Source organism: Microbacterium sp. Soil_C_42, from assembly GCF_057656735.1.
This window is the reverse complement of the sequence record NZ_JBDGJU010000023.1, coordinates 1-57671: the sequence shown is the minus strand read 5'-3', so window position 1 is coordinate 57671 and position 57671 is coordinate 1. Positions and strand designations below refer to the sequence as shown.

At 70.9% G+C, this 57671-nt stretch carries 38 protein-coding genes (1 of these 38 running past the window's edge); 13 read left to right on the top strand and 25 right to left on the bottom strand.

Features of this window, described 5'->3' with window-relative positions; genetic code table 11:
- The 8 genes from AC3A46_RS13585 to AC3A46_RS13550 form a co-directional block, all read right to left on the bottom strand.
- On the bottom strand, nucleotides 1-21454 hold the 5' portion of the coding sequence (locus tag AC3A46_RS13585) for a hypothetical protein (protein WP_487665661.1). The gene continues 7436 nt to the left of window position 1, outside the view; 21454 of the gene's 28890 nt are visible here — the first part of the coding sequence; the start codon lies at nucleotides 21452-21454; its stop codon lies beyond the left edge, outside the window.
- Between the two features lie 295 nt (nucleotides 21455-21749).
- Nucleotides 21750-22826 carry a c-type cytochrome biogenesis protein CcsB gene (gene ccsB / locus AC3A46_RS13580; protein WP_487665660.1) on the bottom strand — a complete coding sequence of 359 codons (1077 nt, stop codon included), beginning with the start codon at nucleotides 22824-22826 and terminating at the stop codon, nucleotides 21750-21752.
- A 5-nt stretch (nucleotides 22827-22831) separates the two neighbouring features.
- Entirely contained in the window at nucleotides 22832-24544 is a 1713-nt protein-coding gene (gene resB / locus AC3A46_RS13575; RefSeq protein WP_487665659.1) for a cytochrome c biogenesis protein ResB, read from the bottom strand.
- A 16-nt stretch (nucleotides 24545-24560) separates the two neighbouring features.
- Entirely contained in the window at nucleotides 24561-25403 is an 843-nt protein-coding gene (locus tag AC3A46_RS13570) for a cytochrome c biogenesis CcdA family protein (RefSeq protein WP_487665658.1), read from the bottom strand.
- Entirely contained in the window at nucleotides 25400-26011 is a 612-nt protein-coding gene (locus AC3A46_RS13565) for a TlpA family protein disulfide reductase (RefSeq protein WP_487665657.1), read from the bottom strand. The genes AC3A46_RS13570 and AC3A46_RS13565 overlap by 4 nt, the downstream gene beginning before the upstream one ends.
- Nucleotides 26008-26637, bottom strand: a complete 630-nt coding sequence (locus tag AC3A46_RS13560) for a histidine phosphatase family protein (protein WP_487665656.1) — start codon at nucleotides 26635-26637, stop codon at nucleotides 26008-26010. The genes AC3A46_RS13565 and AC3A46_RS13560 overlap by 4 nt, the downstream gene beginning before the upstream one ends.
- Nucleotides 26638-26702: 65 nt before the next feature.
- Nucleotides 26703-27380, bottom strand: coding sequence for a DedA family protein (locus tag AC3A46_RS13555; RefSeq protein WP_487665655.1), 678 nt, complete (start codon nucleotides 27378-27380; stop codon nucleotides 26703-26705).
- A 145-nt stretch (nucleotides 27381-27525) separates the two neighbouring features.
- Nucleotides 27526-27978 (bottom strand): DUF6264 family protein, encoded by a 453-nt coding sequence (locus tag AC3A46_RS13550; protein WP_487665654.1) that lies wholly within the window; start codon nucleotides 27976-27978, stop codon nucleotides 27526-27528.
- Nucleotides 27979-28050: 72 nt separating this feature from the next.
- Between AC3A46_RS13550 and aspS the strand changes: the two genes are divergently transcribed.
- Complete coding sequence (gene aspS / locus AC3A46_RS13545; protein WP_487665653.1) at nucleotides 28051-29391, top strand: aspartate--tRNA(Asn) ligase; 1341 nt, start codon at nucleotides 28051-28053, stop codon at nucleotides 29389-29391.
- A gap of 154 nt (nucleotides 29392-29545) precedes the next feature.
- Here aspS and AC3A46_RS13540 read toward each other — a convergent pair whose 3' ends face one another.
- The 5 genes from AC3A46_RS13540 to AC3A46_RS13520 form a co-directional block, all read right to left on the bottom strand.
- Nucleotides 29546-29791 carry a glutaredoxin family protein gene (locus AC3A46_RS13540; RefSeq protein WP_487665652.1) on the bottom strand — a complete coding sequence of 82 codons (246 nt, stop codon included), beginning with the start codon at nucleotides 29789-29791 and terminating at the stop codon, nucleotides 29546-29548.
- A gap of 8 nt (nucleotides 29792-29799) precedes the next feature.
- Nucleotides 29800-30093: a rhodanese-like domain-containing protein gene (locus tag AC3A46_RS13535; protein ID WP_487665651.1), complete on the bottom strand. Its 294-nt coding sequence runs from the start codon at nucleotides 30091-30093 to the stop codon at nucleotides 29800-29802.
- A gap of 83 nt (nucleotides 30094-30176) precedes the next feature.
- A complete protein-coding gene (locus tag AC3A46_RS13530; protein WP_003792170.1) occupies nucleotides 30177-30275 on the bottom strand; it encodes a 30S ribosomal protein bS22 in 99 nt (32 codons plus the stop codon).
- Between the two features lie 81 nt (nucleotides 30276-30356).
- Nucleotides 30357-30548: a helix-turn-helix domain-containing protein gene (locus tag AC3A46_RS13525; RefSeq protein WP_019182077.1), complete on the bottom strand. Its 192-nt coding sequence runs from the start codon at nucleotides 30546-30548 to the stop codon at nucleotides 30357-30359.
- Nucleotides 30549-30815: 267 nt separating this feature from the next.
- Entirely contained in the window at nucleotides 30816-31223 is a 408-nt protein-coding gene (locus AC3A46_RS13520) for an ArsR/SmtB family transcription factor (protein WP_487665650.1), read from the bottom strand.
- Nucleotides 31224-31384: 161 nt separating this feature from the next.
- Between AC3A46_RS13520 and AC3A46_RS13515 the strand changes: the two genes are divergently transcribed.
- Both AC3A46_RS13515 and AC3A46_RS13510 read left to right on the top strand, forming a co-directional pair.
- Nucleotides 31385-32764, top strand: a complete 1380-nt coding sequence (locus AC3A46_RS13515; protein WP_487665665.1) for a TrkH family potassium uptake protein — start codon at nucleotides 31385-31387, stop codon at nucleotides 32762-32764.
- Nucleotides 32765-32768: 4 nt separating this feature from the next.
- Nucleotides 32769-33428 carry a potassium channel family protein gene (locus AC3A46_RS13510; protein WP_374226639.1) on the top strand — a complete coding sequence of 220 codons (660 nt, stop codon included), beginning with the start codon at nucleotides 32769-32771 and terminating at the stop codon, nucleotides 33426-33428.
- 22 nt (nucleotides 33429-33450) lie between these two features.
- On the opposite strand, the gene proC is transcribed toward AC3A46_RS13510, so the two are convergent.
- On the bottom strand, nucleotides 33451-34296 hold the full coding sequence (gene proC, locus AC3A46_RS13505) for a pyrroline-5-carboxylate reductase (protein WP_487665649.1): 846 nt from the start codon (nucleotides 34294-34296) through the stop codon (nucleotides 33451-33453).
- Between the two features lie 178 nt (nucleotides 34297-34474).
- Here proC and AC3A46_RS13500 point away from each other — a divergent pair, with 178 nt between their 5' ends.
- From AC3A46_RS13500 to AC3A46_RS13480, 5 genes are all read left to right on the top strand, one after another.
- Nucleotides 34475-34879 (top strand): ArsR/SmtB family transcription factor, encoded by a 405-nt coding sequence (locus tag AC3A46_RS13500; RefSeq protein WP_487665648.1) that lies wholly within the window; start codon nucleotides 34475-34477, stop codon nucleotides 34877-34879.
- Nucleotide 34880: 1 nt separating this feature from the next.
- The gene (locus AC3A46_RS13495; RefSeq protein WP_487665647.1) at nucleotides 34881-35552 is read left to right on the top strand and encodes an SRPBCC domain-containing protein; all 672 of its coding nucleotides are present in this window, start codon (nucleotides 34881-34883) and stop codon (nucleotides 35550-35552) included.
- 122 nt (nucleotides 35553-35674) lie between these two features.
- Entirely contained in the window at nucleotides 35675-36787 is a 1113-nt protein-coding gene (locus tag AC3A46_RS13490; protein ID WP_487665646.1) for an alpha/beta hydrolase, read from the top strand.
- A gap of 66 nt (nucleotides 36788-36853) precedes the next feature.
- A complete protein-coding gene (locus AC3A46_RS13485) occupies nucleotides 36854-37819 on the top strand; it encodes a cation diffusion facilitator family transporter (RefSeq protein WP_487665645.1) in 966 nt (321 codons plus the stop codon).
- 25 nt (nucleotides 37820-37844) lie between these two features.
- Nucleotides 37845-38771, top strand: a complete 927-nt coding sequence (locus AC3A46_RS13480) for an LLM class F420-dependent oxidoreductase (RefSeq protein ID WP_487665644.1) — start codon at nucleotides 37845-37847, stop codon at nucleotides 38769-38771.
- Between the two features lie 3 nt (nucleotides 38772-38774).
- On the opposite strand, the gene AC3A46_RS13475 is transcribed toward AC3A46_RS13480, so the two are convergent.
- The 3 genes from AC3A46_RS13475 to AC3A46_RS13465 form a co-directional block, all read right to left on the bottom strand.
- Nucleotides 38775-39089: an EthD family reductase gene (locus AC3A46_RS13475; protein WP_487665643.1), complete on the bottom strand. Its 315-nt coding sequence runs from the start codon at nucleotides 39087-39089 to the stop codon at nucleotides 38775-38777.
- A 167-nt stretch (nucleotides 39090-39256) separates the two neighbouring features.
- Nucleotides 39257-39982 (bottom strand): DUF2306 domain-containing protein, encoded by a 726-nt coding sequence (locus AC3A46_RS13470; RefSeq protein ID WP_487665642.1) that lies wholly within the window; start codon nucleotides 39980-39982, stop codon nucleotides 39257-39259.
- A gap of 76 nt (nucleotides 39983-40058) precedes the next feature.
- On the bottom strand, nucleotides 40059-40490 hold the full coding sequence (locus AC3A46_RS13465; protein ID WP_487665664.1) for a nucleoside deaminase: 432 nt from the start codon (nucleotides 40488-40490) through the stop codon (nucleotides 40059-40061).
- A 99-nt stretch (nucleotides 40491-40589) separates the two neighbouring features.
- Between AC3A46_RS13465 and upp the strand changes: the two genes are divergently transcribed.
- Entirely contained in the window at nucleotides 40590-41222 is a 633-nt protein-coding gene (gene upp / locus AC3A46_RS13460; RefSeq protein ID WP_487665641.1) for a uracil phosphoribosyltransferase, read from the top strand.
- An 18-nt stretch (nucleotides 41223-41240) separates the two neighbouring features.
- Here upp and AC3A46_RS13455 read toward each other — a convergent pair whose 3' ends face one another.
- From AC3A46_RS13455 to AC3A46_RS13440, 4 genes are all read right to left on the bottom strand, one after another.
- Entirely contained in the window at nucleotides 41241-42506 is a 1266-nt protein-coding gene (locus tag AC3A46_RS13455) for a type III PLP-dependent enzyme (protein WP_487665640.1), read from the bottom strand.
- The gene (locus tag AC3A46_RS13450; RefSeq protein ID WP_487665639.1) at nucleotides 42503-43063 is read right to left on the bottom strand and encodes a hypothetical protein; all 561 of its coding nucleotides are present in this window, start codon (nucleotides 43061-43063) and stop codon (nucleotides 42503-42505) included. The genes AC3A46_RS13455 and AC3A46_RS13450 overlap by 4 nt, the downstream gene beginning before the upstream one ends.
- 218 nt (nucleotides 43064-43281) lie before the next feature.
- Nucleotides 43282-43602, bottom strand: a complete 321-nt coding sequence (locus AC3A46_RS13445; protein ID WP_045296530.1) for a DUF3467 domain-containing protein — start codon at nucleotides 43600-43602, stop codon at nucleotides 43282-43284.
- Between the two features lie 101 nt (nucleotides 43603-43703).
- Nucleotides 43704-47333, bottom strand: coding sequence for a TM0106 family RecB-like putative nuclease (locus tag AC3A46_RS13440; RefSeq protein ID WP_487665638.1), 3630 nt, complete (start codon nucleotides 47331-47333; stop codon nucleotides 43704-43706).
- A gap of 96 nt (nucleotides 47334-47429) precedes the next feature.
- Here AC3A46_RS13440 and AC3A46_RS13435 point away from each other — a divergent pair, with 96 nt between their 5' ends.
- The gene (locus AC3A46_RS13435) at nucleotides 47430-49490 is read left to right on the top strand and encodes an NAD(+) synthase (RefSeq protein WP_487665637.1); all 2061 of its coding nucleotides are present in this window, start codon (nucleotides 47430-47432) and stop codon (nucleotides 49488-49490) included.
- 49 nt (nucleotides 49491-49539) lie between these two features.
- Here the strand turns inward: AC3A46_RS13435 and AC3A46_RS13430 are convergent, their stop codons facing one another.
- A complete protein-coding gene (locus AC3A46_RS13430) occupies nucleotides 49540-50118 on the bottom strand; it encodes a hypothetical protein (RefSeq protein WP_487665636.1) in 579 nt (192 codons plus the stop codon).
- Nucleotides 50119-50381: 263 nt separating this feature from the next.
- Here AC3A46_RS13430 and AC3A46_RS13425 point away from each other — a divergent pair, with 263 nt between their 5' ends.
- Nucleotides 50382-51842 carry a phytoene desaturase family protein gene (locus AC3A46_RS13425; protein WP_487665635.1) on the top strand — a complete coding sequence of 487 codons (1461 nt, stop codon included), beginning with the start codon at nucleotides 50382-50384 and terminating at the stop codon, nucleotides 51840-51842.
- A 4-nt stretch (nucleotides 51843-51846) separates the two neighbouring features.
- Nucleotides 51847-53331, top strand: coding sequence for a lipase maturation factor family protein (locus AC3A46_RS13420; RefSeq protein WP_487665634.1), 1485 nt, complete (start codon nucleotides 51847-51849; stop codon nucleotides 53329-53331).
- Here AC3A46_RS13420 and AC3A46_RS13415 read toward each other — a convergent pair.
- Nucleotides 53303-54850 (bottom strand): MFS transporter, encoded by a 1548-nt coding sequence (locus AC3A46_RS13415; protein ID WP_487665633.1) that lies wholly within the window; start codon nucleotides 54848-54850, stop codon nucleotides 53303-53305. The genes AC3A46_RS13420 and AC3A46_RS13415 overlap by 29 nt on opposite strands.
- A gap of 68 nt (nucleotides 54851-54918) precedes the next feature.
- Between AC3A46_RS13415 and AC3A46_RS13410 the strand changes: the two genes are divergently transcribed.
- Nucleotides 54919-55476: a phosphorylase family protein gene (locus AC3A46_RS13410; RefSeq protein WP_487665632.1), complete on the top strand. Its 558-nt coding sequence runs from the start codon at nucleotides 54919-54921 to the stop codon at nucleotides 55474-55476.
- Nucleotides 55477-55629: 153 nt separating this feature from the next.
- On the opposite strand, the gene AC3A46_RS13405 is transcribed toward AC3A46_RS13410, so the two are convergent.
- Both AC3A46_RS13405 and AC3A46_RS13400 read right to left on the bottom strand, forming a co-directional pair.
- Nucleotides 55630-56475 carry an SGNH/GDSL hydrolase family protein gene (locus tag AC3A46_RS13405; protein ID WP_487665631.1) on the bottom strand — a complete coding sequence of 282 codons (846 nt, stop codon included), beginning with the start codon at nucleotides 56473-56475 and terminating at the stop codon, nucleotides 55630-55632.
- Between the two features lie 192 nt (nucleotides 56476-56667).
- Nucleotides 56668-57671 (bottom strand): SbcC/MukB-like Walker B domain-containing protein (locus AC3A46_RS13400; RefSeq protein ID WP_487665630.1); only part of this gene is annotated, 1004 nt, incomplete at its 5' end.

Here is a 57671-nt window from a genome sequence, read left to right as displayed (position 1 = left end):
CGAGCGCCGCCGAGCCGTCCCAGATCCCTCGCCGGGTCAGGACGTTGATCGACGTGCCGGTCGCCGCGCCGCTGCAGCCGACGAGCGGCGTCGACACCGTGAAGGACTTGCCGTCGACCGAGATCGACTGCACGGTGTAGATGCCCGTGCACGCCGCGAACCGCAGACGCTGGCCGACGGCGAGGCCGTCGTCCCAGAAGCTGCCGGTGTCGCTGCCGTTCGCCCGCGTGATCGCCGATCCGGCGAACGAGAGGTTGCCCAGGAACACCCGCGACGGGATGTCGCCGCCGATCTCCACATAGTCGTCCGGCGTGACCGCGACCCCGTTGATCGAGACCACGTCAACGAGACCGTCGGGCGTGATGACGACGTGCACGTCGCCGGTCGGGGTCGTCGTCAGGCGGATGTAGTAGCCGTCGCGGAGGCCCGGCACCGAGCACGCCGCGTCGCCGCACTTGACGACGACGGTGTCGGTGCCGGTCGGGATCGTGACGACCTGCGCCGTCTCGTCGTCGTAGACGAGCACGTCGGTGCGCTGCTGACCCGACCGCAGGTTCGGGAAGGTGTATGCCGGGGTCGCGAACTCCTGACCCCAGAAGATGATGGCCGTGGTGGGATCGCCGGGCTCGGGGTTGCTGCGTGCCTGCAGCGTGAGCCGCACCGGGGTGTTCCAGTTCGTGCTGTCGAAGGTCAGCAGGTAGTACGTGCCGAACGCCTCGCCGGTGACCTTGGTCCAGCGCGAGCCGAGTGCGGGGTCGAGGATCTGCAGGATGCGCTGGGAGTCGGCATCCATCGTGATCTTGACGGTGATGGTGAGCGCGCCCGGGTCCTTCGCGAGCTGGACCAGGATCTCGTCGGTGCGCTGCGTGGTGCCGCTGCCCTCGATCACGACGCCCCGGTCGTCGAGGACGCAGTTCTGCGCGTTCGCGGCGCAGGCGATCTCCCCCGGCGTGTTCGGCGCGGTGGTGGGGTTCTCGGTCGACGGCTCGACGTGCGTGACGTAGACACCCGGGGTGTCGTTGTCGTACACGCGGACGTTCACCTGACGCACCGCCGCACCGTGGAACTCGGCATCCGCGACCTTGTCGGCGGCGATGACCGAGTGCTGCACCACCACGGTGCGGTCGCCCTCCGAGCGGAGGTCGTCGTAGGCGCGGATGTAGAGGCGCTGCGGAGTGTTCCAGTTCCCGGGCGTGAACGTCAGCACCACGGCGCGTCCGGCCTCGTCGACGACGACGCCGTTCCGTACGTAGTGGCGCTGGAAGTCGCCGATGCCGTTGCACTGGTCGCCGTACGGGAAGGTGTCGACGCAGAGCCAGATCGTGTCGGCGACGCCATCGGTGAGCCCGAAGCCCGTCGGGTTGTCGAAGGTGTCGCGCGCCTCTTCATCGGGCGAGAGCGCGGCCGAGACCGTCACGAAGATGTTCGCGGTGGGGGCATGGCTGAGCTCGACGGTGTAGTGGTTGATCTCCCTGATGGGCCCGGTCGTCGTGCCCTCGCGCACACTCGTCGACGTGCCCTGCTCCTTGATCACGACGACGCCGGTCTCGGGGGTCGCGAGGTTGTAGGGCACACCGTCGACCACGATGCCGTCGTAGCGGGGGTCGTCCGAGAGGACGATGTGGTCGACCGCCCCCGAGATGCCCTCGAGCTCGCGGGTCACGATGTCGGCCGTGACGTCGCCCGCGACCGAGATCTGGTCGGAGCCCAGGCCGCCGATGACGCGGTAGGCGACGCCGTACGCGGTGGACAGGACGAAGAACTGGTCGTCGCCCTCGAGCCCGTCGACCTCGAGGATCTCGATCGTCGTGTACTTGACGTTGAGCCCGGCGCCGTAGATCGCCTTGTCGGTGATGACGAAGTCGTCGGCGAACTCGGTGCCGAGGACGACGAGCTTGTCGAAGCCGGTGCCGCCGTCGACGTTGACCGGCGCGTTGACGTCGTACTGGACCTCGTCCTCGCCGCCGCCGGCGCGGATGTCGAGCGGACGGTTCGTCGAGAAGCCGAGCCCGATCACCGGCACGGCGACGCCGTTGGCGTCCAGCGGGATCACGTCGTCCTGCCACATCGTGTGGTCGAGATCGACGTTGCTGCCCGGCGCGTGGTGGTACGTGATGTGCGCGTCGGCGTTGTTGCAGACGTCGTCGCCGTTGTTGTCGTAGCGGATGTAGCCGCCCGCGAGCACGCACTGCCCGTCGTCGGCGCCGTCCGCCGCATCCAGCGGGAAGACGCCGCCCGCCGGCCGGTAGTCCACGTCGCTGAGGCCGCAGCCGGCGATGTTGTCGGCGTCGGTGTCGCACACCGCGGCAATCGCGAAGGCCCGGACGATGAACAGGTCGTTGTCGTCGTCGCCGTTGAGCTGGATCTCGGCCTGGTTCGAGTAGACGATGAAGCGGTCGTTGCCGGTGCCTCCGGTGGCCAGCAGCGGGGCGTGCGCACCGGGGCTCAGCCAGCCGCGGGTCGTGGGGACGAGCGCCGGGAACGTGTCGGCGGGGAGCAGGGCGCCGCCCTCGGGCGCGGCCTCGCCGTCGCGCTGCGTGCCGAAGATCTGGCCGATCTGGAACGCGTCGTTGCCGGCGCCGCCGTCGAGCGTCATCGTGGCCTGCGTGTCGTCGACGTAGAACGCGTCGTTGCCGCCCAGGCCGAAGACCGTGATGCGGCCGTTGAGCGCACGGTCGTAGTTGATGCGCTGCACGAGCGCGCTGGGCTCGTTGCCCTGCGTGCGGTCGCGGTAGAGGCCGATGCCGCCGTCGGCGTTGCCGTTGCCGGCGAGCAGGGCGATGAACGCGGGGTGATCGGCGGTCTCGGTCGGCGTCGCGCACGTCGCCGGGACGCCCGCGTTGAGGGCGAACGGCGACTCGTTGTCGATGCAGGTCAGTGCCCGCAGCAGCCAGATGTCGTCGGCAGCGCCGCTTGCCCCGTTGTACGCCACGGCCGCGTTGTCGTAGCCGTAGATGCCGAGCTCGTCGACGCCCTGGTTCGCAAGACCCGTGTCGAGGACGTTGATGACGTAGTTGCGGATGTTGCCGTGGCTGCCGTTGGTGTAGATCGAGTAGTGGTCGGTCTCGCCCTGGCCGTCGAGGGTGAGCGTGTGCCCTGCGCCCGTGCCGGACTGCAGGCCCGTCGGGCTCGTCACGACGTCCATCGACTGCAGGTACCAGACCGTGAACTCGTCCTCGCCGTCGGCGGTGGTCGACGTGAGGGTGGCGTTGCCGTGCACGATGGTCTTCGCGCCGAAGAAGATGTAGCCGGCGTCGCCCCACTGCTCTTTGTTCAGCGCCGCATCGGTGGTCTGCGCGAGGTCGAGACCCGACCGGTCGCCGAGCTGGAAGACATCGACGTCGCTGCCGCCCCACACGTTCGTCAGGCGGTCGCCGACGGGGTTGGCGGTGGACGGCGAGCAGGTTCCGACGGGATAGCCGTAGGTGCCGCCCGCCCCGACGAAGCAGTCGGCGATGATCCGACCGCGCAGGATCATCGTGGTGCCGTGCTCGGGGTCGGGAACCGCCAGCGTGCCGCCGGTGTCGGCGTTGCCGACGTCCCCGCGGATGTCGATGGCCCGGTCGGCGAGGATCTGCGTGAACGGGTGGAGGGTCACGTCGTCGCCGACCCGCAGCTCGACGCCGCCCGCCTCGGCGAAGACCGTGCCGTTGGGGATCACGCGCGGGTGGTCGGGGTTGTTGCCCGGAACCGTGCTGTCGTCCTCGGCGAAGTTCGCGGTGCCGTTGCGGATGAGGAACAGGTCCTCGTCGAGCTGCGCGCTCTCCCGGACGGTGATGCGGATGTCGCCGCCGGTCGCGTGGGCGAAGAGGAGGCGGAGGTAGGCATCGGTCTCGGTGAGCCAGATTCCGGCGGATGCCTCGAGCGCGACGTCGTCGGCGACCGCGACGAGTCCGGCATCCGAGGTGCCGTTCGCGTTGTCGGCGCAGTTCTCGTTGTCGCACGCGAACGGCGAGCCGACGAGCGAGTCGATCTCGAGGTCGTTCGCGGCGACGCCGATCGAGCCACCGTGCGCGTCGATGTCGATCGTCTGGCCGATCACGTCGGCAGCGGCGTCGTCGAGGGTGTCGAGGATGCTGCCGCTGCGCGTCCGCAGCGACACGTTGCCGGTGGCGAGCGAGTCGTCACCCGCGGTGTGCACGATGCCGATCTGCAGGTGGCCGGCGACCTGGTCGATGTAGATGCCCTGCGTCTTGTCGTCGTCGGCCGCCGTGTCGAAGGCGTCGAGGTGCCCGGTGGGTCCGCCGACCGCGTCGACCTGGATCTCGAGGAAGTTGCCGGCCAGACCGATGCCGCCCGAGCCCGACACGCTCCCCGGCTGGCCGAGGCCGTTGTCGCCGGCGACGAGGGTGATGTTGCGACCGGTGACGTCGACGCCGGTCGGCGTGCCCGCCGCGCAGTCGAGGTCGTAGGCGTCGACGCAGGTGCGGTCGTCGTCGGTGTCGATGATGCCGGCGTCGAGCTCCGCATCCAGGATCCGCGCCGGCGAGCGGAGCGTGACATCGGCGGCGATCGTGGCCGTGGTGCACGCCTTCGGCGTCGCGCCCGTGCACAGGCCGGTGGCGTGGATGTGGCCGACGCGCAGGTCGCCCTTCGCGCTCTGCTCGACCACGGTGATGTTCCCGTTGGTCAGCACGTCGATCTTGCCTGAGCCGTCGGTGACGCCGTGCACCGCGCCGGTCTCGTCGTCGGTCCACGTCGCGTCCCCGTCGGTGTAGGCGAGGATGGTGACCTCGGTCGCCGGCGACGGGTGGAAGATCGCGATGCTGTGGCCCGCGCGGATGTCGCTGAAGGTGACGTTCGTGCGGATCGGGTCGAGGTCGGTGCCGAGACCGACGAGCACGACGGTGCCGCCCACGACAACAGGTGCATCCACGCCGCCCGCGCACGACGGGCCGTCGGGCCGGAAGAAGCACGTTGTCTGCACGCTCTCGATCGGGCTGCCGGAGCCGTATGGGGCGGGCTTGTCGTTCGGGTCGTAGATGTCGACGCGGATGTCGGCGACATCGAGCGGGTCGATGCCCTCGGCCGCGTCTCGGAGGATGACGACGGCGTCGTAGCCGGCCTTGATCGGGCCGAGGACGGGGGCGATCGGGCTGGTGCTCGCGGTGAGTGACGAGCGGCGGAGTGTCGTGACGTCGAGGTAGAGGCTCTGCCCGGCCTCGGCGTCGAGGAAGACGGGCTTGAGGACGGCCGGGACGCCGATCTCTCCGGTGTGGAAGATCTGGACCAGGACCAGGGCGATCGGGTTCGGGATCGTGCCGATCGAGCCCTGCTCGGCGTCGAGGGTGACGCGGTTGCTCGTGATGACTTCGTCGCCGGCGTCGATGCCGCGAAGGATGGAGCCCCGGTGGTTCGTGATCCGGGTCGAGCCGAGGTTGTTGCGGATGTCTCCGTCGTAGGTGACGTCGAAGCCGGTCGTCTTCGTGGCGCGCAGGCTCTCGATGACGATATCGGTCGCGGGGAAAATGTGCTGGAGGTGCCAGAACCACTGCGTCGCCGGGGGCGCGTGCGGACCGTTGTCGACCGACACGCTGATGATGGCGGACGGCACGACGTCGAGGTCGGCGTTGAGCACGTCGATCGAGACGCTGTCGGGGTCGGCCGTGCCCTTGATGAAGATGGCCTTGTCGGAGCTGTTGCGGATGAGCACCGAGTTCCAGGTCTGCTGCATGTAGAACATGCCGGCCGTGCCGTGGATGAGTCCGCTGCAGTCGCCGTCGCAGCTGCCGCCGGCGTCGTTGGCCTCGAAGAGCGCAGCCGGCTTCTCGTCGTACAGGATCGGGTCGATCCAGATCGTGTCGCCGGAGATCGTGTCGCCGATGCCGAGGGGCGCTCCGAACTGCGTCGAGCGCACGACGACGTTGCCCGACTTGGCGATGATCTTGCCGGACGAGTCGACGATGAGCACGGGGTTCGGCTCCCCGAGCAGGAAGACGGTCGACTCCCACAGGATGTCGCGGCGGGGCTGGTAGTTCACGTCCGCGTCCGAGCCGCCCACGTCGAACAGGCCGCCGGAGCGGTGCGCGTAGGCGTACAGCCGGTCGAAGCTCGTCAGCGACGAGACGACGAGCTCGCTCGTGCGCACGATCGACTCGTCCACGCCGCGGATGAGCGAGTCGCCGAGGAAGGTCACGTGCGCCCGGGCATCCGTGTCGCCGCCGCCGCAGCCGCAGTTGGAGTTGGCGATCGCCTGCAGGTCGAGGTTCTTGTGCACGGCGCGCAGCCGGACCTCCTCGCCCTCCGACACCGACCCGTTCGCGATGGTCGTGGTGACGCTGTCGTTGACGTGGACATAGGCGCCGGCATCCGAATCCGCGCCCAGCGCATACGCGTCGGAGTCGGACCGCGCGAACCCGCGCGCGAGCTCGTCGTGCTCGACACGGGCGCCCGTGTCGCCGGCGAAGTCGACGCTCCAGCGCACGCCGCTGCCCGCCGAGTACTGCACCAGCGCACCCCGCACGCTCGCGGTGCCGGTGAGGGTGGTGGCGACGGATGCCGCGTGCTCGCGGCCGATGCCGACGCCCTGCTGGTCGTCGTCATTGGCGTCGGAGTTCGTTCCGAGACCGCCCGACCCGGAGGAGGCCCGGGCGTTGCCGAGGAAGGCCGCCGCCGCGTCGAGGAGGATCGTGCGGTTCGCGAAGAGGTCGCCGGCGACCTCGACATCGATGTCGTAGCCGATCTCGAGGTCGACGTCGGTGTCTGCGCCGGCGATGAGGCCGCCGGTGCGGTTGACGGCCTCGCCGTTCGCGCGGCTCTCGCCGAAGGCCGTGATCTGGATGTCGCCGCTCGCGAAGATCGAGGCGCCGTCGGCGACCTTCGTCTGCACGGTGTTGACGAGATCGGCGATGGCGTTCGATGCGCCGAATCCGAGGAAGCCGCCGCCCTTGCCCACCGAGCTCACGGCGACCTGCGCGTACGAGCGACCGTCGACGAGGACGCCCTTGCCGCGGAGCGTGCCGCCCTGCACCACGACCGACACGGTGGGCTTGACCGTCGCCTCCGAGTACACGTCGCTGAAGCGGAACAGGCCGCCGCCGACGCCGGTCGACGTGGCGCTCACGATGCCGTTCTCCGACGGGCCGACCTGGCTGCCCGGGCCGCCGACGCCGATCAGCACGTGCGGTGTGGCGGGGGGCAGTCCGCCGGCATCGAGGTCGATGTAGAGCCGCTGCGTGCCCGCCGCGCCGCTGGTCACCGCGATGCCCTGGTCGATCAGGTAGTGGGTGCCGAGCTTGTCGATGAGACCGCCGACGACGTTGCCCGCGGCATCCAGCAGCCGAATGTGCGTGCCGTCGACGACGTCGATGAAGTACATGTTGCCTTCGACGAGGCCGATCGGCTCGTACCCGACGCGACGCAGCGAGTGGTTGGCGAGGATCGAGGGGAAGTAGTTCGGGTCGCTGATGTTCAGCACCGTCGACAGCGAGATGACCTGGATGACGCCGGCGCACGAGTTGCCCACGCCGCCGTCGCCGGGAGTCGTGTTGTACGTGCCGATGCCGGCGCGGCACGGGTTCAGCGCGAGGCGCAGCATATGAGGCCCGGCCGCCGAGACGCCGAACAGGCCGTCCGGGTCGCCGAGGTAGACGTAGTACGTCTGGCCGTGGTTCAGGCCCGTGATTGCGGGACCGTTCGTGACCGAGTACTTCACCGCGTCGCCGGTCGACCAGCCGTGGCTCGGCGCGTAGATGGTGTTCCACGAGCCGTCGCGCACGATCTGGCCGTCCCCGTTCGTGACCAGCTGTCCCGAGCTGTTCGTGTCGATGTCGATGAGCGTGTTCTTGAAGTCGACTGTCGCCGGTGCCGCGTAGACGACCGCGCGCCCGTCGAGTCCCCCCGAGTTCGCCACCGCGATCTCGGTGGGGCTGGTCACGGTCGTGAAGCTCACGACGACGTTGCCGTCGTCGTCGAGCTGGCTCGTGGACAGGCGGATACGGTTGTCGTCGATCGCGAAGATCCAGTACGACAGGCCGCAGACGAGACCCGCAGCGGGCAGCGTGCCCATGGCGCCCGAGCCGTTGCAGTCGTAGACCACCTTGTCGCCGGTGCGGAAGTTGTGGCCCTGCGGGAAGAAGATGCTGCCCGTCGCCACCTCGACGCTCACGTCCGCGCCGGTGTCGGGGTCGTTGAAGTCGAGCGCTTCGCCGAGGCGGATGGTCGTGTCGTTGACCTTGATCACGCCGTACGTGCGACCGTCGCCGAGTCCGCCGATCGCATTCGGGTTCGGAAGCGTCCCGTTGTCGATCTGCGGGATGCCGGTGGCCGGGGCGGAGTAGCTGACGTTGGCGCCCGTCTGCACCCCGTGCGGGAGCGCGAAGCAGATGGTGTCGGCGCCGTTGCAGTTGATCGCGAGGATCGTGCCGTCGGAGACGGTGCCGGGTGCGACGCCGTGCAGGCCCGTCAGCGACAGGAGTCCCCCGGCCTGCACGAACCCGCCCGTGACGAGGGCGTAGACCTTCGGTTCGGACGTGGACTCGGCCGTGAACCCGGCCTGGATGTCGATGAGGCCGCCGGAGGTCGCGTCGGCGTAGGAGTCGGCGTCGGCCAGCGACTGTGCGAGCACCGTCACGTCGCCGGAGGCCGTGACCTCGCCGCCGCCGATCGTGGCGCGCACCTCGGACTTCGTGGTCGCATCGGCGGAGGAGGCCGAGACCGCGAGAAGCCCGATGCTGAGGCTGTCGACGCTGGCCGTGGTCGAGTCCTGCCCGATGGCCCTGACCTCCATCGAACCCGCTCCGGCGATACCCACGGTGCCGACGGCCGGATCGACTGTCGTCGTGCCGACATCACCGATCAGCTGCGCCTTCGTGACGGCGAAGCTGGAGGCGTTCGGGAACATCACCCCGATGCTCACGGCACCGATGCCCTTGCCGCCGGCGATCGCGGTGGCGTCGTTGTCGGCGTGGGCGTCGAGGAGCAGCTTGCCGGTGAGACCCGAGATCTCGGCAGCGTCCCCGACGACGGCCGACGTCACCGTCGATGCCGTGATCGTCGCCTTGCCCTCGGCACCCGAGACCCCGATGATGCCCGTCGACAGCACCTTGGCCGTCGCGGTGGCCTCGTTGTCGGCGTCCGCCTCGACGGTGAGGTCGTGACCCGAGGTGACGGTGCCGCTCCAGTCCGCCCCGGTCTGCGCACCGATCTCGGCGACGGGCGCCGACACGGCGACACCACCGAGGAAGCCGCCCGTGATGACGTTCGAGAACGCCGTGGCGCGGTTCGTGGACGTCGCGGTGAAGTCGTAGTCCGCGCCGCTCGCACCGAGCGAGCCCGCACCACGGGCGAACGTCTCGCCGCTCACATGCGCGTAGGCCGCGCCGATCGCCAGGCTCACCAGCGCGATGGCCGCGGTCAGCACGCGTGCTTCGGCTGTGCTGCCGGCGGTCGCGCGCACTCGAACCGCCGTCGCCCCGGTGACGGCGCCGTTCATGGTCGCGGCGACCTCGTTGTCGACCTCGGCGATCGCGATCATGGCCTTGAGGTCGATGAGTCCGCCCGAGATCGCGTCGACGACCGCTTTCGCGAAGCTGCCGTCGCCGTGGGTCTTCGCGGTCACCGCGATGATGCCGGTGGAGTTCAGCGTGCCACTGGCCACGGTCGCACGCACCCACGCGCCGGACGTGACCTCGACGCTCGCCCACGCGCCGGCGAGTCCGATGAGGGCGATCCCGCCCATGAAGGTGTCGGACGTGGCCCGGTTCTCGGCATCCGCCTCGACGGTGATGCCCGACGCGTTCGTGATGCTTCCGGCGACCTCGGCGAGGGTGTGACCCGACAGCACCGCGAACACGACCTGGATCTGGACGCTGACGCCTCCGCCACCGCCCGCGGGCGCCGTCACGCTCGCCTCGTTGTCGGCGGTCGCGCGGACCGTCACCTGCCCGGTCGTCGTGGTGTTCCCGCGCAGCGCCGATTCGAGGTGTCGCGAGGAGTTCGCGCGCGCCACCGTCACGCCGAGCGCGAAGGCGCCGACTGTGACGTTCAGCGTCGTGACGCCGACCGTCCGGGTGCCGTCGGCCGTGACCGAGACGCCGCCCGCGCCGATCGTGCCGACGGGCGCCGCCGATGCGCGCGCCGTGCCGCCCAGTTCGACGAAGGTGAGCACGCCGCCGATGCCGACCGCGCCGCCCGCCAGCGAGATGCCGAGTGCCGTCACCGTCACGTTGTCGGTGACCTTCGCCTCGTACTTTCCGACCACGCCGCCTGCCCCGACCGCCACGGTGCCGTTCTCGAGGGCCGTCGCCGGGTCGTAGCCGCTCACCGCGCGGTTGTCGCCGTCGACGCTGACGTACGCGATGGCGAACCCGACGGCTCCTGCACCGACTGCGACACCGATCGAGTAGACCTCGAGCGAGCGGTTCGCGACGGACTCGAGCAGCACCCGGCCTCCGGCCCGGCGCAGCTGAGCCCCGGAGTCGATGTGTGCGAATTGCCGGCTGGTGTCCTTGATGACGGTCACCTGACCGCCGATGCCGACGAAGCCACCGCCTGCGGCGAGGCCGAAGCCGAGTCCGTGCTCGGTCATGACCGCGCGCACGCTGATCTCGTCGGACCCTCCGGCGCCCGCCGTGATCTGGGCGTTCCGGCCGACGGATGCCTCGGTGTTGCTGCGGATGTTCAGCACCAGCACCGATCCGCCGCCGCCGACGAAGCCGCCGCCGATCGCACCCGCGATGCCGAGGATCTCGAGGTCGTCGATCGCCCACACGCGCACCGACCGGCCCGCGCTGATGATGCCGTCGATGGATGCCGTCGTCCCGCCGGCCGGCGGGATCGCGAGGGCGTCGGCGGTGAGTCCCGTGGTCGGAGCGGCACCCGCGATGCCCGACGAGGCGCCTGCCATGGCGGCGTCGACGCGCGAGTTCGTCTTCTCCTCGCCGTCGATCATGACCCACTCCGACGGCTTGGCCTCGGGCGAGGCGCCCACGGTCGTGGAGTTCCCGGTGGGGCGGTACTTGTGCCCGTTGAAGGTCACGTACGAGCTCGCGTCGTCCTTGTCGTACGAGACCGCGTTGCTCCACGCGGTGAAGGTCCGCGTGCTGGTGGTGCCGTTGAGCGCGTCCTTGTAGCCGCCGTCGCCCTTGGCGATGGAGTCGGCTTCGTCGGTGTTGTCCTTCGCGGTGGGCGCAGCATCCGTCTCGCCCTCCCACTCGCCGCTGGTGCCGGGGGTGTCGTTCGCGTGGTCGATCGTCGCCGCCCAGCGCTTGCCGCCGTGGGTGACGACGTCGCCCTTGAGGTAGAACAGGTCGGCGTCGTTCGCGACCGTCGAGCTGTAGTCGCCCCGGAACCGGCCGCCGTCGGCCTGGTGGTAGGTGCCCGACTGCTGCACGCCGATCGCCCAGATCGACAGCGAGATCGCGAGGCCCACGGCGCCGCCCGCGATGCTCACCGCGATCGAGCTGACGTCCTTCACCGACAGCGCGAAGACCTCGACGTCGTCGTTCGCCTGCACCGTGGCGCCGGTGCCGATCGCCGCCTGCACGCTGGTGTCGGCGATGCCGATGTCGATGCCGCCCGCCACGCCGACGAATCCGCCCGCCGCGCCGCCGGCGATCGTCAGGGACTTGAAGCGGTCGACCGCCGACACGTTCACCGACTGCGCGGCGGAGGCTCCGGCGAGCGTGTTCACGAGGCTGCCGGCCGCGATGAAGGCCTTGGTGGTGACGCGGAGCAGCGTGACGGCGATGCCGCCCGCGACGCCGACGAACCCGCCGCCGATCGCCGGCACGAGCCCGAAGACATCCTCCGAGCTGGACGCCTGGATGGCGACGCCGTGGAACGGGGTGCCGACGCCGTAGCGGTCGAAGCGGTCGCCCGTGATCGTGCCCGCGTACACATCGGGGAGCCCTGCGCCCGTGGCCGCGGCATCCACCACCGATCCTGCGCCGAGAGAGGCCTGCGTGTCCTTCGTGAGCAGCGCGATGCCGACAGCTGCTCCGACACCGACCACTCCGCCCGCGATGGCGGCGGTGATGAGGATCGCCTTCGTGTCGTCGCTCGCGAGGACGAGCACGTTGTTGCCGGCGCGCAGCGTCGCTCCGCCGGAGGTGCAGGTCGCGGCGTCGCCCGCGGGCGTGCCCGTGCAGGCGTACGTCTTGGTGTTGAGGATCGAGACGGCGACCGTGGCCGCGACGCCCACCGTGCCGCCGCCGGCGCCGACCACGACCGAGACGACGGCGTCCTTCGCCCGCGCGGTCACGGCGATGTCCCCGCGCGCCCGGACGATCGCACCGCTGCCGACGTGGGCCCGGGTGTTGAGGTTGACGACGCGGACGCCGACGGGGATGGCCACCGCGGCGCTGCCCGCGATCGACAGCGCCCCGGCGATGCCCAGGTGGTAGAACTGGCTCGCCGCCGCGACGAGCACGCTCTGCGCGGTGCTCGATCCGGCCGTCGCCGCACTGCAGTCTGCGTTGCAGTTGACGCGCGCGCTGTCGCCGATCCATGCGTACGTGTGGACGTTGTCGACGTTCACCGCACCGGCGAGGTTGACCGCCGCGGTGCCGGCGACTCCGGCCGAGATGCCGACGACGGCGATGTCGTCGCTGCTGCTCGCGGTGACCGCGACGCCGCGGAAGGTGTCGGTCGACAGCTCGACGACCCGCGGCCCGTAGGCGCTCGCGTCGCCGCCGGGGGTGACGCCGCTCTTCACGATGCTGTGCCCGCGACCCGTCGTGTTCACGGTGCCGAGTCCGGTGAGGATCACGCCGCCCTTGTCTTCGGGCTTGTTCCGCAGCTTCAGCTGGTTCGCGGCGAGACCGCTCGTCTCGGCGTAGTACGTTCCGCCGTCGACGAGGCCCGAGATCGGGAGGCCGCCGCCGGAGCTGTAGACGACGGTGTCGCCGTCGCTGAAGCCGTGATCGTACGGGAGGGTGATGAGCCCGCCCGCGCCGATCGCGCCGGCCTTCAGCGGGTTGAAGCGGAGCGAGTCGTCCTTGCGGACGCCGGCCTGGTCGGTCGGTATGAGGCGGTGGCTCTCGCCGGTGCCGCCCGAGACGCCGATCGCGGCGTCCTGCAGGTTCTGCTGGTGGTGCAGCTTGACGCGGAACGCGTCGACGACCTCGACGTAGTACACCTGCTGCGCAGTGACCTCGTCGCCGGGGGTGTCGTCGAGCCCCGCGATGTTCGCACCGTAGCCCGAGTCGTAGATGACCTCGTCGCCGTTGTGGAAGCCGTGCGCGAAGCCGAGGTTGATGACCCCGCCGCCCTCGAGGGCGACCGACGGGTCGAAACGCGTGTCCTGCGTCGTGACGGTGTACCCGCCCGTGACGACGTCGAGCGCCGAGCCGTTCCCGAGGCCGATCACGCGGGAGAACGCCCCGATGAACGACCGCGTGCTCTTGGTGACGACGGGAACGGCGACCGCGGCGCCGACCGCCGCGGTGCCGCCGCCCGAGATGTTGCCCGCGATGACGTTGAGACGGAGGCGATCGGATGCTGCGACCCGGACGCTCCCCGACACCTCGAGGTCTGCGCGGTCGGAGGCCGACGTGCCGTCCTGCACGTACGCGCGGGTCGTGATGTTGATGACGGAGACACCGGCGTTGACGTTGACCGCCGCGGTGCCGCCGAAGCCGCCTCCGACCGAGATCGAGTCGATCCCCTCGGTCGAGATGGCGTCGACCGTGAGGTTGCCGGAGCCCCGGACCACGGCATCCTTCCCGATCCAGGCCTCGGTTGTCTTGTTCAGCACCTCGACGTCGACGCCCGCGCCCACGCCGGCGGTGCCGCCGTAGGTGAGCTGCCCCGCGAGCGACAGGATCGTCGTGTCGTCCTGCGCCTTCACTGCCACGTTCGTCGTGGGCTGGCTCACGCTGCCGAGCAGGCTCGCCTTCGTCACGTCCGTCGTCGTGTTGACGACGACGGAGCCCGCGACGCCCGCCGTGCCGCCGCCTGAGCCGCCGACTGCGAGAAGCAGCAGATCCGCGGACTGGGTGGCCGAGACCGTGAGTCCCGCGCCGCCCGCCTGGACGTCGGCGCCCGCGCCCACTTCCGCCTCCACGGTGCTGCCGCGGACTACGACGACGGCTGATGCTCCGACGCCCGCGGAGCCGCCGCCGACCGCGAGGTTGCCCGCCGCGACGTCGGCCTCCATCTCGCGGCTCGCGGCCACGGTCACAGCGCCCGTCGCGTGGACGGTGCTGTTCGCGCCGATGTGGGCACGTACCTTCGGGTCGGAGCCCCCCTGGTCGAAGACGAAGACGATGACCGCGCCGGTCACGGCGACGGAATTGAGGCTCACGCCGCCGGCGATCGCGAGGAGGAACCAGTCCTCCGTGCCCTTCGCCTCGACGGTGACCGAGCCGCCGGCGTCGACATCGGCGGAGGACCCGATCCACGCCCGCACGTTGGAGTTGGCGACCACGACGACGACCGTGATGCCGACGCTCGCCGAGCTCTGGCTGAGTGCCAGGGTGCCGCCGACGTCGACGACGTCGAGCGAGTCCTCGGCGTGCACCGTCACCGACTGGCCGGCGCCGCCCGCGATCGTCTGGTTCACCTGCGCGCCGTCGCCGATCCAGGCGCGGGTGTCGATGTCGAAGATGTCGACGATGAACGCGCCGGTGACGGCCGCGCCGTCGTTGCTCGCACCGCCGGCGATCGCGACCGACGACAGTTTCAGCCAGTCGATCTTGCCGGCGAGCGGCTTCGGCACCTCAGGGACCAGCGGCTCGACCGCGGTGGTGGCCGACACGGATGTCGCGCCCGCGGCGTTCGTCGTCGTGACGGAGCCGGCCGCGGTGCCCGACTCGATCGCCGCGGTCGTGGTGATCTCGAAGTAGTTGACCGAGAACGCCCCGCCGATGGCCGCACCGCTGTCGGTGGAGAGCGCGCCCGCGATCGCGAGGTTCTGGAACCCGAAGCGCTGGCCGGCGAAGACGGTGATCGCGCCGTTCGCCGCCTGGAGGGTCGCACCCGCGCCCACCTTCGCCTCGGTCGTGAGCAGCAGGATCTGCACCGCCGCGCTGCCGGCGAACGACGTGCTCTGGCCGCCTCCGGCGGCGAAGGCCCAGGCGACGAAATCGTCGCGCGACGGCGCGTTCGACACCAGCGGGGTCGAGGCGCGGACGATCACGCCGCCGTTGCCGCTGACCGTGGCGTCGGTGCCGATCTCGGCGCGCGTCGTGATGTCCTGCACGTTCAGGCTGATGGCGGCGCCCACTCGCGTGCCGCTGGACTGCAGGTCGATAGCCGATCCCATCGCGAGCGCCCGCGCGTTCGCGGCGAGGAGGCTCTGCACCGTGACCGCGCCGCTCAGCGCCGTCACGGTCACGTTCGCGGCGATGCGCGCCGTGCTCGTCGCCACCACCCAGTTCACCGCGACCGCCGCGCCGACCTGCGTCGACCCGCTGCCGGTGCCGGACTGGCTCGAGGACTGGCCGTTCGCGCCGGACGCGCCGTTCGAGCCGTTCGTGCCCCCGTTGGAGGTCGGCATCGAGTTCGTGTCGCTCTTGGTGCCCTGCGTGTTCGGGTTCGAGCCGCCGACGGCGTCCTTCGACTCGTCGTCGCCCGACTTGCCCCCGCTTTCGGCGCCCTTCGCGCTCGCGACGGCCTTCGCTTCGGACCGCACCTCCGACACCGCTTCGACGGTGACCGCGGTCCCCTGCACGTTCCGGGCGATCTCGGCGAGCGTGTCCCATCCGACGACCGCGTTGACGACGACGGTGGCTCCGACCGCGGTGCTCTTGCCCGCCGCATCCGCGTTGGCCTCCGTCGCGATCCACGTCACGTGCGTTGCCCGCACGACGACCGCGCCGGTCTGCACCGTCGCGGCGCCGCCGGCGATGCGCGCGGTCACGTGGTCGTCCACGCTGATCACGAGGGCGACCACGGGCGTGACCGCCGTATCGCCCGCGGTGCCGCCCTCGGCCTTGGTCGCGAGGTCGCGGAACCCGGCGGCCGAGACGGTGAGTGCGCCGCCCCCGCTGAAGCCGCCCGAGATGCGGGCGGTCACGTCGCTGCCGTCGATGACCTGCAGCGCGAACGAGGCGCCGACGCCCGTCGCCGAACCCACCTTCGCCTTGCTGGTGGCGGTGGCCGCGTCGCGCTCGTTGCTCTGGGCGCGGATGACGGATGCCCCGGACGAGAGCGTGACCACGGCTCCGGCCGGCACCAGCGCTTCGATGGTGCTGCTCAGGACGTTGATGGCGAGGGCGCCGGCGACGCCGACGCTCGTGGACTTGCTCGCTCCGGCGCGCGCGGTCGACACGATCTCGTGCTCGAACAGCCGGAACAGCTGGTCGGCGGCGGGGCTCGTCGGCACGGCGTCGCCGTCGCCGACGGTGACGCCGTTCTGCTTCACCCAGGCGTGGCTGCCGTTGCGCTTGTAGAAGCCCACCGTGTTCGCGCCGTCGGCCTTCGTGAGCTCGAACCAGGTGTCTTCGGCGATCTGGTCGGTCGGCAGCTGCGACTTCTCGACCACGGTGTTCTTCGTGACGAACACCCATGCGCCGCCCTCGCCCTTCCAGACGCTGCCGGCCGGGTGGCCGTCCTTCTCGGCGTCGAGGACATACCAGTTGCCGTTGACGACCGAGGCGGGCAGCGTGTCGACGGTGCCGGTGAGGCTGACGTCGGTCTCCATGCTCCAGCTGCCGCCGGAGTACTTGTACAGCCCGTCGTCGCCGCCCGACACGTCGTCGCCGTCGGCGTTCGTCTTGACGAAGATCAGATCGCCCTCGCTCGGGCCGGGCAGCTGCTCGCCGGATTCGACGGTCTCCCAGCGCTTCGCGACGTCGTTCCAGCGGCGCACGACGTCGTCGGTGTCGCCGTCGAGCATCTCGGCGATCACGGTGAGCCCCGTCGCCGTGATCGCCGATGCCCCCGTCGTGGCACGGACCGTGATGTCGACGGCCTGCACGGCGACGCCGGCCCCGACACCCACGGAGCCCTTCGTCGCCGTGTCGCCGCGTGCATCGGCGAGCGAGTCGGTGTCGCCGCGGGCGATGAGCGACACCGCTCCGCCCGCCGCGACGGCGATGCCGTCGGCGAACCGCGCCGTCACCGTTCCCGAGACGACGGCGATGGCGATCGCGCCGGCGATCGACACCGAGTTGCCGCTCGAGGAGCCGCTGGAGTTCTGACCGGTCGCCGCCTTCGGCGTCTGCGTCGTGGAGGTGCTGCCGCCGCCGTTGGCGGACTTCGTGGACTTCGCGTTGCCGAGGTTGTCGTCGGCCTTCTCGTTGACGTCCTTGCCGCCGGAGTCCTTGCCCTCCGACGGCTTGGCGCCCTGGGCCGCGGCCTTCGCGGTGGTCTTGGCGTCGATGCGCTGGGTCGCGGTGAACGAGACCGCGCCGGTGGTGGTGAGGCTGCGGTCGCTGCCCGAGGTGGACGAGACGTCGTCGAGGATGGCGAGGGCGAGCGAGATGCCGATGCCGGCGGTGCTGCCGGCGACCGTCGAGCCCTTCGCCGTGGTGTCGGCGGTGACGGTCTGGGTGGCGGAGGCGGTGATGCTCGACGCGCTGAGCGGAGCGGAGCCCTTGCCGACCGAGGCGCTGGTGCGGATGACCGCGAGGAGGATGGCGACCGAGGGGGTCACGCTGACCGTGGCGGAGGCTGCGCCGGCCTCGCCTTCGGTGGTGAGCACGACATCGTGCGTGGCGGTGATGCTGACGGCGCCTGCTCCTGTGAGGGGAGGGCCGCGGGTCGGGTCGGCGGCCTGGCTGATGCCCGCGTACACCAGGTGCGTCGGCAGGTTCAGGGCGACGGCGGCCCCGATGCCGACGGTGCCGTCCCCGGACTGCGTGGCCTTCGCGGAGGCCTTGTCGTTCGACTTCGACCCGGCGCTGATCGACACCGCGCCGCCGCCCGTGATGACGACGCCCGGGATCTGCCCGGGCCCCGGGAAGGGCGAGTTCGAGCCGTCGGCGTCGAGGACCGCGCGGGTGCTCTCGTTGACGATGTTGAGGGCGAAGGCCGCGGCCACGCCGAGCGTGCCGTCGGTGTGCGAGGCACCCGCTTCGGCGACCGCCAGCGTGGTGTGGGTTCCCGCGTCCTTCATCTGAGCCGTGATCGTGAGACCCGACGCCTGCACGCCCGCGCCGACGCCCACGCCGGCTTCGGTGGTGATCGTGACCTTGTTGACCGCGACCGCGGCGCCGATGCCGACGGTCGACGAGTTCGTCGCCGTGCCCTTGGCCGAGGCCGAGGCATCGGTGTCGGCCCGAGCCACGAAGCTGAGAGTGCCGCCGGTGGAGACAGACGCGCCCGGCAGCAGCATGGCGCGCGCCACCGAGGTGACGAGATTGAACGCGATCGCGGCGGCGACGCTCACGCTGGTGCCGTCCTCGTTCTTCGCCTGCGGCGTGGTCGAGCCGCCGCCCGCGCCACCGCTGGTGCGGCCCGCGGCGTTGCCGAGCTTCGCGTCGGACTTCGTGTTGACGTTGTCGCTGCCGGCGTTGCCGCCGCCCTGGTTCTCGGCGGGCGCGCCGGTGGCGCTCGCCTCGGCGGCCGTGGCCGTCGTGGACGTGCCGTCAGCGGTGAGACCGACGTCGCCGGTCGCGGTGACGGCACGGGCGACGGATGCCTCGACCTCGTGATCTGCGGACGTCAGAGCGAACGAGATGGTCATGGCCAGCGACGATCCTGCGCCCGCGTTCGTCGCGCCGGTGGCGCTCGTCGTCGCCTTGGCGGTCTGGGTGGCGGTGGCGGCCAGCGATCCGAGCGTGAGAGCCGGCCCCGCGAGGACTCCGGCGAACGTGCGGACGTTGTGGATCGCGATGCTCGCGACGCCGGTGAGGGTCGCACTGGTGCCGCCGTCCGATCCGCCGACGGTCGCCGTGGTGGCGTCGTCTGCGCCGGTCGCCGTCATCGTCAGGACGCCGATGCCGGAGGGTGAGGCACCTGCGCCGATCGCCGCGACGATGTCGTCGCGGATGAGACTCAGCGCGACGGAGGCCCCGGCTCCGACGGCGCTGCCGTTGTCTCCCCCGAGCTCCTGCTTGGCCGTCGCCTTGGCCGTGCTCTTGTGCGCGCCGCGCGCCGTGATGCTCACTGCCCGGTCGGCGAACGAGCCGGCACCGTCGATCGTGGCCGAGGTCAGCGCGTCGATCTTGGCGAGGGCGAAGGATCCTGCCACGGCGATCGAGCCGCCCGAGGTCTTCTTGCCCGAGACCGCGGTGGCGGTGAACGACGAGTCCCCGGCGTCGGGGCCCTCGGCGGCGATGGTGAGCCCGCCGGCAGCGTCGATCGCGCCGCCCTGGACGAAGGCCCGGGTCGAGAGGTCGGTGATCAGGAGGGCGATGCCGATCCCCACACCGTTGCCGCTCGCGCCGCCGCTGCCCGTCGTGGTGCCGCCGTCGCCGGTGACGGCGATGGTGTTCTTCCCCCGTGCCGTGACCTTCTGCGCGCCGGTCGTCGCGACCTTGGCGCCGACGATCCGGCCGGTGGTCTGCGAGGCGGTGAGCGCCATGCCGAAGGCGCCGGAGACGCCGATGCCTCCGTCGCTGGTGCTCGCCTGGCCGTTGCCGCGTCCGGCGCCGTTCGAGTTCTTGTTGTTCTGCGACGCGCCGCCGGGGCTGGCCTTCGCGGTGGCGGTGACGTCGGCCGTCTGCGACGCGAGGATCGTCAGGGACGCCGCCGTCGAGCCGGTCGCGTTGGTCGAGTCGATGGCGGCGTCGGTGGTCTGCGACAGGTGCGCGATCGCGACGCCCGCGCCGCTTCCCGCCTCGTGCGCGTCGCCGACGGCGTTGAGCGTGGCGCTGTTGGCAGCCTCGATCCCGAGCGCTCCCCCGACGATCATGCGCGCGTTCCCCGTGACCTTCCCGAGGGCGCTCGCCGTGACGCTCAGGATCGCGACAGCCGCGTCGAAGTCGCTCGACAGCGGGTCCTCGTCCTTCGACGGATCGGTCTGCGGCGTCGCGCCGACGTCCACTGTCGAGGTGGCCGAGATCGTCGCCGCGCCGTCGACGTCGACGACCGCGTCGCCGCCGACGGTGGCCGAGGCGTTCGAGGTGACGAACGCGGCGTCGCCGTAGTCCTTGATGAGGGTGACGGGCCCGACCGTGGCGGTGGCGGTGGCGGTGAAGTCCCCGGACGCCGTGATGGTCGCGCCGCCGCGCACGTCCACGATGGCGTCGGCGGCCGCGAGCACGAGATAGGCGGTGCCGGCGGTCGCGTCGGGCACGACGGTGGCCGTGGCCGTCAGCGTGATGCTGCCGGTGGCCGCCCCGCCGTCGCCCGTCGCGGTGAGCGACCCTCCGTCGACGATGACCGACGCGTCGGCATCGTGGTCGAGGCATTCCGTGAGACTGAAGTCGTCGAAGTCCGTGCAGTCGGGGACGTTCACCGGGATGCCGTCGGTGTTGCTCTCGGCCGCGGTGAGCGTGATGTCACCCGCGCTCAGCGAGCCGGTGACGGTGATCGTCTCGAACTCCGCGAGGAACGCGGCGAACACGAGGTTCAGCACGTCCGCGATGGTGAGCGAGTCACGTCCTCCGCCGCCCGTGATCTTCAGCACGGTGCCCGTGCCGATCGGCGCGGTGAACGTCGTGGTCTCGAAGGTGCCGTTGGCGCTGCGCAGCTGCAGCTGGCCCGCTGCCGGCCCCGCCTCGAGGACCGCATCGTCGTCCTTATCGTCGGCGAGGGCGAAGTCGACACCGGCGCCGGGGTCGTTGTCGGCGACGATCGGCTCGATGCCCGCGTACTCGACGCGGGCCGAACCGAACAGCATCACGCCGCTGGAGCCGTCCGACGGCTGCGAGGTGAAGCCGCCCGCGCCGCGGATGGCGAGCGTGTCGAATCCGGCAGCTCCGTCGAACCCGACTGTGATGGCGGGATCGGCACCGCCGAAGTCGATCGTGAAAGTGTCGTCGCCGGATGTGCCGGTGACGCGGATCACGGAGATCTCGGAGAGCGACCGGGTCACGCCCTCGAACGTCACGGTGCCGTCGCCGCGGAAGACCAGTGACGACGAGGTTCCCGACATCGTGATCACCCATGGGGCGGGCGCTGCAGGAGCCGCCGGAGCAGGCTCGGCCGGAACGGGCTCGACGGAAGCAGGCTCGGCCGGGGCCGCGGGCGCGGACGGGGCGGGAGCGGACGGTGCCGGCTCGACGACCTGTGGCTCGACGGGGGCCGGCGCAGGATCGACCGCCGGGGCGGGATCGGGCGCGGGGGCGGGATCGGGCGCGGGAGCAGGCGCCGGTTCCGGTGCGGGTGCGGGCTCGGCGGGTGCCGTCTCGGCGGGCACCGGCTCCGTCGGAGCGACGTCCGTCGCCTCGAAGGGCCGCACGTCGAGCGCGGCCGGTTGCCCGACCATCTCGCCGGACGCGGATGCCGCCTCCCCGCCGCTCACCGAGAGCTCCGGTGCCGCGGGTGCGGATGCCGGCGTCGGGGCGGAGTCGCGCGCGACGGTGACCGTCGCAGCCGCGGCGTTCGCGGGCGTGCCGAAGGGGATCGCAATGCTCACGGCGACGGCGATCGCCGTCGCATACGCGAGCATTCCGAACGCCACGCTCCGAGAGCGCTCCGTTCCCTCACCCCAAACCATGACGCGCCTGTCGCTCGATCGAACTGACAACAACGCGCCGGTGCACTCGTTCCGCTACGCGGCTCCCCCGAACCCCGGCGATGACACATGCATCAAACCCCTTGTCCGGTTCTCCGCAACTGCCCACCCGAGGGCAACGCGACGGCGGACCGAACAGCGGCAAAGCTAGACCCGCCCACCGAGTTCCGTCAAGGGTGTGTCGTGAATTCCTGTTCAGACGGCACATTCCGCCGACGGAATGTCATCGCGAAACAGCAGCTCAGTTCAGGCCGGAGTAGGCGTGAAGGCCCTTGAAGAACATGTTGACGATCGTGAAGTTGAAGATCACGGCGGTGAATCCGATGATCGACAGCCACGCCGAGCGTGATCCGCGCCAGCCGCGCGTGGCCCGCGCGTGGATGTAGCCGGCGTAGAGGACCCAGATCACGAAGGTCCAGACTTCCTTGGTGTCGAAGCCCCAGTAGCGGCCCCACGCGTCGTTGGCCCAGATGGATCCGGCGATGAGCGTGAAGGTCCAGAAGATGAAGCCGAGGATCGCGAAACGGTAGGCCAGCGACTCGAGCGCCTCGGCGCTGGGGAGGGTCTTGAGAAAGCCCGGGCCCGTCTTCGCGGTGCCGGATGCCGCCGCCTCGGCCTTCGCGAGAGCCGCGATCCTCGTCTCGCGGCGGGCCTGCATGAGCTGCAGCACCGAGAGGCCGAAGGCGAGGGCGAACAGCGCGGTCGCGAGCGAGGCGACGAAGACGTGGATGACGAGCCACACCGACTTCAGCGGGTCCATGAGGGGCACGATGTCGGTGTAGAACCAGATGGCCGTGCCGCCGAGCAGCACCACCACGAGGCCCGTGATGAAGGTGCCGAGGAACCGCAGGTCGTAGCGGAAAAGCACGCCGAGGTACACCGCGACGATGAGGAGCGTCCCGGTGAGGGCGAACTCGTACATGTTCGACCACGGCACGCGCCCCGCGGCGATGCCGCGGGTGACGTCGCCGCCGAGGTGGAAGAGGAAGCCGAGCACCGTCAGCGAGGTGCCGATGCGGGCCCAGACGAGCCGCGCGCGCTTTCCGACGGGGGCGTTGAGCGCCGCCTCGGACGCCGTCTCCTGCGCCCGCAGCTGCTCCACGATGCCGCCGCGCGAGCCTCCGCCGGCGCCGCCGGCGGCGACGAGTTCGCGCTCGCGCGCGGTCTTGGCCGCAGCATCCTTGGCGTCCACGGCGACCGCGCCGCGACGGGCCAGGTCGACCGCGTACGCGATGAACGCGAGGGCGTAGATCGCGATGGCCGTCCAGACCAGCAGCACCGAGACCGAGTCGAGCGTGAGGGGGGAGGCGTCGGGCATGGCTCTCAGTCTACGTCGGGGGTGGATTCGGGCTTCGTGGGACGTTCGCCCGCGGGAGCGGGCTCGGCGAGCGATGCGAGGTGGCGCTGGGCGAACTGCTCGACCGCGCCCTCGAGCGCAGGGTCCTCGCCGCGCGCGAGGCCGGCGTACTCGAGGTGCACGGTGTGGCCCTGACGCGTCGCCTTGACCCACATGCGCCGGCGCGGCACGAAGAGGGCGGCGAGCAGGCCGGCCGTCGCGAGCACGGCGAACACCAGCACCCACGTCGCCGCGGCATCGCGATGGATCGACAGCGACACGTACCGCTTGACCGAGTCCTGGAAGCCGGCCGCGTCCGGTGCCTCGTTCTCGAAGGTGATCGTGCCGAGGTCGTCCGGAAGGTCGACCGTGTCGCCGGGCTTGAGCTCGAGCGAGTCGGTGCCTGAATCGCCGCCGGCGAGCTGGGTCATCTCGCTCGGGTCGAGCGTGTACACCGACTTCGGCACACCGCCGTCGATGCCGAGGTCGCCGGCGTAGACCCAGAAGGTGAGCATCGGGTACTCGAGGTCGCCGTAGACCGAGGTGTAGGCGCCGTTCTTGAGCTCCTGTGCGGTGGGATAGAAGAAGCCCACCAGGCCCACCTGCTCACGCAGGCCGTCCGGCACCTTCACGACGCCCTGTGAGGTCATGTTGTTGTCCTGCGGCAGGAACGGCACCGACTCCGAGAAGACCACGTCGCCGTCGCCGTCTCGGATGGTGATGGTCGGTGCGTAGCCGTTGCCCATCAGGTACACCCTGTCGCCCGCGATCTCCAGCGGGTGGTTGACGCGCACCTCGCCCGTTTCGGCATCGGCGTCCGGGAACTGCGTCGACAGGTGCGCGACGAAGTCGCCGGCCTGCCCCGCGCCCTGCGCGCCGGGGGCGACGTAGGAGAGCGAGAACTCGTCGAGCGTGAGCGCGTAGGGCTGGAGGGCGTCCTCGTCGACGAACCGGCCGGGGTTGAACGACGTGTAGTCGAGCATCGTGTTGACCCAGGTGCGGCCCTCGATGATCACCGTCTGCCCGGTGTACGTGAACCCGCCGCCGACGCCGACCGCGAGCAGGACGCCCACCAGTGCAGCGTGGAAGACGAGGTTGCCGGTCTCCCGCAGGTATCCCCGCTCCGCCGACACCGACAGCGACGTCGCGCCGTCGTAGCGGGCGACACGGTACCCCGCCTTCTTCAGCTGCTGCTGGGCGGCCTCGACGGCGGTCGTCGCGGCGGCGGCGGCATCCGTGTCGTCCGGGTACTCGAGGATCTCGGAGCGGTGCGCGTCCAGCCGTGCCAGCCGCGCGGGTGTGCGCGGCGGCTGCGCGCGCATGGCCTTGTAGTGGTGCTTGGTGCGCGGGATGACGCAGCCGACGAGCGAGACGAACAGCAGGATGTAGATCGCCGAGAACCACGGCGACGTGTACACGTCGAACAGGCTCAGGTTGTCGAGCACCGGCGCGAGGTCGGGGTTGTCGACGAAGTACTGGCGCACGCCGTTGGGGTCGGCGCTGCGCTGCGGCACGAGCGAGCCGGGCACGGCGGCGATCGCGAGCAGCAGCAGCAGCACGAGCGCGGTGCGCATCGACGTGAGCTGGCGCCAGCCCCAGCGCAGCCACCCGACCACGCCCAGAGCGGGCTGGTTGACGTCGGATGCCGCGGAGTCCGCGTGGTCGGAGGGCCGGAGCGGGTCGGTCACGTCGTCGGTCACAGAACCTTCCGGAGCGTCAGAGCGGGGCCGGGACACTGGCGAACACCCCCTGGAGCTGGGCCATCACGGCGGTCCAGACGCCGGTCACCATGAGCAGGCCGAGCACGATGAGCACGGCGCCGCCGATGAGGTTGACGACGCGGATGTGGCGACGCAGGAACGACACCGAACGCGTCGCCCACCCGAATCCCAGGGTGAGGAGGAGGAACGGGATGCCGAGCCCCAGCGAGTACGCCACGCCCAGGAGCGCGGCGCGCGCGGCGGAGCCCGAGTCGAACGCCATCGTCAGGATCACGGCGAGGGTCGGGCCGATGCACGGCGCCCAGCCGATGCCGAGCGCGATGCCCAGCAGCGGTGCCCCGATGAGTCCGAGGTTGCCCCGCACCTGCGGCCGCGCGATGCGCTGCGCCATGCCGAACCACCCGATGAAGACGAGCCCCATCGCGATGATGACGACGCCGAGGATCCGGGTGATGAGGTCCTGGTACTCGAGCAGGAAACGGCCGAGGGTGCCGCCGAGCATCGCCATGCTGACGAAGACCACGGTGAACCCCGCGATGAACAGCAGCACGCCCAGCACCAGGCGCCCGCGCGCGGGCGCGTCATCACCCCCGCTCGTTGAACGAGCGAGGGACGAGCGAGACGAAACGCCCTGGGCGTCCGCGGAACGCGGGGGCGGAGCATCCGTCCCGACAGCAACGGGCGCCGGCCGCGGCGAGACCGCGCCGCCGATGAACCCGAGGTACCCCGGAACCAGCGGCAGCACGCAAGGCGACAGGAACGAGATGGCGCCGGCGAGGATCGCGATCGGGATGGCGATCAGCAGCGACCCGTCGGCGACCAGGGCGCCGAGGTTCACGACTCCTCCAAGGCGTCGCGCACGATGGTCTCGAGGATGGACGCCTCCTCGATCTGGCCGACCAGGCGCGCGGCGACGCGGCCCTGCTTGTCGAGCACGATCGTGACGGGCACGGCGTTGAGCGGGGTCTCCCCCGCGAAGGCGAGCTTGATCGAGCCGTCTTCGGTCGCCAGGGCGCTGGGGTACTCCACCCCGTACTTCTCGGCGAACGCCTGGGACGCCGCGGCGCCGTCGTACAGGTTCACCCCGAGGAATGCCACGCCCTGGTCCGCGAACTCCGCGTCGACCGCGGCCAGCTCGGGAGCCTCGACGCGGCACGGCGCGCAGCCGGCGTACCAGAAGTTCACGACGAGCACGTCGCCCTCATAGTCCGCGCTCGAGGTCGTGCCGCCCGTGTCGAGCACGCCCTCGAACTGCACGGGTTCGGTGCGATCGGCGGCCGGGATCTCGACGACGCGGAAGCCGTCGGCCGCGACGAAGCCCTTGTTGTCGCCCGAGCGGTACTGCTCGGCGAGGGGGTCGCTCGTGCACGCGGCGAGGCCGGCGATCAGCCCGACGACGAGGAGAGCGGATGCTGCGGCCCGCGCCTTCCGGAACCGCTCAGTCATACCGCCCCCACATCCACCGCACCGGCCGTCGACGCCGGCTCGGCGTAGGCGGTCTCGGTCCACGTGCCGTCGACCATCTCGAAACTCGTCACGCTCGACAGCGCGCAGCGCCGCGCGCGAGGGTCGTGCCGGAGCGGGAGCCCGGCGACCGCGAGGTGGGTGATCCAGATCGGGAGCTGATGCGACACGATGACGACGTCGCCGGAGTCCGCAGCATCCCATGCCGCGGTCATCGCCTTGTTCATGCGGCCCACGACGTCGGCGTACGGCTCGCCCCAGCTCGGCAGCGCGGGCTTGCGGAGGTGCCGCCAGTTCCAGGGATTGACGAGTGCCCGCGCCATGCGCTTGCCCTCGAAGACGTTGGTCGGCTCGATGACCCGCTCGTCGACGACGGGCTGGAGGCCGAAGATCTCGGTGAACGGCTCGGCCGACTCCTGCGTGCGCTGCAGGGGCGAGCTCACGAGCGTCGAGACCGGACGATCGAGCGACGCGATGTACTCGGCGGCCTGCCGGGCCATGTGACGGCCGTCGGCGCTCAGGCCGTATCCGGGGAGTCGCCCGTAGAGCACGCGGGCAGGGTTGTGGACCTCCCCGTGGCGCACGAGATGAAGGCGAGCGGCGGGCACCGGCCCAGTCTACGTGGGGCTCTTCTGTGGACCGGCTGAGCGTTCTCCCAGCTTCGGCGGGCTCCTCAGTCGAGCTCGGGCTCGGGACCGCGGGAGGTGCCGCGGGACTCGAGGAGTGCGCGGACCCGCACATAGAGGAACCAGGCGACCCCGATCACGGCGGCCGCGATGACGACGTACTGGAGGATGTCGGCATACCGCTCGACGATGTGCCACGACTCCCCGAGGAAGAAGCCCGAGAACACGAAGATCGAGTTCCACACCAGGCTTCCCGCCGCGGTGAGCAGCGTGAACCGCCACACCGGCATGCGGGTGATCCCCGCGGGGATGGAGATGAGGCTCCGGAAGATCGGGATCATGCGTCCGAAGAACACGGCCTTGCCGCCGTGGCGCCCGAACCACGCGACCGTGCGGTCGATGTCCTCCGGGTGCAGCAGCGGAACCTTGGCCGCGATCGCGCGCAGCCGCGCGATCCCGAGCCACGCGCCGATCCCGTAGAGGAGGAGGGCTCCGGCGACCGATCCGACGGTGGTCCACACCAGGGCCTCGACCAGCGAGAACGACCCGCGGCTGGCCGCGAGGCCGGCCATCGGCAGGATCACCTCGCTCGGCAGCGGGGGGAACAGGTTCTCCATCGCGATCGCGATGCCCGCTCCGGCGGGTCCGATCACGTCCATCAGGGAGACGGCCCAGTCCGCGAGGGCGGTGAGCCAGGAGCCGTCGGTCGTCGTCGCAGTCGTCATTCGTCGGATCCCGTCCGTCGGTGGCATTTTCGTGGCGGCGGCCGCGACCGTTCGGCGCGACGACGTCCACGCTACGGGGCGAGGATGAACGATTCCCGGGTGCAGACCCCCGGAAGCCGATGAATCTCGCGGGGTCGGATCGGGATCAGAGCGTCGAACCGGGAACCGCGGCCGAGGCGACCATGAACGCGGCGACGAGCGACAGCACGATCAGGGCGGCTCCCACGAGCGGCACCCAGAAGGCGAGGCGTCGCTTGACCATCAGCACGATCGCGACGATCACCGTCGCCACGAGCATCACCCACGGCAGGATCATGCCCATCAGCCACCCGAGGGTGATGAGATCGACGTTGCAGTCGCGGGCGCCGCACGAATCCGACGCCATCACGAGGAAGATCCCCATGAACGACGCCAGCGTCGCCAGGACCGCGTCGGCGACCAGCAGCACGATCGTGATCACGAGGTCGAGGACTTTCACCGGAGGCTTCGCCGGCGCCGCCCCCTCGGGGGACGGCCCGGAGGCGGGACCGCCCGGATAGGGAGGCGGAGCCGCCGCGGTCCCCGCCGGCGCGGGCTGGTCGGGTTCCGGCGTGGTCATGCCCGCATGGTAGCGGCGGGTGCGGATTTCGGCGAGAAGGCGAGCGCGGCGCGTCACCTAGACTTGTCGCTCGTGAGTGAACGCGTCCTCGTCAAGCAGCTTCAGGGTCTCCCCGACGGCCCGGTGTCCGTCTCCGGGTGGGTCGAGACCGTCCGCGATCAGAAGAAGGTGCAGTTCGTCATCCTCCGTGATGAGTCCGGCGCCGTGCAGCTGGTGAACCCGGCGACGCGCCCGGCAGAGGACGGCACGGAACAGGATGCTGCGGCTCTGGCCCTCACGGACCTCATCTCGAACCTCACCACGGGCACGTTCCTGACCGTGACCGGCGAGCTCAAGCACGACGAGCGCGTGAAGCTCGGCGGCGTCGAGATCAAGATCGGTGCGCTCGACATCGCGGCGGCGGCCCTTCCCGAGACGCCCATCGCGGCGGACTCGGGTCTGGACAAGCGCATGGACTGGCGCTTCCTCGACCTGCGCCAGCGCCGCAACAACCTCGTCTTCCGCGTGCAGACCACCCTCGAGCACGCCTTCCGCTCGTACTGGATCGAGCGTGACTACATCGAGGTGCACTCCCCCAAGCTCATGGCCTCGGCGTCCGAGTCCAACGCCGAGCTGTTCGAGGTGCCGTACTTCGAGGACAAGACCGCGTACCTCGCGCAGTCGCCGCAGTTCTTCAAGCAGATGGCGCAGGTCGCCGGCTTCGGCAAGATCTTCGAGATCGCTCCCGCCTTCCGCGCCGACCCCTCGTTCACGTCGCGCCACGCGACCGAGTTCACCTCGGTCGACGCCGAGATCAGCTGGATCGACTCCCACGAGGACGTCGCGCGCATGCAGGAGGAGCTCCTCCAGACCGCGTTCCAGGCCGTGAAGGACAAGCACGGCGCCGAGATCGAGGAGCTGTTCGGCCTCGAGGTGCAGGTGCCCGCGATCCCGTTCCCGCGCATCCCGCTCTCGGAGGCCCGCGAGATCGTGAAGAGCCGCGGTTACGAGATCCCCCGCACCGACGGCGACCTCGACCCCGAGGGCGAGCGCCAGATCTCGGCCTACGTCGAGGAGACCTACGGCCACCAGTTCGTCTTCATCACCGACTACCACCCTGAGATCCGCGCTTTTTACCACATGCGCGACGAGGAGACCGGGCTCACCAAGTCCTACGACCTCCTCTTCAAGGGCGTCGAGATCACGACGGGCGCCCAGCGCGAGCACCGCGTCGACGTGCTGATCGAGCAGGCGAAGGAGAAGGGGCTGGGTGCCGAGCACCTCGACTTCTACTTCGACTTCTTCCGCTACGGCGCCCCGCCCCACGGCGGGTTCGGCATGGGCCTGGCCCGCGTGCTCATGCTGCTGCTCGGGCAGGACTCGATCCGCGAGGTCACCTACCTCTTCCGGGGCCCCACGCGCCTCGCGCCCTGAGCGCACCTCGTCACGGCTTCAGCGGTCAAGCATGCGTCGGCGTGCCTGGCCGCTTGCTGTTGCCGCATCCGTCCGCTGTCCTCGGCGGCACCCGGCGGTCGCCGCACGAGATGCCTGCGCCAGATCTCCTGATCCGGAGGACGGATGCTGCCGCTCAGGCGGTCAGCGCCGCGCGCAGGCGGTCGGGCGACACACGCCAGTGCCCGTGCAGCTCGCCGTCGATGAGCACCACGGGGATCTTCTCCCACCACGTCGCGTAGAGGGAGGGATCGTCGGCGATCGAGAGCTCCTCGACGTCGACCGCGTCCTCGGGCAGCTCCGCCACGACGGTCTCGACGACCTCGCGTGCGACATCGCACAGGTGGCAGTCGGGCTTGCCGATGAGGGTGAGGGTCCTCACGCGCGTCGTCAGGACTCGACCGGGAAGCCGGCCGCGATCCACTCGTTGGTGCCGCCGTCGACGTTGGTGACGTCGTAGCCGCGCGCCTCGAGGGCCTCGACCACGCGACCCGAACGGCCGCCGATCGCGCAGATGACGTCGAATGCGCCGTCGGGCAGCTCGTCGAGGCGACCGCCGATGACCGACATCGGGATGTTGACCGCGCCGGGCACGTGTCCTGCGGCGTACTCGTCGACCTCGCGGACGTCGATGAGCGGGGTCTCGACGCGCTCGCGCAGCTGCTGGACGGTGATGGACTTCATGACGGCCTCTCGGGGTCGCGGGCTCTGCGGGCACGGATACACGAAGCGCCCGTCCGGAGACAGGCGCTTGGTGCGGATGCCGCTTACTTCTTGTTGCGGCGCTGGTGGCGAGTCTTGCGAAGCAGCTTGCGGTGCTTCTTCTTCGCCATGCGCTTGCGGCGCTTCTTGATGACAGAACCCACGGAAAACCTCACTAGATCGGGGTCTGGACGCGGCTGGCCGCGCCCGGGAACGGGGCAAAGGAAAAAATGCCTCGGAACAGTCTAGCCGACGTCGGCGATCGGCCGTTGCAGAGCCTCGGTGACCGCGGACTCGGGCACACGGTAGCTGCGGCCGAAGCGCACCGCGGGCAGCTCGCCCGAGTGCACGAGGCGGTAGACCGTCATCTTCGAGACCCGCATCAGCTCGGCGACCTCGGCCACCGTGAGGAAGCGCACGTCCGGCAGTTCAGCCATGTCGATCCCCTTCCCCAGAAGTGCTGCAGTCACTCTAGAGCGCGCGCGACCCGCGTGTAAACACAGAGACGGGAGTGAATCCTGTGACAAGTGATGCCCGTGGGGCGATCACGTCTCGGGTCGCTGCCGGCGCTCGCTCCGCTGACGCCTCGCGAGACCGCACGACAGCACCGCCACGCCCGGCGGCACGGTGCTGTCGTGCGGTCTCGTCACGTGGCGACGACGACGGAGACGGATGCGGCGGGCCGCAGCATCCGTCCTCACATGTCAGCGTCCGGGGAGGCGCTTGAAGGCGTTCTCGAGCGCGTGCTTCGCGGAGGCGGCGGCGCGGCCCACGACCTCGGCCGCGTGCGCGGCGGAATCCGGCAGGGCCGGGGCCATGCCGTCGTCCTCGATGCCGCCGTCGCCGAGGAAGGGCACGAGCCAGTCGTCGACCTCGTCGAGCGGTGCGGCGGAGAGGCTGTAGTAGCGGTGCTGGCCCTCTTCGCGCACCGACACCAGGTGAGCGTCGCGCAGCACCTTGAGGTGCTTCGAGACGGTCGGCTGGCTGGCGCCGAGCTCCGTCACGATGTGCGACACGCTGGTGCCGCGCTCTCCGGCGGATGATCGATCGAGCAGCAGTCGCAGGATGTCGCGACGCGTTCCGTCTGCGATCACGTCGAAGATGTCCGCCATGTGCTCAGATTAGTCGGGAGCCCAGCGGAGTACCATGAGCGAGACCGCCGGGCCGCCCGCACGAGGACCGTTCGCACCAGGAGGAACCCCGTATGACGGATGGCAGGCGCGCCGCCCCCGTCTCAGGCACGAGCCCGCTGCGCGCCCTCGGCCACGGGTTCATGGAGTTCTTCCGCGACCTCACCCAGCGCTCCCCCGCCCGGTTCGCGATCCTCATCTTCCTGTCGCTGATCCTCGTCTTCACCGGTCTCTTCTCGCTCCCCGTCGCCGCCGCGAACGGCCAGGTCACCCCGTTCGCCGACGCCTTCTTCACCGCCGTGTCGACGATCTGCGTCACCGGTCTCGCGACGGTCGACATGGCGACGCACTGGTCGCCGTTCGGCCACGTGCTCGTGTTCGTCGGCGTCCAGATCGGTGCGCTCGGCGTGCTGACGCTCGCCTCGATCCTCGGCCTGGTGATCTCGCGTCGCCTCGGCCTGCGCGCGAAGCTCATCGCGGCGAGCGACTCGAATCCGCTCCGCACGCACGGCGGACCGGTCAACGAAGGCCAGACGGTGCAGCTCGGCCAGATCGGCAGCCTGCTCGCGACGGTCGCGCTGTCGACGCTCGTCATCGAGGTGATCATCGCGATCCTCCTCTACCCCGGGCTGCTGCTCGCCGGCGTTCCCTGGAATGTGGCGTTGTGGGAGGCGCCGTACTTCGCGGCGATGTCGTTCACGAACACGGGCTTCACGCCGAACGCGGAGGGCCTCGCGCCGTTCCGCCACGACTACTTCTTCCTCACCGTCCTGATGGCCGGGGTGTTCCTCGGCTCCATCGGATTCCCGGTGATCTACACCCTCCTGCGGCAGCGGTGGCGGGTACGGCGGTGGTCGCTGCACGCGAAGCTCACGATCATCACGACGGTGTCGCTGTTCTTCCTCGGCGGTGTCGTCTTCCTCGTCCTCGAGTACGACAACCTGCTCACCCTCGGCACCAACGACGCGTGGGACACGACCTTCCAGGCGTTCTTCCTGTCGGCGATGACCCGATCCGGCGGCTTCGCCATCCTCGACATCGGGGAGCTCAACCAGTCGAGTCTCCTGGTCGCGTGCATGCTGATGTTCGTCGGCGGCGGCTCGGCGTCGACCGCCGGCGGCATCAAGGTGACGACGCTCGCCGTCATCGCACTCGCCGTCATCTCCGAGGCGAAAGGGCGAGCATCGAACCAGGTGTTCGGCCGGCGCATCCCCAGCGACGTGCTGCGGGTCGCCCTCTCGGTCGTCGCCTGGGGATCGACGATCGTCGCGATCTCGACGATCATCATCACCCAGATCACCAAGGCCGATCTCGGCGACGTCCTCTTCGACGTCATCTCGGGGTTCGCCACCGTCGGCTTGTCGACCGGGCTCACCGCCGAACTCCCGGATCCCGCGGTCTACGTGCTGGCGATCACGATCGTCATGGGCCGCGTTGGTACAGTGACACTCGCCGCGGCGGTGGCCGCGTCATCCCGATCGCAGCTGTACTCGCTGCCGGTGGAAAGGCCGATCGTTGGTTGAGCGGATGAGGGGCGATGCGCCCGTTCTCGTGATCGGACTCGGGCGCTTCGGCGCCGCCTGCGCGGGTGAGCTCGACCGGCTCGACCGCGAGGTGCTCGCCATCGACGACAACCTCGACCTCGTGCAGAAGTGGTCGGAGCGCGTCACGCACACGGTGCAGGCCGACGCCCGCAACATCGACGCGCTGAAGCAGATCGGCGCCCAGGACTTCTCCGTCGCGGTCGTCGCGGTCGGCTCGTCGATCGAGGCATCCGTCCTCATCACGGCCAACCTGGTCGACCTCAAGGTGCCGCAGATCTGGGCCAAGGCGGTCTCGCAGTCGCACGGCAAGATCCTCGCCCGCGTCGGGGCGAACCACGTGATCTACCCCGAGCGCGAAGCGGGCGAGCGCGTCGCGCATCTCGTGAGCGGCCGCATGCTCGACTTCATCCGGTTCGACGACGACTTCGCCCTCGCGAAGCTCTACCCGCCGAAGTTCATCCGGGGCGTCGGCCTCAACGAGTCGGGCGTGCGCACGAAGTACAACGTGACGGTCGTGGGCGTGAAGAGCCCGGGCAAGCCCTTCCGCTACGCCGAGGCGAACACCGTGGTCACCAACCACGACCTCATCATCGTGTCGGGCACCAACTCCGACATCGAGCGCTTCGCGTCCCTCGAGCGCTGAGAGATCGAGGACGAGCCGAACCTCAGCCTCCGGCGGCGAGCTCCTTCGCACGCGCCAGCGCCGCGTCGGTGGCTTCGGCGAACACGTCGTCGAGACGGGCATCCTGGAGCACCGCGATGGCGCGCTCGGTGGTGCCCTTCGGGCTGGTCACGCGCCGGCGGAGCTCGGCGGGATCGTCACCGGATGCCTCGAGCAGCGCCGCGGCGCCGATGAAGGTCTGCTCCGCCATGAGCCGCGCCTCCGGCTGGGCGAACCCCTTGGCGACGGCGGCCTTCGTGAACTCCTCCACGAGCAGGAAGAAGTAGGCCGGACCCGACCCCGAGATCGTGGACAGCGCGTCGATCTGCGACTCGGGCACCTCGACGACGGTGCCGACGGTCTCGAACAGCCGGCGGACCGTGGCGACCGCGGTGTCGTCGGCGCGCGAGCCCGCGGCGAGCCCTGTGACGCCGCGACCGACGAGGGCGGGGGTGTTCGGCATCGAGCGCAGCACGGCGGCGCCGTCATCCAGGATCTCCTCGAACGTCGCGATCGTGACGCCGGCAGCCAGGCTCACCACGATGGTGCCGGGCTGCAGCGCCGGCGCGATCTCCCGCAGCAGGTCCGGCACCATGACCGGCTTGACGCCCACGAGCACGACGCCCGCGGCGGCCGCAGCATCCGTGTTCCCGGCCGGATCCGCCTCGAGCGCCACGCTCGTCACTCCCGCGAGACCGTCCAGCTCGGCCGCCTTGGCGCGGGAGCGGTTCGTCGTCGTCACTCCCCCGGTCGCGAGGCCCGAGCGCGACAGGCCGCGGGCGATCGCCCCGCCCATGGAGCCGGCGCCGAGGATCGCGATGGGCGGGAGGGCGGTGGTGTCTGCTGCCATGGGTCCGATCCTACGAGCCCACCCGTGTCCGCAATTCAGGATGGTTGCTCCACGCACACGCGTCGAGACGCGGAAGCACGGGGGGCGCACCCCATCCCGACGCCGTCCATCCTGAATTGGGAACGCGTAGGCCAACATAGGTGTTGACTTATATAAGTCTGAGCGCAAATATGGTCCCGTGCATGCGCTCGACATCCTCGGAGACCCGGTGCGCCGGCGCATCCTCGAACTCCTGGCGGAGGGCGAGCGCAGCGCCGGCGAGATCGGCGAGCAGGTGCAGCGCGAGTTCGGCATCTCGCAGCCCGCGGTGTCGCAGCATCTGCGGGTACTGCGCGAGTCGGGCTTCGCGACGGTGCGGCCGGAGGGCGCCCGCCGCCTCTACGCCCTCGCGCCGGAGCCGCTCGAGAACGCCGCGGCCTGGTTCGACCCGTTCCGGCAGTTCTGGCAGCCGCGCCTCGACGCCCTCGGCACCGAGCTCGCCCGCGGTCGCCGCGCCCGGCGTCTCGCCGAACAGGACACCGCCGGCGACACCCCCCACCCCGATACCGACGAAACCGACACGACCCAGCCCCAGGAGGATTGACATGGTCGACGTACAGAGCCAGCTCGCCGCGGTGAGCCGCGAGATCGCGAGCGAAGAGGTCGACGGGTTCCCGTCGCGCGTGCAGACGCTCGCGCAGTCGTATCCGTCCCCCATCGACGACGTGTGGGATGCCGTCACCAGCGCGGACCGGATCGCACGGTGGTTCCAGCCGATCTCCGGAGACCTCATGCTCGGCGGCCGCTACCAGATCGAGGGCAACGCCGGCGGCGAGATCCAGGAGTGCGCGCCTCCCACCCACGGCGCCGCGCACTACAAGGCGACGTGGGAGTACGGCGGCGGGGTGACGTGGCTCACGGTGCGGCTCACCGCGGAGGGCGACGATGCGACCCGCTTCGAGCTGGAGCACATCGCCCGCACCGACGACGTGCCCGCCGGGTTCTGGGACCTCTACGGCCCCGGCGCCACGGGTGTCGGCTGGGACGGCGGGCTCCTCGGACTCTGTCTGCACCTCACCGGCGGCGGCGGGCCGAAGCCCGAAGAGGCCGAGGCGTGGGCGTTCACGGACGAGGGCCGCGCGTTCTACCGCGGCGCCGCCGATGCGTGGGGTGCCGCGCACGTCGCCGACGGCGCCGATCCCGCCGCCGCTGCGAGAGCCGCCGAGAACACGTTCGCGTTCTACACCGGCCAGACCCCGCCATCCACGGAGGAGTGACAGGATGCCGCGGGCCACGGCATCCCGAACATGAAACCTGATTCACAGGATCCGGCGGCCGGTCTATTCTCGTGAGTGGGCGGGGGCGCAGGAGCTTCCGCAGGACGTGGGAGGCACCCGATATGACCCTCTTCGACGGCATCGCCGCGCGCATCGTCGAGACGCCCGGCCTGTCGGTGAACGTGCTGGAGCGCACCGCGGACGACCCGGCCACACCGCCCGACCGCACGGTGGTGCTCATCCACGGGAACGCCTCCTCCTCGCTCTTCTGGCAGGAGCTGATGGAGGACCTTCCCCACGACCTCCGGGTGATCGCGATCGATCTGCGCGGCTACGGCGGTACCGAGCACGCGCCGATCGACGCGACGCGCGGCGTGCGGGACTTCAGCGACGACGTGCACGCGACGCTCGCGGCCCTCGGCATCCCCACCGCCCACCTCGTCGGCTGGTCGCTGGGCGGCGCTGTCGTCATGCAGTACGCGCTCGACCACCCCGTGCTGAGCCTCACACTGGAAGCGCCGGTGTCGCCGTACGGCTTCGGCGGCACCCGTCGCGACGGCACACGTCTCACCGCTGACGACGCCGGCACGGGCGGAGGCGCCGGCAACCTCGACTTCGTGCAGCGGCTCATCGACCACGACACGTCGACCGACGCGCCGACGTCGCCTCGCAACGTCTTCCGCGCTCACTACGTCGCCGCGGGATTCGAGACCGATCACGAGGACGTCTGGGTCGAGTCGATGCTCACGACCTCCACCGCGACCGGCAACTATCCGGGCGACTCGGTCCCCAGCGAGAACTGGCCGGGCTTCGCCGCCGGCACGATCGGCGTGCTCAACACGATCACCCCCGCCCATCACGACGTGTCGGGCATCGTCGAGCTCTCCGAGAAGCCGCCGATCCTCTGGATCCACGGGGCGCTCGACCTCATCGTGTCGGACGCCTCGCTCTACGACTACAACAACCTCGGCAAGCTCGGCATCGTGCCGGACTGGCCGGGCGAGCAGATCGCACCGCCGCAGGAGATGGTGTCGCAGACGCGCGACGTCCTCGCGCGCTACTCCGAGGCGGGAGGCGAGGTGACCGAGATCGAACTCCCCGACACCGCCCACACGCCGCACCTCGAGCGCCCGGCCGAGTTCCGCCACGCGCTGCTCGAGGTCATCGGGTACGTCGGGCACCCGCACGATCCCGCCCCGCCGACCGAAGCGATCATCCTGCGCTCCTCCAACTGACGCCGGACCCGTCGCAGGCCGCGGCCTGCGCATGACGCGGGTCGCAGCATCCGTAGACTCATCCGCATGAGTGCTTCCGGCGGCGGCAAGGCGATCCTCGCGGCGTTCCTGGCCAACATGGGCATCGCCCTGGCGAAGTTCATCGCGTGGTTCCTGTCGGGCTCGGCGTCGATGCTCGCCGAGGCCATCCACTCGGTCGCCGATTCGGGCAACCAGCTGCTCCTCATGCTCGGCGGGCGCAAGGCGAAGAAGAAGGCCGACCGCGAGCACCCGTTCGGCTACGGCCGCGAGCGGTACGTGTATGCGTTCGTCGTGTCGATCATCCTGTTCTCGGTCGGCGGTCTGTTCTCGATCTACGAGGGCATCGACAAGCTCACCCACCCGCACGAGCTCGAGAACGCGTGGATCCCGATCGCGGTGCTCGTCGTCGCGATCGTGCTCGAGTCGTTCTCGCTGCGCACGGCGGTGAAGGAGAGCAACCACGTGCGGGCCGAGGGGCAGTCGTGGGTCTCGTTCGTGCGGCACGCGAAGGCGCCGGAACTGCCCGTCGTCCTCCTCGAAGACATCGCAGCGCTCGCCGGCCTCGTGTTCGCGCTGTTCGGCGTCGGCATGACCGTGATCACGCACAACCCGCTGTTCGACGCGATCGGCACGCTCATGATCGGCACGCTGCTGATCCTCGTGGCCATCACGCTCGGAATCGAGACCAAGAGCCTCCTCGTCGGCGAGGGTGCGACCGACGCCGATCACGACCGCATCGTGGACGCGATCAACGACGGGCCCGAGGTCGAGAAGATCATCCACATCAAGACGCTGTATCTCGGCCCCGACGAGCTGCTCGTGGCGGCCAAGCTCGGCTTCGCGTCGGATGCGCCGCTCGTCCACATCGCGTCCGACATCGACCGCATCGAGGCGCGCGTGCGTGCGGCGGTGCCGGCGGCGCGCGTCATCTACTTCGAGCCCGACGTCTACCGGCCCGGCGACGACGCGACTCCGCCCACGTCGGAGTTCGTCATCAAGTCGGCCGACTGACCGCTCGACAGGCACCGCACCCGCCATGGAATACTGCATCTTCACCGAGCCCCAGCAGGGAGCGAGCTACGACGATCAGCTCGCCTTCGCGCAGGCGGCCGAGCGTCTCGGCTTCGACGGCTTCTTCCGCTCCGACCACTACCTGCACATGGGCGACGGCGACGGACTCCCTGGTCCCACCGACGCGTGGACCACGCTGGCAGGGCTCGCGCGCGAGACGTCGCGCATCCGCCTCGGCACGCTCGTGTCGTCGGCGACGTACCGGGTTCCGGGGCTGCTGGCGATCCAGGTGGCTCAGGTCGACGCGATGTCGGGCGGCCGTGCCGAGCTCGGCCTCGGCACGGGGTGGTTCGGTCGCGAGCACGAGGCCTACGGCATCCCGTTCCCGGCCAGGCGGTTCGGGCTCCTCGAGGAGCAGCTCGCGATCGTGACCGGCCTGTGGTCGACCCCGGTCAACGAGACCTACAGCTTCGCGGGTGAGCACTACCGGCTGACGGACGCCCCGGCGCTGCCGAAGCCGGTTCAGCCCCGGGTTCCCGTCATCGTGGGCGGCGGCGGGCCGAAGCGCACCCCCGAGCTCGCCGCGCGGTTCGCGACGGAGTTCAACATCGGCTTCCGGTCGGAGGCGGAGTCGGCGGAGAAGTTCGCCGGCGTGCGCGCCGCGTGCGAGCGCATCGGTCGCGACCCTGAATCGCTCAAACTCTCTGTGGCGCTGCCGACGCTGGCCGGGGCATCCGCTTCCGAACTCGACCGGCGTGCCGAGAACCTCGGCCGCACCGTCGACGAGCTCCGCGGCGACGTGAACATCGTCGGCACCCGCGACGAGATCGTCGCGAAGGTCGAGCGGCTGGTGGCGATCGGCGCGCAGCGCGTCTACTTCCAGATCATGGACCTGCAGGACGTCTCACACGTCGAGTACCTCGGCGAGGTGCTCCCCCACCTCCCCCGGTGACGTTCAGGGCAGCGCCCATTCCTCGGGGCTGAAGAGCATCACGAAACCCCCGTCGGCGAAGTTTGCGATGTCGGCGGCGGCGGCTTGCCCTTCAGGCGAGCCGAGCGCCGCCAAGGCCGAGTCCCTGGATTCGAAGAGGAGTTCGCCCATCATGTAGAACTCCGGAGTGGTCCCGTCGAGCGACTCGGTGCGCCCCGCACTGAGGCGTACCAGCCCGGGGATGCGGGCGGCGATGGGCATATGGGTGTTCCGGTAGTACTCGTCGAAAGCGGCCGGATCGGCGGGGTGCCGGTATCCGACATTGATGCGATAGGTCACGTTGATTACCCCCTGCCTCGTGGGCGTGCCGGATCCCGGAATCGGGTCCGGCACTTCCCGGTGAGTTGTGCCCCGTAAGCGCTGATTGTGGCCGTAGGTCGACCCGCGCGCCAGAGGGTCCCCGTCGAAGTCGACGTCTGCGCGCGCGATCGCCTCGGTGGGCGGAGCTAAACCGGCAGGCGGTACGAGGGCAGGCCGCGCCGGCGGATCAGCCACTCGGCGAAGACGAGGTTCGGGAGCCAGCACAGGAACGGCACCGCGGCGTAGGCGTTCGCGAAGGCGGAGTCGAGTTCCCACGGCTGCCCGAGCACGAGCGGCGCCATCAGCAGCAGCGGCAGCCAGATGCGCAGCATCACGCCGGAGTAGGTCAGTGCATAGTTGCGGATCATCCACGCCTGATGGCTCGGCACATCGCCGTGCCGGATGGCGCGATAGGCGCGCCATCCGGTGACGAGCCACAGCACGGCGAGCGCACCGAACCCGAAGAAGCCGACATAGCCGGCGGGGCTCGAAGGCGCGATCACGAGGCCGCCCAGAGCGCCGATCCCCACCGCGACGAGGTACACGCGACCGATCCACCGGTGCACGCGCGGGGCCCGGGTGCGCAGGCCGCGCCAGAACTGCAGCGGTCCGGTGACGAGCGCCGTCGCCCCGCCGACGATGTGGACGTACAGCGCGCCCTGCACGAACGGGTGCACCGCGGCGTACGTCGGCGCGAGGCCGACGTCCTGCCCGGCGAGGTCGGCCAGCGACGCGGTGAAGTACGGCACGGCGGAGTATGCGACGATCGCGATCGCCGTCAGCAGGACGAACGTCCAGCCGACGCGGGAGCGGCTACGGCCCTGCCGCGCGACGGCGGGGGCGGTCCGGACGGGTTCGATGAGGCGGGTCATGGCCGACACGCTAGGCCCGCAGCCGAGCGGCCCAGCAGGGTGCTGTCCCCCCGAACCCGCGGGGCTGTCCCCCGTATCAGCGGCGCGCGTCGAAGAAGCTGCGAAGGAGAGCGGATGCTGCGTCCTCGCGCACGCCCGCGACGACCTCTGCCCGATAGGGCAGGCGCCGGTCGCGCACGACGTCGTACACCGAGCCCGCGGCGCCGGCCTTCTCGTCCCAGGCGCCGAAGACGAGCCGCGAGACGCGCGACTGGAGCACGGCGCCGGCGCACATCACGCAGGGCTCGAGGGTCACGACGAGCGTGCACCCCTCGAGGTTCCAGTTGCCGCGAGCCGCCGCCGCCGCGCGAAGAGCCACGACCTCTGCGTGCGCGGTCGGGTCGTGCAGGGCCTCGCGAAGGTTGCGGCCTTCGCCGATCACCGTGCCGGCAGCATCCGTCACCACCGCCCCCACGGGAACGTCCCCCGCCTCGCCCGCCACCGCGGCGAGCGCCAGCGCGCGGTCCATCGCGGCGAGGTCGGCGGGGGCGGTGAGCACAGCACGAGCGTAGCCGCCCGCGAAGAAGTCGCCCCGGGTGCGGGCGTGCCGACGCACTAACCTGTCTCTATGCGCCTGCACGTCGCCGATCACCCCCTCATCACCCACAAGCTCACGGTGCTGCGCGACCAGCGCACCCCTTCGCCGGTGTTCCGCCAGCTCACCGAGGAACTCGTGACGCTGCTCGCCTACGAGGCGACGCGCAACGTCCGAGTCGCGCCGATCGAGATCGAGACGCCCGTCACGACGACGACCGGTGTGCGCATCGACGACCCGCGGCCGCTCGTCGTGCCGATCCTTCGCGCCGGGCTGGGCATGCTCGAGGGCATGGTCAAGCTCCTGCCCACTGCAGAGGTCGGCTTCCTCGGCATGGCGCGCAACGAAGAGACCCTCGAGCCCACGACGTACGCCGAGCGTCTGCCCGACGACCTGAGCGACCGCCAGTGCTTCGTCCTCGACCCCATGCTCGCGACCGGCGGCTCGCTGGGCGCGGCCATCGACTTCCTGTTCAACCGCGGGGCGCAGGACGTCACCGCGATCTGCATCCTCGGGGCCCCCGAGGGCGTCGCGGCGATCGAGAAGCAGGTCGCCGGACGCGACGTCACCCTCGTGCTGGGCGCGCTCGACGAGCGCCTCAACGAGAAGGGCTACATCGTGCCCGGGCTCGGCGACGCCGGCGACCGGCTGTACGGCACGGTCTGACCCGCGACATCCGCACGATCACACGATCGGCACGCGGCGCACGTCCGACGCCACGGCGACCTCGGCGGTCGTCGCACCGCGACCGACCACGGCGACGGGTGTGAGCGGGCGTCCGTTGAAGCGTGTCGCGGTGACCGTCGTGTACGCACCCATCGTCGGACTCACCAGCAGGTCGCCGACCGCCAGGTCGGGCAGCAGCACCTCGCGCGCGATCACGTCCGACGAATCGCAGGTCGGGCCTGCGAGGGTCGCCCAGCGGTGGTTCGCCGCGTCCGGCGTGCCCGTGAGATCGCGCTCGGCGAACACGAGCGGGTGCACGTCCTCGGTGAGGACGTTCGAGTAGGAGCCGTAGAGCCCGTCGTCCAGGTAGTACCAGCGACCGTCGCCGCGCTCGGCGATGCCCACGACGCTCGTGACCAGGGTCATCGCGTCGGCCACCATCACCCGGCCGGGCTCGGCGATGATGTCGAGCTTCCGCGCGTGCGGCTCGAGCACCGGACGGAGCACGGCGGCGACGTCTTCGACGGCCGCCGACTCGGAGTCGTACGACGCCGGAAAGCCGCCGCCGATGTCGAGGGTGTCGAACTGCACGTTGAGGCGCCGCTCGAGGATGCCCATGAGCTCGAGCGTGTCGGCGGCGGCCGTGGCGAAGCGGGCCGGATCGTCCAGCTGGCTGCCCACGTGATAGCTGAAGCCGGCCACCGTGATGCCCGCAGCATGCGCACGCTCGACGAGATGCGCCGCCTCGAACGGCCCGACGCCGAACTTGCTCGACAGGTCGCTCTTCGCGTGCGGGCTGCGGTAGGCGAGACGCACGAGCAGCCGCGTGTCGCTCGGCGCACCGCGGAACTTCTCGATCTCGACGTCGTTGTCGACAACGAAGGTGCGCACCCCCGCGGCCAGCGCCTCGGCGATCTCGGCGGGCTTCTTGATCGGGTGCGTGTGGATGATGCGGGATGCCGCGACGCCGCGTCGCGTCAGCATCGCCAGCTCCTCGCCGGTCGCCACGTCGAACCCGCAGCCGGCATCGTCGAGGACGTCGAGCACGGTGTCGTGGGCAAGCGCCTTGACCGCGTAGTGGAACCCGACGAACGGCAGCGCATTGCGCAGGTGCCTGTACTGCCGGCGCACGCGCTCCGGGTCAAGCAGCAGCAGCGGTGTGCCGTGCAGCGCGAGGGCCGCGCGAGCCGCGACGGACGACAGCAGAGCGGATGCCTCGTCCCGGCGCCTGCTCTCGAACGCCCGGGTCGTGCGGGGCTCACGCCGGAGCGCTGCGAGGTTCACGTCGGCACCTCCTTCGCGCCCGAGGAGCGGCGTGCGTCGCGCAGGCCGGTCCGGGCGGTGACGGTGAAGGCGCCGGCGGCGATCGCGTAGAACACGATGTCGGCGGCGATCTTGCCGGCGAGCATGCCCCACAGCGGATCGGGGATGAGCCACACGCCGAGCATCAGTGCCGCCGGGCGCACCAGGAAGGTGTCGAGCAGCTCGGCCGCGCCGAACTCCGCCACCAGCAGCACCGCGGTGCGGCCGACAGCCCGTCGGCGTGTCACCGAGACGCGCGCCTGCTCGATGTAGATCGTGACCGCGAGCACGGCATAGAAGCCGATGATCTCGCCGAGGAGGGCCGCCACGGCGATGAGCGGCGCCGCGTCGGTCCCGAGCGTGGCGAGGAGTCCCGCGACCACCATCGCGGCGGTTCCGGCGATCTCGGCGGGCAGGTAGCGGACGATCCAGAAGACGATCCCGCGGCTCCGGGGCGCAGCATCCTGCGTCGTCGGGGTCTGGACTGCCGCCTCATGCGTGGTCGCGATCGTCGCGAGCGGCTGGTCGATCGTGGTCATGTCGTCCTCCTCCGTGTGTCAGAGGAGCGAGCGCAGACCGTGATACCGGAGATGCGACGGCGCGGCATCCGCCCCTCGCCGAACGGATACCGCGCCAGTGCGCTTTTTACGACGCGTGGCAAGGCTACGTGGCCGGAATTTTCCGTCCAAAGGGGTTGACTTCGGCCACGGGGGCGGTGTACCGATCCACCTCTCGAACGCGCGGCCCGCGCGCCGCGTCAGTCGCCGAGCGGGGGCTCCTGCGGGTTGCGACGACCGGTCTCCCGCTCCCAGAACTCCAGCTGCTGGGTCAGTGCCTTCGCGAGCTCGAACACCTGGTCGGGTGGGATGCGGATGCGGCTGACCACGCGCGCCGGGACGACCGTGTGGCGCTGGCCGGTCTCGGCGTCGACCTGCTCGCGCGGCGGCTGTGCGAGGGTGAGGAAGTCCATCACGAACACCGTCGGCGTGTGCCAGACGTTCGCGAAGTCGGCGTAGTTGCCGCCGATGAGCTCGGGCGGGAGGTCGATCTCGAACTGCTGCGAGGCGTCGTCGGCCATGCGGGCTCCTGTTCGGCGGGTGTCTCGTCCCTGACCGGTGCGAGACGCTCGGGGGCTGTCGTGTGCGACGTGTTCGACGTGTGCGCGAGTCTACGCGGGCCTCAGCCCCGGCCGACCAGCCGTGCGAAACCGCTCAGTCGGGCCACGCCCTCAGGGGTGTAGGGCAGGTCGTCGAGGAGCCCCGGCGAGTACACGACGTACGCCGTGTGCATCGCGCGCGAGATGGCGACGTTGAGGCGATTGCGCAGCAGCAGGAACTCGAGCCCCCGCGGGGCGTCGCGCCCGCTGGAAGCCGCCAGCGACACGATCGCGACGGCGGCCTCCTTGCCCTGGAACTTGTCGACCGTGCCGACGGGCACATCGGGGAATCCTGCTGCGGCGAGAGCCGCCTCGACTGCGACCTGCTGCGCGTTGTACGGCGTGACGACGATGAGGTCCTGCTGCTCGAGCGGCCGCGGCGGCACCGCGACCGAGGAGCCGTCCGTGTCGGAGGTGGCGGCATCCGTCCACTCCCGTCCGATCAGATCGGTGACCAGGCGGGCGACCTCCGCAGCCTCTTCGAGCGACTGCGTGGCGTTGCCGTGGTGGCGCACCGCGATCGGCACGAGGCCCGCGGGGACGCCGCCGAGGCGCCGCAGCGCCGTCGAGGGGTGCGCCTCGAGCGCGCCGCGATACGACAGCGTCGACACGGGCGCCGCGACCTCGGGTCGCATCCGCCGGGTCTGGGCGAGGAAGTACCCGTACTCGGGCGGGATGACGTCGGCGCCGTCCATCACCCAGCCGAGCGCCGACGTGTCGACGGGAGCGGGGTGCGTGCCCTGGCTCACCTGCGGCAGCTGCTGCGGATCGCCGAGCAGCAGCAGCCGGGGCGCGGCGAGCGACACCGCGATCGTCGACGCGAGCGAGAACTGGCCGGCCTCGTCGACGACGAGGAGGTCGAGGCTCCCGCGCGGCACGCGGCCCTCGTGGCTGAAGTCCCACGCGGTGCCGCCGATGACGTAACCGGATGCCTCGTGCTCGGCCGTGAAGGCAGCCACGCCGTTCTTGGGGAGCACGGTGAACCCGTGCCCGGCCGTCGCGTCCTTCGGCGCCTTGCCCACCTGGACCGCCGGCACCCCCGCCGCGATGACGCGGTCCAGGAGGTGCTCGATGGTCGCGTGCCCCTGGGCGACCACGCCGACCTTGTACCCGTGGTCGCGCACGAGGCGGGCGATCACGTGGGAGCCGACGTACGTCTTGCCGGTTCCCGGCGGGCCCTGCACGGCGAGGTAGCTGCGGTCGAGGTCGCGCACGGCGCGGGCGATGGCGTCGACCGGGTCGTCGCCCACCGCGGGAAGGGTTCCCGTGAGGGTGCGCGGCGGACGACGGCACAGGATGTCGGTGGCCGGATCGGCCGGAAGCTCCGGCGCCGCCGCGATGACGGCGTCGGCCCACGCGTCGATCGCCTTCTGCTGGTTGCCGGCGGCGGGCGGCGCCTGCGGGGTGAGCGCGAGGGGCAGTTCGCTCCAGGTCACTCCGTCGACCGCGGTCTCTTCGATCACCGCGCCGTCGTCGAGCACCTCGACGACGGCCACCGACCGGTACGCGTGGATCCACCGCGGCGACGCCTCGAACGGGAACGGTGCGGGCAGCTCGTACAGCGCGAACGGGTTCGTGCCCTCGCTGATCCGCGTGCCGGGGGCGAGGTCGCCCCGCAGCTCGACGATGCGCCGCTCACCGCCCTTGCCGCTCTCGAGGAAGTGCCAGTCCTCGCGCACGACGCTGCGCGCGGGATCGATCGCGACGACGTCGCGGGTCTCGTCCCACAGCGAGACGGGCTCGCGCAGCCGCAGGAAGTGCGTGGCCCAGAACGATTTCGCCTCGCGCGGGTAGTAGTCGATCGCCGCAGCGCCGAGCCGCAGCGAGCGCGCGGCCACCGAGTCGTCGGGGTGAGCGAGGGCGAGCGCGTCGAGCAGCGTCGCGCGCGGCGACGGCTCGTACGCCCGCTCGTCGGGCTCGGGGTTCGGCGACGGCACGAGCTGCGCCTCGCGCGCACGGTCGACGAGCCAGTCGCGCAGGCGCCGGGTCGAGACGCAGTCGTAGCGGTTGTAGTCGGCGAGGTCGTCGAACACGAGGCCTGCCTCGGCCTCGGCGCCGTCGGCCTGCAGCGCACGCGCCTCGACGTAGCGGACGATCGAGTCGTCGCCCTTCTGCACGTCGCTCGTGCGCACCTCGTCGCCCATGTAGAGCGGCTCGAGCTTCTTGATCGAGTACGAGCGGGAGCCGACGCGCAGTGCCCGGCGCACGATCGGGTACAGGTCGACGAACACGCCGTCGCGCAGGAGGCGGTCGACGTCGGCCTCGCGCACGCCGTGGCGCGCCGCCATCGCGAGCAGGTGCGTCGGCTCGTACGGCGCGTAGTGGTAGATGTGCATGCCGGGGAACTGCTGCCGGCGGAGGTGCACGATGTCGAGGAACGTCTCGAGCGCCCGCTTCTCGTCGGCGAACGAGTGCGCCCACAGCGCGGTGTACTGCTCGCGGGTGTCGACCCACCCGAACAGGTAGTCGATGCCCCACTGCGTGGGCTCCCCCGGCGTCGGCGGCTCGGTGTGCAGCGGGTCGCCCTCGAAGTCGAAGAACAGGTCGCCGTGGTCGGGCCGCGGAAGCGCGCCGAGCGCCTGGGGGGCGACGACCTCGAACACCGGGATCGGCGGAGCAGGAACTGCCACAGGAGCCTCCAGCACGGCCGCCACCGTCGCCTGGGCGACCGAGGCGCCGTCCGTGGCGAGCGCGCTCTCCGCCACGACGACCTCGTGCGGCACGGGCTTCGGCGCGATGAGCGGCGGGGTGCCCGCCGGGCTCTCGAGCTGCAGGCGCGCCTGCGTGCGCAGCGACGCGAACACGTCGGGATTCATGCCCGCCGGCCCGCCCGGCGCCCCGGCGAGCTGCTCGATCGTCTCGATGCCGGCGGCGCGCAGCCGCTCGCGCTGCACGGGGCGCATCCCCGCCACGAGCAGCAGATCGCGCGATGCCACGACCTCCGCGTCGCACGTCGCGCAGCGCCCGCACGCGACGACGCCGAGCTCGCCCCGCGGGTCGCCCCACGCGATCGGCTCCCCCGCCGCTCGGAGGTCGAGGCGGCGGTCCGCGATGAGCGCGGCGAGCCGTTCGCGCCGCAGCGCGAACACGGGCAGCAGATCGTCGACCTCGTGTTCGCTGACGCTGCCGTCGCCGAGCAGCAGCTGCACCCGGCCGGAGCGCGCGACCCCGAGGCGGTCGAGCTGGTCGACGTATGCGGCCAGCTGCATGAGCGCGGTCACGCGGGCGTGGCGCGCGAGCTTGGTGTCCTGCACGAGCCAGCGCCCGGCGTCGTCGCGGACGAGGAAGTCCGCGAAACCGACGAACGACTCGGTCGAGAACGCGGCCTGGTAGACGACCTCGGCCTCCGAGGCGAGGGCGGCGTTCGTCTGGGCGACCGCGTCGGCGAGGGCCGCAGCATCCGACGATCGCGTCTCGGGGATCTCGACCACGCGATCCCCGTAGCGCTCGATGTAGTCGGCGAGCACCCGACGCTCGTGCACCGTGCCGAGGCGTCCCGCGCGCTCGAGAGTCAGGTCTTCCGGGTCTTCGACCGCGGCGACGCGCCCGAGCCGCGCGTCGATCGCGCGCAGCCACGCGAACTCGCACTCCGCGGCGGTCTTGAGATCGCTCGCGCTCCAGACGATCCGGCCTTCGTCCTCGATGTATCGCATACCCCGCCCTTCTTCCACGACGATAGCCGCGCCCCCCGACACCTCTGCCCCATGCCCCACCTCCGCCCCCATGCCCCACCTGCCAGACTTGACCCCATGAGCCTGCCCTTCGACAGCGCGTACCGGCACGGGTTCGCCCGCGTCGCCGCGTGCACGATCCCGGTGGAGATCGCCGACCCCGCCGCCAATGCCGACGCCGTGCTCGAGGCCGCGCGCGTGTGCGATGCCGACGCGGTCGCCGTCGCGGTCTTCCCCGAGCTGTGCCTGACCGGCTATGCGATCGACGACCTCGTCATGCAGGACCCCGTTCTCGACGCGGTCGTCGCCGCGATCGAGGGGCTGGTCGAGGCATCCGTCGACCTGCTCCCGGTGCTCGTCGTCGGCGCGCCGCTGCGCCACCGCAACCGCCTCTACAACTGCGCCGTCGTGATCCACCGCGGAGAGCTGCTGGGCGTCGCACCGAAGTCCTACCTGCCGACCTACCGCGAGTTCTACGAGCGCCGCTGGTACGCACCGGGCGATGACCAGGCGGGCCAAGACATCCGCGTCGGCGGACTCGAGGCGCCGTTCGGACCCGACCTGCTGTTCGAGGCGCTCGACGTCCCGGGCCTCGTGGTGCACGCCGAGGTCTGCGAGGACGTGTGGGTCCCGATCCCGCCGTCGTCGCGCGCGGCGCTCGCGGGGGCCACGGTGCTCCTCAACCTGAGCGGCAGCCCGATCACGATCGCGCGCGCGGAAGACCGCAAGGACCTCTGCCAGTCGCAGTCGCTGCGCTGCCTCGCCGCCTACGCGTACGCCGCGGCGGGCACCGGCGAGTCCACGAACGACCTCTCGTGGGACGGCCAGACCATGATCTACGAGGCCGGCAACCTGCTCGTCGAGACCGAGCGCTTCCCCGACGGTCCGCGCCGCTCGATCGCCGACGTCGACCTCGACCGCCTGCGCCAGGACCGCCTGCGCCAGGGCACCTTCGACGACAACCGCCGGGCGACGGGGGCGGATGCCTCGTTCCGCACCGTGCACTTCCGGCTCGACCCGCCGCGCACAGACGTGGGGCTGCGCCGCACGCTCGACCGGTTCCCGTTCGTGCCCGACGACCCCGCGCGCCTCGCGCAGGACTGCTACGAGGCGTTCAACATCCAGGTCTCGGGACTCGTGCAGCGCATGCGCGCGATCGGCGGCCCGAAGCCGGTGATCGGCGTGAGCGGCGGACTCGACTCGACCCACGCGCTGCTCGTGGTCGCGCGCGCCATGGACCTGATGGGGCGCCCGCGCAGCGACATCCTCGCGTACACGATGCCCGGCTTCGCCACGAGCGAGCACACGAAGTCCAACGCGATCGCCCTCGCCGAATCGGTCGGCGCCTCGATCGAGACGATCGACATCCGCCCGCTCGCGATCGAGATGCTCGAGCGCCTCGGGCACCCCTTCGCCGACGGCGAGCCCGTGCACGACATCACGTTCGAGAACGTGCAGGCGGGTCTGCGCACCGACTACCTCTTCCGCCTCGCCAACCACCACGGCGGCATGGTCATCGGCACCTCCGACCTGTCCGAGCTCGCCCTCGGCTGGGCCACCTACGGCGTCGGCGACCACATGAGCCACTACGCGGTGAACGCCGGCGTGCCGAAGACCCTCATCCAGCACGTGATCCGCTGGGTGATCTCCGAGCGCGAAGGCGTCGACGACCGCGAGGCCGAGGTGCTGCAGTCGGTGCTCGACACCGAGATCTCGCCCGAGCTCGTGCCCATGGGCCAGGACGGCAAGATGCAGTCGACCGAGGACCGCATCGGCCCCTACGCGCTGCACGACTTCGCACTGTTCCACATCCTGCGGTACGGGTTCCGTCCGTCGAAGATCGCCTACCTCGCCGCCCACGCGTGGGGCGATGCCCAGGCGGGCGCGTGGCCCCCCGGCTTCCCCGACGAGGACCGCTACGCCTACGACCTGCCCACGGTCGCGAAGTGGCTGCAGGTGTTCCTGAAGCGCTACTTCGCGTTCGCGCAGTTCAAGCGCTCCGCGATCCCGAACGGCCCGAAGGTCTCGCCCGCGGGGTCGCTGTCACCGCGCGGCGACTGGCGCGCCCCGTCCGACGGCAACGCCCGCGTGTGGCTCGCGGAGCTGAAGTCCGCCCTCCCCGATCTCGTGAAGGACTGACGGAGCGGATGCCGCGGCCCGCGGCATCCGCTCTCCCCGGTGTCCGTTCTCAGGCGGGCGGCTGGGTGTAGGCGAGCGTGATGATCCAGCTGTCGCGCGAGAGGTCGGCGAGCTGATACCAGGTCTTGCGATCGGGGATCCATCCTCGCGTGAGCGGGCTGTCGAGGCGCACGTGGTCAGGTGCGACGAGCGCACCGCGCCCGTCGGCGTCGCGCACCGCCTGTACCCGCGTCCAGTGGGCGAGAAGCTTGTCGAGGTTCGCTTCGTCGAGCAGATGCGAGTGGCGCTGCATGAGGTGCAGCTCGGCGTCGTCGGGGTGGGCGTCGCGCAGGTCGAGGCCCAGCGACATGCCCGGGTCGCTCACGGCGACCACCGTGGCAGCGCGGAAGTTGACGTTGCGGATCTTGAGCGGCACCTCGGCGCCGCCCACCTCGGCGATCAGCTGGGTATGGAATCCGAATGTGCGCGGGGCTTCGCGCTCGACGCGCACGTCCTTCGGATCGACGCCGAGCTTCGTCGCGACGATCTCCTTGGCGAGCGCGCGCTTGCGGTCGTGCTCGGGGAGCTTGGGGTCCCAGCCGAGCCGGGCCGTGATCCCCGCAGGAGTCTCGAGAAGCACCGATTGCATGATCCACCTCATTCTCCGCGGCCCATCCGCACCTCCATCCTGTCGCGGCGGCGAGCGGTGAGGAAGATCGCCACGCACCTTCGTCTCCCCGCGATCGAGTCCCCGCGATCCGGTCGCCTGCGCGGACCCACGGGTCGGCGATGTCGACGCGCCGCTGACGGATGCTGCCACCCGGCGTGTCGCGTCACGCACCCGTCTCTCCGCACGGCGGGAAGGCGCGTCAACCCCCTCGCACGGTCCCAGGACGATGGAAGGATGGGCCCATGGCGAGGCGCGCGACGGTGATCGGCAGCGGTCCCAACGGACTGTCGGCCGCGGTCGCGCTGGCGCGCGCCGGGTACGAGGTACGCGTGCTCGAGGCCGCCGCGACCATCGGCGGCGGCGTCCGCACTGCGGAGCTCACCCTTCCCGGCTTCCGCCACGACGTGTGCTCGGCGGTGCATCCGGCGGCGCTGTCATCGCCCTTCTTCCGGGCGTTCGGCATCCACGAGCGGGTCGGCTGGATCCACCCGCTCGCCTCGTACGCGCAGCCGCTCGACGGCGGGCGCGCGGCGATCGCGTGGCGCGACATCGAGCGCACGGCCGATGCCCTCGGCGCCGACGGCCGCGCATGGCGAGGCGTCCTGCGCCCTCTCAGCCGTCGCCTCGGCGGGTTGGTGGACTTCACCGGGTCCCAGCTGCTGCGGTGGCCGCGGCATCCGGTCACCACCGTCCGGTTCGGACTGCGCGCCCTGCAGCTCGGCACGCGCCTGGGCCGCGAGACCTTCCGCACCGAGGAGGCGAACGCGCTGCTCACGGGCGTGCTCGCGCACGCGAACACCCCGCTGCCGTCGCTCGGAGGGGCGGCGTCCGGGCTCTTCCTCGCGGCGCACGGTCACTCGGCCGACGGCTGGGCGTTCCCGCGCGGCGGCTCGCAGGCGATCGCGGACGCGCTCGTGGCCGACCTGACGGCGCATGGCGGCGCCGTCGAGACGGGCAACCATGTGCAGACCCTCGAGGACCTGGACTGGGGCGACCCCGATGCCGGCGACCTGCTGCTGCTCGACACCACGCCGCGGCTCCTCCTGACGCACCCCGACCTTCCGGCGCGCTACGCGCACGCCGTGCGACAGTACCGGTACGGCCCGGCCGCCGCGAAGGTCGACTTCGCCCTCGACGGACCCGTGCCGTGGGCGCACCCCGACGTCGCTCTGGCCCCCACCGTGCACCTCGGCGGCACGCGGGAGGAGGTCGAGGCGAGCGAGAACGCGGTGGCGCGGGGCGGACTGACCGACCGGCCTTACGTGCTGACCGTGCAGCCGAGCGTGCTCGACGGCACGCGCGCTCCTGCCGGCAAGCACGTGCTGTGGGCGTACATCCACGTTCCGGCCGGGTCGACGCTCGACCCCACCGAGGCCGTCGTGCGGCAGGTCGAGCGCTTCGCCCCGGGATTCCGTCACCGCATCCTCGCGAGCCACGCGATGACGGCCGCCCAGCGCGCCGCGTACAACCCCGCCGACATCGACGGCGACATCCTCGGCGGCGCCTTCACGTTCGCGCAGGCGATCCGGCGCCCCATCGTCTCGACGACGCCGTGGCGCACGCCGCTGCGGGGCGTGTACCTCGCGTCGGCGTCGACCCCGCCCGGACCCGGCGTCACCGGCATGCCGGGCTGGTACGCCGCGCGCCAGGCGCTGCACGATCGCGGCCGGCGGCTCGAGCTCGGGGACCTCTTCGGAGCGTGACCGGGTGCACGCCTTCGCCGCCGTCGACTTCGAGTTCGCTCGACAGGTGCTGCAGCGGGGCGTCGCGGCACTGTTCGTCGTCGCCTTCGTCTCGTCGCTGAACCAGTTCCGTCCGCTTCTCGGCGAGCGCGGGCTGCTGCCTGCGCCGGACCTCCTGGAGTGGGTGCGCACCTCGAAGAGAGGGCAGCGGATGCTGCGCCCCACCGTCTTCCGCCACCTCCGGTACACCGACCGCAGGCTCGCCGCCCTGTGCGGGGCGGGCATCGCAGTCGCGGCGACGCTGGTCGTCGGCCTCCCGCAGCTCGGTCCGCCGTGGGTGCCGATGCTGTGCTTCCTCGCGCTGTGGCTCGGCTACATGTCGATCACGAGCATCGGGCAGACCTTCTACGGATTCGGCTGGGAGATGCTGCTGCTCGAGGCCGGCTTCCTCGCGGCGTTCCTGGGCTCGGATGACCAGCCGCCCCCGGTGGTCGTGATCGTGCTGTTCTGGTGGCTGGTGTTCCGGCTCGAGTTCGGCGCGGGCATGATCAAGATCCGCGGCGGCCGCGAGTGGCGCGACCTCACCGCGCTCACGTACCACCACGAGACCCAGCCGATGCCGGGGCCGCTCAGCCGCCAGGCGCATCTCCTCCCCCGCTGGTTCCACAAGGGCGAGGTGCTCGGCAACCACTTCGCGCAGCTGGTGGTGCCGTGGTTCCTGTTCGCACCGCTCGTCGGCCTGTTCGTGCCCGGGCCTGTGCCCGCCGTCGTCGGGGCGGTGGCGGCCGCGATCGTCATCGCGACGCAGGCCTGGCTCGTCGTCACCGGCAACTTCGCATGGCTCAACTGGATGACGATCGTGCTCGCCTTCTCGGCCATCGGACTGCCGGGCATCGGCGCCGGGCGCGAGGGCGCGGCATCCGGTGCTCCGGGCGTATTCACCGCGATCCCCGTGTGCTGGCTCGTCATCACGTGCGCGATCGGGGTGCTGTATCTCGTGATCAGCTGGTGGCCGCTGCAGAACCTGTTCGCGCGGCGGCAGCTCATGAATGCGTCGTTCAACCGGTGGCAGCTCGCCAACGCCTACGGCGCGTTCGGCACGGTCACCAAGGAGCGCATCGAGATCGTCGTCGAGGGCACGATGGACGACGACCCCGACACGGCCACCTGGCACGAGTACGCCTTCAAGGGCAAGCCCGGCGAGGTGCACCGCATCCCGCGGCAGTTCGCGCCGTACCATCTGCGCCTGGACTGGCTGATGTGGTTCCTCCCGCTCGGCCGGTCGCTCGACGACTGGTTCACCGCATTCCTGGTGCGGCTTCTGGAAGCGGATGCTGCGACCCTGCGCCTGCTCGCCCACGATCCGTTCGCGGGTGAGAAGCCGCGATGGGTGCGTGCGGTGTCGTATCGCTACCGCTTCACGACGCGCGCGGAGTTCCGTCAGTCGCACGCCCGATGGAAGCGCGACCGGCGGCGCCCGGTCATGGGACCGGCGTCCCTGCGCCGCTGAGAGCGGCCTTGCGCTCGCGCGCGGTGCGGCGCGCGGTGAGGTCGACGATGGCCACCAGGAACGCGAGGGCGAGGAAGACCGCGACCGACAGCATCCCGAAGGCGTACGCGTCGTGGTACACGACGAGGCTGTCGTGGGAGCCGGACTCACGGTAGATCGCGGCGTAGAACAGCGACAGCGCGACCGCCGTGCCGACCGCCGCGCCGATGCGCTGGCCGAGCTGGCCGACGGAGCCGGCGAGGCCGCCCTGCTTGACCGGGATGTCGCCGAGCGTGAGCGCCTGGTTCGGGGCGATCACGAGACCGCCGCCGGCGCCCCCGACGGTCATGACCGCGGCGGCGATGTAGGGGGTCCACGCGGGGTCGCTGTAGAGCGCCGCGAGCACCAGCCCTCCGACGCACAGCAGCATGCCGGCGAGACCCCACACCACGACCACGCGGCCGTGCGTGCTGACGAGGTTGCCGCCGATCCACGAGGTGACAGCGGAGGCGAGTGCGAACCCGATCGAGACCATGCCCGCGTACACCGGCTCGAGCCCGAGGCCGAGCTGCAGGTACAGCGTCGTGACGAGGAACATCGCCGGGGCCGCGGTGAAGTACGCCGTCTGCAGCAGCGTGCCGTTGCGATACGACGTGATGCGGAACAGGCCGAGCGGGATGAGCGGGTTGCGGCCGCGCTTCGCGTAGCGACGCTCCCACGCGATGAAGGCGGACGCGAACAGCGCGAACGCGACGAGCAGCCACCACCGCGCCGGGTTGTCGCTGGGCGCGCCGGTGGTGAAGAGGAAGGGCCACATGAGCGAGATCACGCTCGCGCCGAACAGCAGCACACCGACCGGGTCGAGCTGCACCTTGCGCTGGGAGTTCGTGCGGGTGTCGGGCAGCAGCCACAGCGCGAGGGCGATCGCGATGAGGCACAGCGGCACGTTCATCCAGAAGATGAGCCGCCAGCCGTTCGTCGGCCCGCCGAGGGCGATGAGCAGACCGCCGAGCGTCGGGCCGAAGGCCGTCGCGATGCCGATCGTCGCGCCGAAGAGCCCGAAGGCGCGGGCGCGCTCCTTGCCCTGGAACAGCTCCTGGGCCATGCCGAGCACCTGGGGCATCTGGATGCCCGCGGCCACGCCCTGCAGGAGTCGCCCGATCAGCAGCACCTCGGCGGTCGGCGCGAGCGCGCACAGCACACTCGTGACCGTGTAGAGCGAGAGGCCCACGACGAACAGCGTCCGCCGCGAGCGCTGGTCACCCAGGCGGCCCATCGGCACGAGCACGAGCCCGAAGGTGAGGACGAACCCCGACACGATCAGCTGCAGCTGCGTCGAGCTCGCACCGAGCACCTCGCCGATCGACGGCAGTGCGACGTTGACCTTCGTCATGTCGAGGATGGTGATCGCGGCGACCGAGACGCAGACCCAGAACGCACGCCAGCGGGCGCCGTGCGAGAGGGGGATGACGGCGGTCGTGGCCGGCACGGCGCGCGCCTTGCTGGAGGAGCTCTGCGGCGTCGGCTGTGGCGGGGACATCTCGCCCAGGCTAACCCTGTTCCGCATAGCGGCGGGCGCGAACCCCGCGCACGGGAGATGATGGGAGGGTGAGACTCCTCGTCGCCGCCCTCGCCTCCGAGCTCGTCGCCTTCCCGGAAGACCTCGACGGATTCGACCGTCTCGTCACCGGCCCCGGCAAGCTGCAGGCGACCTACGCGCTCACCCGCGCACTCGACGCGACCGCCTACGACGAGATCGTGGTGGTCGGCACCGCGGGGGCGATCGACGCGCGGCTCGACGCATCCGTCTACGAGATCTCGGCCGCCGTGCAGCACGACGTCACCGACATCGACGGCATCGTCGGCCAGCACGTGTCGCTGCCGGCGCGCGTCGAGCTCGACGCGGATGGTGTGACGATCGCCACCGGCGACCACTTCGTCGACGACTCCGAGGCCGTGGAGGTCATCCGTCCACTCGGCGCCGGCCTCGTCGACATGGAGACGTACGCTTACATCTGGGTCGCAGAGCGCTTCGGCGTGCCGATCCGCGTGCTCAAGGCCGTCTCGGATCGCGCCCAGGACGGCGCGATCACCGACTGGCGCACCGCTGTAACCGCCTGCAGCCACCAGCTGCGCGACCGCATCCGCGCCGACTACGGCGTCTGACCCCTCCTCGCCGGGTCGGCGCACGCCGGCGCTCACCGCCCCGGGACTCAACAGGTCAACCGAGCCTCCACAGGACCGGAACCTCCCCCGTGATCCTGCAGAACCGCGGTTGACCTGTTGACGTTCGGGCGATGGATGCCTCGGCTCAGCGCCTCACGAGACCCACTGCGTCTTCGCCCACGTGATGTTCGCCAGCGTCGCCTGGCCCGACAGCGACGGGTGGAAGTAGTCGCGCGTCGAGATGTCGGACTTCACGAACGCATAGTTCGCGACCGCGTATCCGTCGAACCGGCATTTCGCGGTGGCTGCGCAGGCGGCCTCCAGCACCTTGTTGAAATCGGTCACCCGCTGCTGCACCAGCGTGCGGCGCTGCACATCGGCGGTGGCGCTGCTGCTCGGGTTGGCGAGCATCGATTGGCAGGTGCCGAGCAGCGACCACGCGAGACGGGCGGACAGACTCGACCTGTTGATGTCGTAGAGGCGCTGCAGACTCGGGATGCTCGCGACGAAGATCTCCGGCGCTGCGGGACTCGCCGCCAGGGTGGAGAGCGCCGTCTGCACGCTGCTCCGGAACGCGTCGACCGACGTCATCTGCGCCACGGTCCGGGTGCAGGCGTCGATCGCGCCGATCTCGATCGTGACGTACTGGGCCCCCTGTCCGGCGGCCGTCTGCGCCTGGGCGGGGAGCGCCGACGATCCCGCGCCCGATACGGCGTCGTTGAAGACGTTGACGAGGCCTGTAGACCCGGCCGCTCGCAGCCGCTGCAGGTGCGAGTTGACCGACGTCGTGGATCCCGTGGACCAGCTGTTGGCCGGACACGACGTGAGGCTCGAGCACGTCATCGCCGCCTGGGTGATCGAGTCCCCCAGCGCGGCCATGCGAGTGATCGGCGCAGGTGCGGCGTGCGCGGCGGAGGCGGCGCTGAGAGTGCCGGTGAGAAGCAGGGCGGATGCCGCGAAGGCGGCGAGGGCGCGGCGCGCCCGGGTGGTGGAACGCATGTCGACTCCGTACGTCGTCGTAACGAGAGGGCGCGGCGAACGGCCGCGGCCGGACGGGCGCCGGCGGTCGGGCGGGATCGCGATTCCCCCAGGAAGCGATCTGCCGCGAACGATACACCCGCGCATCGCCCCGGCGACAGAGGGAGAAGACCCGCGTCAGCGCCGCGGGGATGGGCGGGGCCGAGCCGTGGCTCAGACGCGGGCGGCTGCGTCCTGCCGGATGACGCTCGGCCCGGCCGGTGTCGCCTCGACCGCGAGCTGCGCGGGCAGCTGCTCCTTCATCGCGGCGACATGGCTGATGACGCCCACCGTGCGCCCGCCCTGTCGCAGCTCGTCGAGGGTGCGCATCGCGAGGTCGAGGGTCTCCTCGTCGAGCGAGCCGAAGCCTTCGTCGACGAACAGGGTGTCGAGCCGCACACCGCCCGCGCGGGCGGTGACGACCTCGGCGAGCCCGAGGGCGAGCGCGAGCGACGCGAGGAACGTCTCGCCGCCCGACAGCGACTGGGCCGGGCGGGACTGGCCGGTGAAGGCGTCCATGATCTCGAGGCCGAGGCCCGAGGCGGCGCCGCGCGCGGCCCGCGCATCGGTGTGCTGCAGCCGGTAGCGCCCCGACGACATGTCGCTGAGCCGCAGGTTCGCAGCGGCCACGATCTCTTCGAGCTCGGCGGCGAGCACGAACGTCTCGAGGTCCATCTTCATCGTGTTGGGGGCGCGCCCGGCGACGGTGTCGGCGAGCCGGGCGATGGCGGCGGCATCTGCGGCCCGGGCGGAGACGCCGGCGTACGCCTGATCGATCTGCATCGCGAGATCGCGGAGTCCCGCCACCAGCGTGCGGGCGTCGCTCTCTGCGCGGAGCGCCGCGGTGCGTGCCGCGTCGGCGGCCGCGAGAGCCGCCTGCGACGCCTCGGTGTCGACAGGCTCGGTCGGCGCGCCCGCGAGTTCGAGCTCGAGCTCGAGCATCCGTGCCCGCGCCGCGCCGAGCTGCGTGTCGTGCGCCGAGATCCGCTCGGCGAGCGCTTCCACGTCGCGAGGTGCGGCAAGGGCGGCGCTGACCTCGTCGGGATCGGCGAACACGGATGCTGCGACTCGCTCTTCGACGTCGGTGCGCGCCTGCGCGGCCAGGAGCGCCGCGCGGTGCGCCTCGGCGCGGGCGTCGACCACCGCGCGGCCAGCGTCGCGGATCGAGGCGGCGTGCG

Bases quoted from the DNA above. Each gene is read 5' to 3' on its own strand.
- AC3A46_RS13450 (WP_487665639.1), bottom strand. From the start codon at position 43,063: ATGACCACGATCGACCAGCCGCTCGCGACGATCGCGACCACGCATGAG.
- AC3A46_RS13470 (WP_487665642.1), bottom strand. From the start codon at position 39,982: ATGACCCGCCTCATCGAACCCGTCCGGACCGCCCCCGCCGTCGCGCGG.
- AC3A46_RS13550 (WP_487665654.1), bottom strand. From the start codon at position 27,978: ATGACCACGCCGGAACCCGACCAGCCCGCGCCGGCGGGGACCGCGGCG.
- AC3A46_RS13405 (WP_487665631.1), bottom strand. From the start codon at position 56,475: ATGCGTTCCACCACCCGGGCGCGCCGCGCCCTCGCCGCCTTCGCGGCA.
- AC3A46_RS13480 (WP_487665644.1), top strand. From the start codon at position 37,845: ATGGAATACTGCATCTTCACCGAGCCCCAGCAGGGAGCGAGCTACGAC.
- AC3A46_RS13440 (WP_487665638.1), bottom strand. From the start codon at position 47,333: ATGCGATACATCGAGGACGAAGGCCGGATCGTCTGGAGCGCGAGCGAT.
- AC3A46_RS13435 (WP_487665637.1), top strand. From the start codon at position 47,430: ATGAGCCTGCCCTTCGACAGCGCGTACCGGCACGGGTTCGCCCGCGTC.
- AC3A46_RS13485 (WP_487665645.1), top strand. From the start codon at position 36,854: ATGAGTGCTTCCGGCGGCGGCAAGGCGATCCTCGCGGCGTTCCTGGCC.
- ccsB (WP_487665660.1), bottom strand. From the start codon at position 22,826: ATGCCCGACGCCTCCCCCCTCACGCTCGACTCGGTCTCGGTGCTGCTG.
- AC3A46_RS13525 (WP_019182077.1), bottom strand. From the start codon at position 30,548: ATGGCTGAACTGCCGGACGTGCGCTTCCTCACGGTGGCCGAGGTCGCC.
- AC3A46_RS13495 (WP_487665647.1), top strand. From the start codon at position 34,881: ATGGTCGACGTACAGAGCCAGCTCGCCGCGGTGAGCCGCGAGATCGCG.
- AC3A46_RS13445 (WP_045296530.1), bottom strand. From the start codon at position 43,602: ATGGCCGACGACGCCTCGCAGCAGTTCGAGATCGACCTCCCGCCCGAG.
- AC3A46_RS13535 (WP_487665651.1), bottom strand. From the start codon at position 30,093: ATGAAGTCCATCACCGTCCAGCAGCTGCGCGAGCGCGTCGAGACCCCG.
- AC3A46_RS13510 (WP_374226639.1), top strand. From the start codon at position 32,769: ATGAGGGGCGATGCGCCCGTTCTCGTGATCGGACTCGGGCGCTTCGGC.
- AC3A46_RS13490 (WP_487665646.1), top strand. From the start codon at position 35,675: ATGACCCTCTTCGACGGCATCGCCGCGCGCATCGTCGAGACGCCCGGC.
- proC (WP_487665649.1), bottom strand. From the start codon at position 34,296: ATGGCAGCAGACACCACCGCCCTCCCGCCCATCGCGATCCTCGGCGCC.
- AC3A46_RS13555 (WP_487665655.1), bottom strand. From the start codon at position 27,380: ATGACGACTGCGACGACGACCGACGGCTCCTGGCTCACCGCCCTCGCG.
- AC3A46_RS13425 (WP_487665635.1), top strand. From the start codon at position 50,382: ATGGCGAGGCGCGCGACGGTGATCGGCAGCGGTCCCAACGGACTGTCG.
- AC3A46_RS13565 (WP_487665657.1), bottom strand. From the start codon at position 26,011: ATGACTGAGCGGTTCCGGAAGGCGCGGGCCGCAGCATCCGCTCTCCTC.
- AC3A46_RS13465 (WP_487665664.1), bottom strand. From the start codon at position 40,490: ATGGACCGCGCGCTGGCGCTCGCCGCGGTGGCGGGCGAGGCGGGGGAC.
- AC3A46_RS13415 (WP_487665633.1), bottom strand. From the start codon at position 54,850: ATGTCCCCGCCACAGCCGACGCCGCAGAGCTCCTCCAGCAAGGCGCGC.
- upp (WP_487665641.1), top strand. From the start codon at position 40,590: ATGCGCCTGCACGTCGCCGATCACCCCCTCATCACCCACAAGCTCACG.
- AC3A46_RS13430 (WP_487665636.1), bottom strand. From the start codon at position 50,118: ATGCAATCGGTGCTTCTCGAGACTCCTGCGGGGATCACGGCCCGGCTC.
- AC3A46_RS13520 (WP_487665650.1), bottom strand. From the start codon at position 31,223: ATGGCGGACATCTTCGACGTGATCGCAGACGGAACGCGTCGCGACATC.
- AC3A46_RS13515 (WP_487665665.1), top strand. From the start codon at position 31,385: ATGGAGTTCTTCCGCGACCTCACCCAGCGCTCCCCCGCCCGGTTCGCG.